Genomic DNA, 56,557 nt, shown 5'->3' with positions numbered 1-56,557 from the left:
CCGGGGCGCGGTGCGGGGTAAGGGCTAGCCTGATCCCGGCGTACCGGCGAAATCCGCTGGTCGGCGGCGGCGAGCCGGGACGGCCGGGCGAGGACCGTCCCGCGGAACATGACGACACGGTGGACACGGACGGACGAAGGAGGCCGAGGATGGCGGCGGTCACCCCCAGGGTCTTCGTCTCGCACCTGTCCGGCGTACCCGTTTTTGACCCGAACGGGGACCAGGTCGGCCGGGTCCGCGATCTGGTGGCGATGCTGCGGGTCGGCGGACGCCCGCCGCGCATCCTGGGCCTGGTGGTCGAGGTGATCAGCCGCCGGCGGATCTTCCTGCCGATGACCCGGGTGACGGGCGTCGAGTCCGGCCAGGTCATCACCACCGGCGTCGTCAACATGCGGCGCTTCGAACAGCGGCCCACCGAACGTCTCGTCCTCGGCGAGTTCCTGGACCGGCGGGTGCGGCTGGTGGACGGCCATGGCCAGGAAGGTGAGGAGGTCACCGTCCTGGACGTGGCCATCCAGCAGTTGCCGGCCCGCCGTGACTGGGAGATCGACAAGTACTTCGTCCGCAAGGGGCGGGGCGGGGCGCTGCGCCGCAAGGGCGAGACCCTGACGGTGGAGTGGTCGGCGCTCAGCGGCTTCTCGCTGGACGAGCACGGCCAGGGTGCGGAGAGTCTGGTCGCCACGTTCGAGCGGCTGCGGCCCACCGATGTGGCGAACGCCCTGCACCACCTCTCGCCGAAGCGGCGGGCGGAGGTCGCCGCCGCGCTGGACGACGACCGGCTCGCCGACGTCCTGGAGGAGCTGCCCGAGGACGACCAGGTGGAGATCATCGGCAAGCTCGCGGAGGAGCGGGCCGCCGACGTCCTGGAGGCGATGGACCCCGACGACGCGGCCGACCTGCTCTCCGAGCTGCCGGAGGAGGACAAGGAACGGCTGCTGGCGCTGATGCGGCCGGACGACGCCGCCGATGTCCGCCGTCTGATGTCGTACGAGGAGCGGACGGCGGGCGGTCTGATGACGACCGAGCCGATCGTGCTGCTGCCCGACGCCACGGTGGCCGACGCACTGGCCCGGGTGCGGCAGGCGGACCTGTCCCCGGCGCTCGCCGCGCAGGTGTACGTGTGCCGCTCCCCCGACGACACCCCGACCGGGAAGTACCTGGGCACGGTGCACTTCCAGCGGCTGCTGCGCGATCCGCCGTTCACCCTGGTCAGCTCGATCGTCGACAGCGACCTGGTGCCTCTGTCGCCGGACACCCCGCTGCCGACGGTCACCAGCTACCTGGCCGCCTACAACATGGTCTCGGTGCCCGTCGTGGACGAGACCGGTTCGCTGCTGGGCGCGGTGACCGTGGACGACGTCCTGGACCACCTGCTGCCGGACGACTGGCGCGAGACGGATCTGCACGGGGAGGAGGGGATCGGCCATGGTGGGTGACGATCGGGCGAAGGCGGCGTCGACCGGCGCCTCGGGACTGGTGCGGCCCCCACGGACCCGGCTGGACCAGCCGAAGGACCCGCGCCGGCGGCTGCTGCCTGAGTACGACCCGGAGGCGTTCGGCCGGTTCTCGGAGCGGATCGCGCGGTTCCTGGGGACCGGGCGGTTCATCGTCTGGATGACGCTGATCATCATCATCTGGGTGCTGTGGAACATCTTCGCGCCCGAGGAGCTGCGCTTCGACCAGTACCCGTTCATCTTCCTGACGCTGATGCTGTCGCTCCAGGCCTCCTACGCCGCGCCGCTGATCCTCCTCGCGCAGAACCGGCAGGACGACCGCGACCGGGTCACGCACGAGCAGGACCGCAAGCAGAACGAGCGCTCCATCGCCGACACCGAATACCTGACGCGGGAGATCGCGGCCCTGCGCATGGGCCTGGGCGAGGTCGCCACCCGGGACTGGATCCGCTCGGAACTCCAGGACATGGTGAGGGACATGGAGGACCGGCAGGTGCTGTCCCCGGCCGAGAGTGACGAAGGCGACCGCTGAAGGGCTACCCGTACGTAGCGCTCCGCGCCGTAACATCGTCTGTATGGCTACGGAAGACGCGGTGCTTGAGGCACTGGCGACAGTGAACGACCCGGAGATCCACCGCCCGATCACCGAGCTGGGCATGGTGAAATCGGTCGAGATCGATCCTGACGGTGTAGTCGCTGTCACGGTGTATCTCACGGTCTCCGGCTGTCCGATGCGCGAGACGATCACCCGGAACGTGACCGAGGCGGTCGCCCGGGTCGAGGGCGTCTCGCGGGTCGAGGTGACCCTCGACGTCATGAGCGACGAACAGCGCAAGGACCTGGCGAGCTCGCTGCGCGGCGGCACCGCCGAGCGGGAGGTGCCCTTCGCCCAGCCCGGCTCGCTGACGCGGGTGTACGCGGTCGCCTCCGGCAAGGGCGGCGTCGGCAAGTCCTCGGTGACGGTGAACCTCGCCGCGGCGATGGCGGCCGACGGGCTGAAGGTCGGCGTCGTGGACGCGGACATCTACGGGCACAGCGTGCCCCGGATGCTCGGTGCGGACGGCAAGCCCACCCAGGTCGAGAACATGATCATGCCGCCGTCCGCACACGGCGTGAAGGTCATCTCCATCGGCATGTTCACCCCGGGCAACGCGCCCGTGGTCTGGCGCGGTCCGATGCTGCACCGGGCGCTCCAGCAGTTCCTCGCCGATGTGTACTGGGGCGACCTGGACGTCCTGCTGCTGGACCTGCCGCCGGGCACCGGCGACATCGCGATCTCGGTCGCGCAGCTCGTGCCGAACGCGGAGATCCTGGTCGTCACGACCCCGCAGCAGGCGGCGGCCGAGGTGGCCGAGCGGGCCGGCTCGATCGCCGTGCAGACCCACCAGAAGATCGTCGGCGTGGTGGAGAACATGTCGGGCATGCCCTGCCCGCACTGCGACGAGATGGTCGACGTGTTCGGTTCGGGCGGCGGCGCACGGGTCGCCGAGGGGCTGACCCGTACGGTCGGCGCCGAGGTGCCGGTGCTCGGCTCGATCCCGATCGACCTGCGGCTGCGCGAGGGCGGCGACGAGGGCAAGCCGGTCGTCCTGTCCGACCCCGACTCCCCGGCCGGCAGCGCGCTGCGCTCGATCGCACAGAAGCTGGGCGGCCGTCAGCGCGGTCTGTCGGGCATGTCGCTGGGGATCACCCCGCGCAACAAGTTCTGACGCCTGTACGGGACACGGGGCGGTCCGGTGGTCGACCGGCCCGCCCCGTGTGCGTCGCGCTACGCGTACGTCTCGATGTCCTTGATGGCCGCGAAGCCGAGGCCGTACGCGCTCATCCCCCGCCCGTACGCCCCGATGTGCACGCCTTCGTGCGCGGATCCGGCGAGGATCCAGCCGAACTCGGACTCGCGGTAGTGGAACTCCACCGGCACTCCGTCCACCGGGAGGGAGAGCGTCGTCCAGGGCGCGCTGCCGAGGTCGTCGGCGAGGGTGAACGCCGTCTCGGTCTGCTGGTCCAGCCAGTCGTCGCGCAGGGTGTGGTCCATCTGGGGCGGCCAGGTGTACGCCAGCAGGCCGGAGCCCGCGAGCCAGGCCGCCGAGGACACCGTGGTGGCGTCCAGCACGCCCGTGCCGTCGCCGCTGCGTCTCACCGGGCTCGCGGCCACGGTGATCACCGCCGCGAACCGCTCCTTGTCGGCGGAGCCGTCCGACTTCACCGACGGCTCGTCGCCGTGCCCCGTCGCACCGTGCTGCACCGTGCCGTCCGCCGCGGTGCCGACCTGCATCAGCCAGCGCGGGCCGGTGAAGGCCTCGTCCAGGCCGTACCAGGGGAAGGTCGCCTCCCGGTAGCCGTCGACGGTACGCCGCGTCGCCGGCACCTCCTCCGCCGTGGCCGTGCCCGGGACACCGTCCGTATCAATCCGACTCGTCGTCTCCATCTGCGCGGCCGCCTCCTCGATCAGTCATGATCCGGAGCGGCCCGCCCCCCGCGGGCTTGGGCATCCTCGCAACCGGACAGATGGAGAATAGCCATACCGTCCGGACGAGTCGGGATTGACCGGGGGTCAGGTGGCGTCCGCATCGAACGGCGGGCGCTCGGGCTGCGTCTGCTGCGGGGTCTTCTTCAGCAGGTCAGGGGCGGTGTCGTCGGTTTTGGTGAGGCTGGTCACCGAGCCGTCCGCCGAGCCGTTCGCCGCACTGTTGGCGGTATCGGACGTCGTCGGGGTGCGCCCGTTGACCGCGTCGGTGACGTCGGAGATCTCCTTGCGGAGGTCGAAGCTCTCGCGGATCTCCTTCAGCCCCAGGTCGTCGTTGCCGTCCATCAGCTGCTTGCGGACGAACGTCTTGGGGTTGAGGTCCTCGAACTCGAAGTCCTTGAACTGCGGGCCCAGCTCGGAGCGGATGTCTTCCTTCGCGCTGTCCGAGAACTCGCGGATCTTGCGGATGGTACGCGTGACGTCCTGGATCAGCTTGGGCAGCTTGTCAGGGCCGAAGACCAGCACGGCCAGCACCCCGAGCGTCAGCAGCTCCAGTGCGCCAATGTCATTGAACACCTTGTTGCTCCTCGTGTTCTCCGCGTGTTCTCCGTGCGATCGCGGCCCGGGTCTCCCAGCCGCCCGGACCGCTCAAAGGTACCTGTCGAAGGTGTCCGGGCGGTACCTCGCGGTGGACGTCACGTGCCGCTCGCCGAGCCGAGCGTCAGGGTCACCGTCCGCTCCTCGCCGCCGCGGGTCAGCTTGAGGTCGAGCTCGTCGCCGGGGCGGTGGGCCCGGATCTTCACGATCAGCTCCTCACCGCTGTGCACCCGCCGGCCCTCGACCTGGGTGATGACGTCGCCGGACCGGATGCCCGCCTTGGCCGCGGGGCCGTCCTTCGCGACGGCGGGCGCGCCGTCGGCGCCCTCCGTGCCGACCTTGGCCCCGTCGCCGGTGTACTTCATGTCCAGCGTGACGCCGATGACCGGATGGGTGGCCTTGCCGGTGCTGATCAGCTCCTCGGCGACGCGCTTGCCCTGGTTGATGGGTATCGCGAAGCCGAGGCCGATGGAGCCGGACTGGCCGCCCGCCTCGGGGCCGCCGCCGGCGCTGTCGGCGGCTCGGATGGCGCTGTTGATGCCGATGACGTGGGCCTGGGTGTTGACCAGCGGTCCGCCGGAGTTGCCCGGGTTGATCGGGGCGTCGGTCTGGAGGGCGTCGACGTAGCTGATGTCGCTGCCGTCGCCCTTCTCGCCGCCCGCGGTGATCGGCCGCTGCTTGGCGCTGATGATGCCCGAGGTCACCGTGTTGGAGAGGTCGAAGGGGGCGCCGATGGCCACCACCGGGTCGCCGACCTGGACGTTGTCGGAGTTGCCCAGGGGCAGGGGCTTGAGCCCGGAGACCCCGCGGACCCGGACGACAGCGAGGTCGTAGCCGCTGTCCTTGCCGACGAGCTCGGCGGAGGCCGTCTCGCCGCTGCTGAACGTCACGGTGATGTCCCCGCTGGACCCGGCCGGGGCGACGACGTGGTTGTTGGTGAGGATGTGGCCCTGGCCGTCGAGGACGAAGCCGGTGCCCGTGCCGGACTCGGCGGTGCCGCTGACGTGCAGGGTGACCACGCTGGGCAGGGCGCTGGCGGCGATGCCCGCGACGCTCTCGGGGGCGCGGTCACCGCTGTCGCGGCTCGCCTGCGGCAGCTCGACGGTGGTCAGGCCGCCGTTGCGCTCGATGTACGCGCCGACGCCGCCACCGATGCCACTGGCGACCAGGGTCAGCAGGAGCACCCCCATGAACGCCCCGCCCCGGCGCTTCTTCCCGCGGCCGGGTTCGGTGCCCTCGGGGGGTCCGGGCCGGGTGAGCGGCTGCCCCGGAGCTCCCCACGGGTCGTACTGGAGCCACTGCGTGTGCTGCTGCGCGTGCGGTCGCGGCGCGGGGTGCTGCCCCTGGTGCTCGGGGGCTGCCTGGGGCTGCCCGGGGGCTCCTTGGGGTGGGTGCGGTGCGTGGGCGGCGTGCGTCTGGGGCTGTCCGTGGGGCCCCGGGGCCGGGAAGCCGTCGGCGGGCTGGGCGTGCGGGGGCGGGAAGCCGTCGGCGGGCGCGGATCGCGGTGCCGGGGCGGGCGCCGACGCGGGGGCCGGGATTCCGGCGCCGTTCGTCGCGGCGTACTGCGGGTCCGTTGCTCCGGCCCCCGGCGGTACGACGGTGCCGTGGGCGGGGGTGGGCCGCTGCACCGGCGGGGCGGGCGCCCAGGGGCCGGGGCCGCCGTAGGGCGGGGTGCTGTACTCGTCGGGCTCGTGCAGCGGGGCCCCGGGCGGGCGGGGGCGCGGAACCTCCTGGCCGCCGTGGACCGCCGGCCGGCCGGCGGCGTCGGAAGGCGGAGCCGGGGTCGAGGCGGCGTCCGGGGCCGGGGGCGTGTCGGCCGGAGCCTGGGGGTTGTTGGCCGGAGCCGAGGTCGAGGCGGCGTCCGGAGCCCGGGGCGGGCCCGGGGGCGTCGGCTCTCGGTCCTCGGCCGGCGGAGCGTCCGACGGGGCCGGCCCGCTGTCCGGCTCCGTGCGGTCGCCGCGCCCCGCCGAGGGGCGGCTCCACCACTTCGCCTGCGGCCCGGTGGGCTTCCCGTCGTCCATGCTCTCCCCGCAACTGGCCTCTGTACGCCCCACCGAGGCGTCCTTCACCGGAATTCAACCAGGTTTGCGAATCCCCGCGCAGGGTCCGGTCAGGGCCGGGGGGAAAGCGGGCTGGCCAGATCGTTGGAGGGCGGCCCCGAGGGAGCCGGGGAGGGGCCCGTCCTGGGCGCCGCACCGCTGCCGAGGGCCGCCGCCAGCAGCGGGGTGCCGGACACCGCCGGGCGTATCAGCGGCGACACGGACACGTTCAGCACGGGGAAGGTGAAGGGGTGCCCGCCCGAGGCCTGGACGCCGAACAGCGGCGGGGCGGTCGGCGGCCCCTGCCGGTTCGCCGGAGAGGCGCCGGCCGGAACCACCGGTGTCGCACCGGCAAGCGTCGAGGGCACCCGGTTCGTCCCGGCGGGGGCCCTGCCGGACGCGGGCCGCTCGGCCGCCCGGCCGTCGCCGGTCACCACGAGGGCACCGCCGCCCCGCCAGCTGACCGCCTTCGCGCCGTTCTCGGCGCGGGTCGCGGCGTCGAGCGGGGTGGCGTTGTTCCCGGCGCCCTCGGCGCGCAGGGAGGATTCGGGGCCGGAGTCCAGCGGCAGGGTGCCGCCCAGCGCGATGGCCGCGAGGGAGACGGCGCTGGCCGCGGCGAAGGCGAAGCGCCGTCCGCGCCAGGGCGAGCGCTCCGCGTCGCGGGCCACCTCGTGTATGCGGAAGACCGAACCGGAAGCGGGGCCGCCGGGCAGCACGGCGGTGGAGCCGTGGGTGGCGGGGAGGTATCCGAAGCCGTCCAGGGGGGAGGACGCGGTGTCGGCGCGGGTGCTGCCGCCGGAGGGCCGCAGCCCGGGGAAGAACTCGTCGGCGAAGGGGCCTCGGCCGCCGAACGGCCCGCCGGAGCCGGTGCCGTCCCCGCCAGGACCCCCGGGAAGGCCCTGTAGCCGGGCCAGGAAGCCCTCGGAGGGCGAGGGTGAGGCGGACATGGCGAAGGCGCTCTTGAGGCGGCGCTGGGCATCGGCCTCGGCCTTGCACTTGGCGCAGGTCGCCAGGTGGGCCAGGACCCGCTCACGGGCGTCGTGTTTCAGCTCGCCGTCGACCAGCGCGGCGAGTCGGTCCCCCAGATGCGCTTCCGCGGGGGTGGGTCCTGTGCCGCTCACGCCGTTCCGCCCTCCCCTGCCAGGACCGCGTCCGCCAGGGAGCGCTGCTCGGCGCGGGCCTCGGGCGAACGGTGCTTGAGCGCCTTGCGCAGGTGCGAGCGGCCGCGGTGGATACGGCTGCGGACGGTGCCGAGCTTCACGCCGAGGGTCGCGGCGATCTCCTCGTAGCTGAGGCCCTCGATGTCGCAGAGGACCACGGCCGCACGGAACTCGGGCGCCAGGGTGTCCAGCGCCTGCTGCACGTCGGCGTCGAAGTGGGTGTCGTTGAAGACCTGCTGCGGGGACGGCTCACGGCTCGGCAGTCGCTCGGCCGCGTCGTCGCCGAGCGAGTCGAAGCGGATGCGCTGCTTGCGCCGGACCATGTCCAGGAAGAGATTGGTCGTGATGCGGTGCAGCCAGCCCTCGAAGGTGCCGGGCGTGTACGTCGACAGCGAGCGGAACACCCGGACGAAGACCTCCTGGGTCAGGTCCTCGGCGTCGTGCTGGTTTCCCGTCAGCCGGTAGGCGAGGCGGTACACACGGCCGCTGTGCGTGCTGACGATCTCTTCCCATGAGGGCGGGGTCCACGCCTGAGAATCCGCATCGGAGGCGAAGGTCGCGGTTGGTGCGGAGTCTTCGGAAGAACGGTCAGCAATGTTGGTCACGGATTTCGGCTCACCGGCCGACCTGAGGAGACGCCGCAGCATCCCTCCCCGGTCCACAGGCGCAGCCGCACCTCCCCTATCGGCTCTGGTGGTGTCCAGTGGAGCCCCTACCATAGCCACCTCGCCCGTTAGCTCCGGATAAGCCTTTTTCCCTGCTGGGGCCGGGCGTCGCCCGGGACTTTCCCGCAGCTCGCCGGTCCGATCCGCGGACCCGGTCGCTGCGCTTTCCCCACTGCTTGCACAACGCCCGGTCCCATCTGCGGGTTCCCGGGTCCAGCGGATACAGTCACCGTTGCGCCAACTACGGGGTCAGGAGAGGGCCATTACCGCCAACCGGCAGACGAGCTGGGCGTTCGCCGACGCCTTTGTCGCCGAGGACGAAGCACTGCACGGGGCCCGGGAGCGGGCTCGCGAGCTGGGGCTTCGCTCGGTGTCACCGGGCACCGGCGCTGCGCTGCGCCTGCTGGCAGCCGCCGCGGACGCCAAAGCGGTGGCGGAGATCGGCACGGGCACCGGCGTGTCCGGCATCTATCTCCTGCACGGGATGCGGCCGGACGGGGTCCTGACCACGGTGGACCCCGAGCCGGAGCGTCAGCAGTTCGCCCGGGCGGCGTTCCGCGAGGCGGGCTTCGCCACCAACCGGGCCCGCTTCATCCCCGGCCGCGCCCTGGACGTCCTGCCCCGGCTCGCGGACGGCGGTTACGACCTCGTCTTCTGCGACGGCGACCGGCTGGAGAGTCTCGACGTGCTCGCTGAATCGTTGCGTCTGCTGCGGCCCGGCGGGCTGGTCTGCTTCGAGGGCGTCTTCGCCGACGGCCGCACGGTCGACTCCGCGGCCCAGCCCGCCGAGGTGCTGCGACTGCGAGACCTGCTGCGGGCGGTGCGCGAGAGCCAGGAGCTGATGTCGACCCTGTTGCCGGTCGGCGACGGCCTGCTCTGCGCGGTCCGGCGCGGCTGAGCACGTAGATCCCCTGGTGAGCACGGAGAATGCCGTGCTGAGCGGGTAGATCCCCGTGGTGAGCACGGAGAACCCCGTGGTGAGCACGTAGAGCCTCGTCAGGACGCACCACTGCCCGGTACGGAATCCGTACCGGGCAGTGGTGAAGGTGATGGGCGTTCCGCGTCAGCCGACGACCTTCTTCAGCGCGTCGCCGAGGGCATCGGCCTCGTCCGGAGTCAGCTCGACAACGAGCCGACCGCCGCCTTCGAGCGGAACGCGCATGACGATGCCCCGCCCCTCCTTTGTCACCTCGAGCGGGCCGTCGCCCGTCCGCGGCTTCATGGCCGCCATGCTCGTTCCCCTTCCTGAAACCAGCTCATCGCAACCGGCGGCCCCATGACAGGCGCTGCCTCACCGGCATCGAACACATTGCTTCTTCGCCATTATCCCGCATCAATGACCCCGATGACCAACATCGGTCTGCATCGCTTGCGCAACGCGCTCTCTCAAAACCACCCAATTCGGCGATCCGGCTGCGATACTGCGCCGCCCCGGACCCCCAGGTGAGAGCCAATTGTTAGACGCAGGTCACATCTCTGCCCAGCTCCGGATCGGCCATGCTTGCCTGCAGTGGCAACGATGCCCGAGCAGCGAGGGGATACCGGAATGGCCGACGAGCCGGCGAACACCGTCCTGTACGACGTGAGCGAAGGTCTCGCGACGATCACGATCAACCGACCCGGCGCGATGAACGCCATGAACACCGCGGCGAAGGTCGCGCTGAGGGACGCGCTGCTGGCGGCGTCGGCGGACGCGGGGGTCCGTGCGGTGCTGCTCACGGCCACGGGGCGCGCCTTCTGCGTCGGCCAGGACCTCAAGGAGCACGTCGCCACGCTCTCGGCCACCCGCGAGGCGGGCAGCGGGAACGCGCTGAGCACGGTGCGGGAGCACTACAACCCGATCGTGCGGGCGATCACCGGGATGGCGAAGCCGGTCGTCGCCGGGGTGAACGGCGTCGCGGCCGGGGCCGGGTTCGGATTCGCGCTCGCGGCCGACTACCGGGTGGTCGCCGACACCGCCTCGTTCAACACCTCGTTCGCGGGCGTCGCACTCACGGCGGACTCGGGCGTGTCCTGGACGCTGCCCCGGCTGATCGGGCAGAGCCGAGCCGCCGATCTGCTGTTCTTCCCGCGGTCGATCTCCGCGCAGGACGCCTACGAGCTGGGGATCGTCAACCGGGTCGTCCCCGCGGCCGAGCTGGCCGAGCAGGCGGCAGCGGTGGCCCGGGCCCTGGCGGACGGCCCCACGGTGGCGTACGCGGCGCTGAAGGAGTCGATGGCGTACGGCGCCGGGCACCCGCTCGCCGAGGCGCTGGAGAAGGAGGACGAGCTCCAGACCCGGGCGGGCGCGTCGCAGGACCACACCATCGCGGTGGAGGCGTTCCTGGCCAAGGAGAAGCCGGTCTACCTCGGGAAGTAGCGGCGGCTCAGCGCGGCGCGCCCCCGCCGCCGCGCGCCACGCAGTCCGCGAGGTGGTCGTCGACCAGTCCGCAGGCCTGCATCAGCGCGTAGGCGGTGGTGGGGCCGACGAAGCGGATCGAGCGCTTCTTCAACGCCTTGGCGAGCGCGGTGGACTCCGGAGTGACGGCCGGGACGTCCGAGAGGCCGCGCGGGGCGGGCCGGCCGGCCGGGTCGGGGGCGTAGGACCAGATCAGCTCGTCCAGCTCCCCCTCCGACCAGTCGGCGAGCACCTTGGCGTTGGCGAGGGTCGCGTCGACCTTGGCCTTGTTGCGGATGATCCCCGGGTCGGCCAGGAGCCGCTCCCGGTCGGCGTCGGTGAACTTCGCGACCGCCTCGATCCGGAATCCCTCGAACGCGGTACGGAAGGTCTCGCGGCGACGCAGGATCGTGATCCAGGAGAGCCCGGACTGGAAGGCCTCCAGGCAGAGCCGCTCGAACAGGGCGTCGTCCCCGTGGACGGCCCGGCCCCACTCGTTGTCGTGGTAGGCGAGGTAGTCCTCGGCGGACAGGCCCCACGGGCAGCGGAGCCCGCCGTCGGGGGCGGCCAGGGCAGCGCCGCTCATCGCCCGTCCTCCTCGGCGCGGTCCCGGACGCCTTCCTGCCCGGCCCGTTCGGCGGGCGGGTCGCCCTGCCGGTCGCCGGGCTGCTTGAACAGGTCGGTACCCGTCGTCACCGCTGCGGCCTGCACCCCGGCCAGGGCGGATTCCAGCTCGGCGATCCGGGCGTCGCGCTCGGCCAGTTCGGCGCCGAGCCGGGACAGCGCCTCGTCGACGTCCGCCATCCGGTAGCCACGGGGGGCCATCGGCAGGCGCAGCGCCTCGATGTCCGCCCGGCCGACCGGGCGGGTCGCGGGCAGCGGATCGGTGAACCGGTCGGGCGGAACGTCCTGGAGCACGGCGCTCCCACCGCCTCCGACCACCGCGAGGGTGACCGCGGTGACGACCACGACCATCGTGAGCAGCAAGAACCAGAACACGCGCATCTCCCCGGGGGCGGAAACCTCGTCCGGCCCCGATCGTGCCATGCGGCACGGACAAGTCGGGGCCGGCCCGATGAGGCCTTAGGGTCGCAAGCGGGCTATCTGAGGAGGAAACACGGGATGCGAAGCGGTGCACTCAGGCTGGGGCGGCGGGAATTCGGACCGCACGAGCCGGTGATCATGGCGATCGTGAACCGGACCCCGGACTCCTTCTACGACCAGGGCGCCACCTTCGGGGACGAGCCGGCGCTGGCCCGGGTCGACCGGGCGGTGGCCGACGGCGCCGCGATCATCGACATCGGCGGGGTGAAGGCAGGTCCCGGCGAGGAGGTGAGCGCCGAGGAGGAGGCACGCCGCACGGTCGGGTTCGTCGCCGAGGTCCGCCGCCGCCACCCGTCCGTGGTGATCAGCGTGGACACCTGGCGGCACGAGGTCGGCGAGGCGGTCTGCGAGGCCGGGGCCGACCTGCTGAACGACGCGTGGGGCGGGGTCGACCCGAAGCTGGCGGAGGTCGCCGCGCGGTACGGGGCGGGCCTCGTGTGCACGCACGCGGGCGGCGCGGAGCCGCGGACCCGGCCGCACCGGATCGCGTACGAGGACGTCATGGCGGACATCCTGCGGGTGACCGTGGGACTGGCCGAGCGGGCGGTGGAGCTCGGGGTGCGGCCGGACGGGATCATGATCGATCCGGGGCACGACTTCGGGAAGAACACCCGGCACTCGCTGGAGGCGACGCGGCGGCTCGGGGAGATGGCGGAGACCGGGTGGCCGGTGCTGGTGTCCCTGTCCAACAAGGACTTCGTGGGCGAGACGCTGGACCGGCCGGTGAAGGAGCGCGTCATCGGCACGCTGGCGACGACGGCGGTCTCGGCGTGGCTGGGGGCGCGGGTGTACCGGGTGCATGAGGTGGCGGAGACGCGGCAGGTCCTGGACATGGTGGCGTCCGTTGCCGGGCATCGGGCGCCGGCCGTGGCGCGGAGGGGGTTGGCGTAGGGGTGCCGCCTTCCCGCGGCGGGCGGGGTCCGGGGCGCTGCCCTGGACCCCGCTCCTCAAGCGCAGGAGGGGCTGGTACCGATGCCCTCGATCGCCGGGCGGGCTGAGTTCGACCGGACCGGCCGAAAACCGGACCGGCCGAAAACCGGACCGGCCGAAAACCGGACCGGCCGAAAACCGGACCGGCCGAAAAGATGCCCTCAATCGCCGGGCGGGCTTGGGTGGCCGGGCGGGCTGGAAGTGGCCGGGGAGGGCTGAGATCAGCGGCCGACCTCCTTCGTGACCAGCGTCACCGCTTCCTCCACGTCGTCCGTCACGTGGAAGAGCAGCAGGTCCTTCTCCGAGGCCTTGCCCTGGGCCACCACCGTGTCCCGGAGCCAGTCGATCAGGCCGCCCCAGTAGGCCGTGCCGAACAGGACGATCGGGAAGCGGGTGACCTTGCCGGTCTGGACGAGGGTCAGCGCCTCGAAGAGTTCGTCCAGGGTGCCGAGGCCGCCGGGCAGGACCACGAAGCCCTGGGCGTACTTCACGAACATCGTCTTGCGGACGAAGAAGTAGCGGAAGTTGACGCCGATGTCGACGTGCGGGTTGAGGCCCGACTCGAAGGGCAGCTCGATGCCGAGGCCGACCGAGACGCCCTTGGCCTCCCGGGCGCCCTTGTTCGCGGCCTCCATCGCGCCCGGGCCGCCGCCGGTGATCACCGCGAAGCCCGCGTCGACCAGCGCCTTGCCGAGCTGGACGCCGGCCTCGTACTCCGGCGACCCGTCCGGGGTGCGGGCCGAGCCGAAGACGCTGATCGCGCTCGGCAGTTCGGCGAGCGCGCCGAAGCCCTCGACGAACTCCGACTGGATGCGCATCACCCGCCAGGGGTCGGTGTGCACCCACTCGGAGTCGCCCTCGGAGTCCAGCAGCCGCTGGTCGGTCGTGCCGGGCTGGACCTGCTCCCTGCGGCGCAGGACCGGACCCAGCCACTGTTCCTCGGGGCTGACCGCGCCCTCGGGAACCTCCGCACCCTCGGGGATCCGTGCGTCTTCGGCGTTGCCCATGTTCCGCTCCCTCCGCCGACCCGCGTCGCGCTGGGTCGTGTCGTACTGCGTACGGCCAGCGTAGATCGGCGGAGGTTACGTACGGGGGAATGCCGTACGTCGGGCGGTCACCCGGTCAGCTCGTCAGCCAGGATCGCAGCCGGTCCTCGCAGTGGGTGATCTTCGCGACCGCCACGTGCTCGTCGCGCTTGTGGGCGTACATCGGGTCACCGGGTCCGTAGTTCACCGCGGGGACGCCGAGCGCGCCGAAGCGGGAGACGTCGGTCCAGCCGAACTTGGGCCGGGCGGTACCGCCGACGGCCGTCATGAACGCCTGGGCGGCGGGGTGGGAGAGCCCGGGCATGGCCGCGCCGGAGTGGTCGTCGATGACGATCTCGGCGACACCGCAGTCGGCGAAGACCTCGCGGACGTGGGCGATGGCCTCCTCCTCGGTGCGGTCGGGGGCGTAGCGGTAGTTGACGACGACGGTGCAGGCGTCCGGGATGACGTTGGTGGCGACGCCGCCCTCGATGCCGACGGCGTTGAGGCCCTCGTGGTATTCGAGGCCGTCGATGACCGGGCGGCGGGGCTCGTACGCGGCGAGGGTCGCCAGGATCGGGGCGGCGGCGTGGACGGCGTTGGCCCCCATCCAGCTGCGCGCGGAGTGGGCCCGCTCGCCGGTCGTCCGCAGATGGACCCGGAGCGTGCCCTGACAGCCGCCCTCGACCTCGCCGTCGGAGGGCTCCAGCAGGACGGCGAAGTCCCCGGCGAGCCACTCGGGGTGGGCGTCGGCGATGTGGCCGAGGCCGTTGAGGTGCGCGGCGACCTCTTCGTTGTCGTAGAAGATGAAGGTCAGGTCGCGGTTGGGCTCGGGGACCGTCGCGGCGATCCGGAGCTGGACGGCGACGCCGGACTTCATGTCGGAGGTCCCGCAGCCCCAGAGGATCCCGTTCCCGTCGAGGCGGGAGGGGACGTTGTCGGCGATCGGCACGGTGTCGATGTGCCCGGCGAGGACGACGCGCTCGGCGCGGCCCAGGTCCGTGCGGGCGACGACGTTGTTGCCGTGGCGGTCGACGGTGAGGTGGGGCAGGCCGCGCAGGGCCGACTCGATCGCGTCGGCGAGGGCCTTCTCCTCCCCGCTGACCGAGGGGAAGTCGACGAGGCGGGCGGTGAGCGCCGGTCCGTCCAGGGTGAGGTCAAGGGTGCTGTCGGCCATGGACCCGACCCTAAGGGACTGGGATATCGGCCCCGGCCGTACCCTCCAGTACGGTGGGCCCGTGCCCGAGACAGCCAGCCCTCGCCGACGACGCCTCCTCCGCTACGGGGCCGCCCTCGCCGTGCTCGCGGCGCTGGGCGGTTATCTGGCCGTGCAGTACGACTCGTCCGGGTCGAAGAATCCGCCGCGCTGCGTGGTGGAGGCGAAGGACGGGGACGGGACGCAGCGTTACGAGATGAGCCTCGCCCAGGCCGTCAACGCGGCGACGATCTCCGCGGTCGGCACCACCCGGGGCATGCCCGAGCGGGCGGTGACCATCGCGCTGGCGACCGCGCTCCAGGAGTCCGCGCTCCGCAACATCGACTACGGGGACCGGGACTCGGTGGGCTTGTTCCAGCAGCGGCCCTCACAGGGCTGGGGCACCGTGGAGCAGATCATGGACGCGGTGTACTCGTCGGAGAAGTTCTACGAGGGTCTGGCGGAGGTGCCGGGCTATTCGCGCCTCCCGCTGACCGTGGCCGCGCAGCGCGTGCAGCGCAGTGGGTTTCCGCAGGCGTACGCGAAGCACGAGCCGGACGCCGCGCTGCTGGCCGCCGCGCTGACCGGGCGCAGGCCGGCCTCGCTGAACTGCACCCCGTCGACGGCCACGGCGGACGGCCCGGGGGACGCCGCGCGGGTGCGGACCGAGCTGGTGCGCGCCTTCGGCAAGGACGTGCTGCCCGGCGCGGTGGCCGCGGGCGCGTCCGCGGCGTCGACCGTCTCGGTGCCGGTCCCGGCGGCCGCGGCGCGGTCCGAGGACAAGGGCGCTCCGCAGCGCGGCTGGGAGCTGGCCCACTGGGCCGTGGCGCAGTCCGAGGCCCTGCGGATCGAGCGCGTGAGCTACGCGGACCGGGTCTGGGACGCCGGTTCGGGCTGGCGGACGGAAAGCACGAAGGGTAAGGAAACGGGCACGACGGCGGTCGGGATCCAGGTCGTTCAGTAGTACGCCCCGTCACCCGTTCGGACCCCGGGAGCCAGGGCTCCGGAGGTTTTCCGCACAACTCCTCGCACCTTCGGGGACCTGCCCGATTCCCTTGCCCCCCAAGGGAAGTGACGGTTCGCCTGGCTGCGGCGGTATGGATTGTTTGCCCGGGTTCTTCCGCTGCGGATAATCGGACCCCTTGCTCAGTCTTTACCTTCGCCCACCGCAACCTCCCCCTCCCCCGCAGCGGTTGTCAGTGCGTCCGATCACCGGACAGACAGATTCGTGCACAACCGCTGAAGGAGCATCATGTCCCTCCCCCTGACCCGTCGGATCGCTCGTGCCGCGCTGCTGATCGCCGCAGGCGCGGCCCCCGTGGTCGGTGCGGCCGGCGCCGCGAGCGCCGCAGAGCTCCCGGCGACCCCGGACCTGGGCGGACTGACCGCGCTGGACGGCGCCGGTCTCGGCGACACCGTGGACAGCGCCGTCCAGCAGGGCACCCAGGCGGCCGGCGACACCGGTGGCCGCCTCGTCGGCACGGCGCTCCCGGCCGCGGGCAAGACCGTCGGCACGTCCGCCGGGGTGGCCATCCCGGCCGCCCAGGAGACCGCCGGCCAGGCCGCCGGCAACGCGGGCCAGGCCGCCGGCAACGCGGGCCAGGCCGTGGGCGGCGTGGCCGAGGCCGCCGGCGGCGGCCTCCCGACCGACGCGCTGGGCGGCGGTCTGCCCACCGACGCGCTCGGCGGCGGCCTGCCCACCGACTCCCTGACCAAGGGCGGTCTCCCGCTGGGCGGTCTGCCGATCGGCGGCTGATCCACCGCAACACGCAGCACCGCAGCACGCAGCACCGCAGCACGCAGCACGCAGCACGCAGCACGCAGCACCGGAAACGCGCCGAGGGCCTCGGGAGTGCGCACTCCCGAGGCCCTCGGCGCGTCGCGCCGCCGCACCACGCCCCGAGTCAGGACAGGCGCTTGACCGCCGCCGCCACCCGCTCGTCGGTCGCGGTGAACGCCACCCGGACGAAACGCGCGCCCGCCGGGCCGTAGAAGTCGCCGGGCGCCACCAGGATGCCGAGCTCCGCGAGGTACGCCACGGTCTCCCAGCACGGCTCGTCGCGGGTCGCCCACAGGTAGAGGCTCGCCTCGCTGTGTTCGATCCGGAAGCCGTGCGCCTCCAGCGCCGCGCGTAGGGCGAGGCGCCGGTCCGCGTAGCGGGCGCGCTGCTCGGACACGTGCACGTCGTCGCCGAGCGCGGCGACGGTGGCGGCCTGGACGGGGGCGGGCGTCATCATTCCGCCGTGCTTGCGGATGAGCAGCAGCTCGCCCAGGACGGCCGCGTCGCCCGCGATGAACGCGGCCCGGTAGCCGGCCAGGTTGGAGCGCTTGGAGAGCGAGTGGACGGCGACGATGCCGTCGTGGTGGCCGCCGCAGACGTCCGGGTGGAGCACGGACACCGGCTCGGCTTCCCAGCCCAGCTCCAGGTAGCACTCGTCGCTGAAGACCAGCACGCCGTGCTCGCGCGCCCAGGCGACGATCCGGGTCAGCTCGTCCTTGGACAGCACCTTGCCCGTCGGGTTGGAGGGCGAGTTGAGCCACAGCAGCTTCAGCCCCGCCGGGTCGAGCTCGGTCGGGTCGTCGTAGACGACGGGCTCCGCCCCGCAGAGCCGGGCGCCGACCTCGTACGTCGGGTAGGCGAGCCGGGGGTAGGCGACCTTGTCGCCCGCTCCGAGCCCGAGCTGCGTCGGCAGCCAGGCCACCAACTCCTTGGATCCGACGACCGGCAGCACGTTCGCGTGGGTCACGCCGACCGCGCCGAGGCGGCGCTCCACCCAGCCGGTGAGGGCGTCCCGCAGGGCCTCGGTGCCCCACACGGTCGGATAGCCGGGGCTGTCCGCGGCGGCGACGAGCGCCCGCTGGACGAGCTCGGGGACCGGGTCGACGGGGGTGCCGACGGACAGGTCCACGATGCCGTCCGGGTGGGCCTGGGCCGTCGACTTGTAGGGCGCGAGCCTGTCCCAGGGGAAGACCGGGAGGCGGGAGGAGACTGCGGACACGGCGCTCTGCTTTCTCGGGTTGTTCTCTACGGGGCGGCGGAACGGACGCGCGGTGACGAGCCCCGGCACGGAGACCGGCCGACGGCCCCGGCGCTACGGGGACCGATGGCGGCCCCCCGCGCTACCGGGGTCCGATCACGGCTCGGAGGTACGGGAAACGCCTCGGTCCCGCACGGTGACAAGCCGTACGGGACCGGGCCGCGCGCGTGGTGCAGCCGCTTACTGGTTCTGCGGCGGCAGTCCGGCGATGAACGCGTGGTCGCGCTCGATGAGACCGAGCTTCGAAGCACCGCCCGGAGAGCCGAGGTCGTCGAAGAACTCGACGTTCGCCTTGTAGTAGTCCTTCCACTCCTCCGGAGTGTCGTCCTCGTAGAAGATCGCCTCGACCGGGCAGACCGGCTCACAGGCTCCACAGTCGACGCACTCGTCCGGGTGGATGTACAAGGACCGCTGACCCTCGTAGATGCAGTCGACGGGGCACTCTTCGATGCAGGCCTTGTCCTTCACGTCGACACAAGGCTGCGCGATGACGTAGGTCACGCTGTCGTTCCTCCTCGGTAGGGCGTTGGCTCTCGCGCGGGAGCGCGGCGTCGTCGATGCCCGCCTCTAGTATCTCCGTTCTCGGGCACGATCCGAACAGGAGGGGCGGACAGAGCTGTGGAATTCACCATCGGCGGACGGCTGGAAGTCAGCATCACACCCGCTGACGTGGGCAAACGCGTGTCCGTTCGACGCCGGACGGACGGCGGGGGTACAGGCGCGCGGTTCACCGACGTGGTCGGGGTGCTCACATCATGGAACGACGATGTGCTCTCGATCACACGAAAGAGCGGGGAACCCGTCCACATCGTGGGATCCTCCTTGGTCGCGGGCAAGGTCGTACCCGCCGCCCCGGCCCGCCGTCGTGGTCCCGCCGCCTCCTTCGGGGAGCTGGCCGCCGTCACCGCGCGCGCCTGGCAGCCCGTGGAGAGCGAAGCGCTGGGCGACTGGCGGCTGCGCGCCGCCGGGGGCTTCACCCGGCGTGCCAACTCCGCGCTGCCGCTCGGCGATCCGGGGCTGCCGGTCAGCGAGGCGCTCGGGCGGGTCCGGGACTGGTACGAGGAGCGGGGCCTGCCCGCGTACGTCCAGACGGCGACCGGGGCCGAGGGCACGCAGGAGCTGCTGTGCGCGGAGTTGGAGCGGCACGGCTGGCGGCGCGAGGTCGCGGCGGAGGTGCGGATCGCCGCGCTGGCGCCGGTCGGTGACCTTCGGGCGGAGGTGCGGGCGGTCCGTCTGACCCGCGAACCGGACGCGGCCTGGCTCGCCCGCTACCAGCGTTTCTCCACCCCCGGCCCCCCTGTGCTGCGGGTGCTGGGCAGCGGCCCTTCGGTCTGGTTCGCCACGGTGCCGGGGAACACGGAGGACACGGACGCGGATCCGGCTGCCCCGCCGGCCGCGATCGGGCGGTGTGTCGTGGACGGCCGTTGGGCGGGGTTCATGGCCGTCGAGGTCGCTCCGGAGCTGAGGCGGCGCGGTCTCGCCACCACCGTTATGGCCGCCCTGGCGCGCCGGGCGCTGGACGAGGGCGCTTCGGCGGCCTGGCTCCAGGTCGAGGAGGACAATGAGGGGGCGCGGGCGCTGTACGACGGCATGGGCTTCGCGACCCACCACCGCTACCACCACTACCGCTCGGTGTGACGGACGCCGGCGGCAGCCGCGCCGGGCCCTCCGGCGGATCGACGCACACGGGCAGGGACAGGAACGGGGACAGGGACATGGGTCGCATATGAGCGCGCTGGACTCCGGAACGGCCGAGCGGCGGCGGCAGTTCGCCGAGGAGGCCCGGTCCGAGCGCCCGGACCTCGCCCTCCTCTGTCTGCTGCTGGGCGCCGAGGCCGGACCGGTGGGCCCGGCCGAGGTCCGCCCGGTGACTCCGGGGGAGGCCGTCCCCGACCCGTACGGCATCGACGCCGCGCAGATCGAGTTGGACCGGCTGGCCGGGCTGCTGCCGTACGGCACCCGCTCCCCCGCCGCCTGGGCCTCGGCGCTCGCCGGACTGCTGGGCGGGCGCTGCGGCTTCGGCGGCTCCTCCGTCGACTACCAGCGGCTGGACTCCTCGCTGCTCCAGCAGGTGCTGCGGCGCCGCAGGGGGCTGCCGATCCTGTTGTCGGTCGTCTGGATCGAGGTCGCCAGGAGGGCGGGCGCGCCGGTGTACGGGGTGGCGCTGCCCGGTCACTTCGTGGTCGGTTTCGGCGATCGGGAGCACCCGGTGCTGGCCGATCCGTTCGCCGGGGGCGCGCCGCTGACCGGGCAGGACGCGGAGCTGCTGGTCACGGGGGTCACCGGAGCGGCCCTGGAGCCGTCGATGATGACACCCGCGCGGCCGCTGGAGATCGTGCTGCGGATCCTGAACAACGTCCGGGCGTGGGCGGCGGCCCGGCCCGAGCGCACGGATGTGGCCCTGTGGGCGGTGGAGCTGTCGCTGCTCCTGCCCTCGCATCCGGCCCGACTCCGCTTCGAGCGCGCCCAGCTCCTGGTCCAGCGCGGTGAATTCCTGCGCGGGGCGGCGGAGATGGAGGAATATGCGGAGATCCTCGACGGAATCGAGCCGACGACGGCCGAGAACGTCCGGCGCAAGGCCCACGCCGCGCGCGCCCTGTTGAACTGAACCGGCCGCCCGGCGGGGATGCGGCGGAGATCCGCCCGCCGTGGACCCTTCCGACGCCCGTGCGGTGGCGAGACGGATGGGTCCGTTGGCGATGTGCGCTCCCGTTTTACATCCGGACGCCCCCTTCCGCGCCCAACGGGAGCGGTATTCAGCCCGTTTGTCGGCGTACGCGAATGCCCATGCGCTCAACTGGATACCCGTCACCGGATGCGTACGGCCCGTCGCATTCCGCGTCGGGCGGGGCTGGAAGAGAAATGCTGAGGGCATACTGATGACAACCGTGCTGCTGGTCCACACCGTGCCGTTGTGGCGCGCGTCGCTGGCGTCGCTCCTCGGCACGGGGCGGGGGATAGAGGTCCGCACGGCCGAACGCGGCGCGATACGTGCCGCGCTCAGCGAACCGGGTCCCGATGTGCTCCTCACCGACCTCGACTGTCCGGGCGCACTGGACGTCCTCGACGAGGTGAAGACGGTGACCACACCGCACGGCGAGCCGTTTCCGCTCGCCGTGCTCACCCGCAGCGACCGGCCGAGCGGCCTGCGACGGGCATACGAGGCGGGAGCCCTCGGCTACATCGACAAGTACCGCCCGGTGGACGACCTGTCCGAGGTGATGCACAAACTGGCCGACGGGGGACGGCATATCGACGAGTCGCTGGCCTTCAGTCTCTTGCAGGTGGCCGACATGCCGTTATCGCCGCGGGAGTTGAGTGTGCTCTCGATGGCCGAGGGGGGTGACACCGTGGCCGGGATCGCCGGTCGGCTGCACCTGACGCCGGGGACGGTGCGCAACTATCTGGCCGCCGCCATACGGAAGTCCGGGGCGCGCAATCGGCTGGACGCGATCAGACGGGCGAAGGAGGCGGGGTGGATCTGACGCCGCGCCGCCCCTTCCCCTCCTCGTCCTCCGGCTCCCAGAGGCCGGCCAGGTCCCGGTAGAGGGCGCAGGAGTCCAGGAGTTCACCGTGGGTGCCGCACTGGGTGTGCGGGCCGTCCATCACCAGGGTCCGTCCGGCGCGGCGGGCCGAGCTGAGCCGGTGGGCGACGACGACGAGTGCGCCCGGCAGGGACCCGAACGCCAGCTCGGCGCGGGCCTCGGCGGCCGGGTCGAGCCGACTGGTCGCCTCGTCGAGGATCAGCAGCGGCGGCGCGGCGAGGTAGGCCCGGCCCAGGGCGATCAGCTGCCGTTCGCCCTGGGAGAGCCGGTCCGGTTCGACGGCCGCGTCGAGGGAGCCGAGCCGGGAGAGCAGCGCGTCCAGGCCGAGCGCGTCCGCCATGGCCGCGATCTCCCGGTCCCGGGCGTCGGGGCGGAGGTAGCGGAGGTTGTCCCGCAGCGAGCCGCTGAACACGTAGGCGTGCTGGGGCAGCAGGACGCGTACGGAGGTGGCGTCGGCCGGGCATACCGGCCGCCCCCGCCACCGCACCGCGCCCCCGGTGGGCCGCTCGGTCCCGGCGAGGACGGCCGCCAGGGTCGACTTGCCGCTGCCGCTCGGGCCGACGACCGCGAGATGCTCCCCCGCCCCGATCGTCAGGGAGAGCCGGTCCAGGACGGGCCGGGCGCCTGGCCCGTACGCGAAGCTGACGGCGTGGAGCTCGGCGACCGGGGTCCCGCGCGGCGGCGGGGCGGCCTCCCGGGCGGGCGGCGGCGGGTCGTCGGCGGGCGGCGGCGGTGCGTCCGTGAACCGGTCCAGGACCACGACGAGCCGGCCCCCGGCGGTCCCCAGCATGGTCATCAGCGCCTGGACGGCGGGGGCGAGCGCCTGGGTGAGGTAGGTCAGCGCGCCGACCAGCGCGCCCGGCGTGAGCCCGTTCCGCAGCAGCCAGGGCGCGCCCAGGAGCAGCAGGAGCGGCGGAAACCGGCCACAGACGGCGAGGGCCAGCACCCGCACGCCCGACCAGCGGGCCAGCGAACGGGAGGCGGCGAGCTGCGCCTCGGCGAGGGTCCGGGACTCGGCCACCGTCCGCTCGGCGGCCCCGGCGGCGGCGATGTCGCGTACGGAGGCGGCGAGCAGGCCCGCGTGGGCGGCGTACGCCTCGTCGGCGGCGAGGTAGTCGCGCTGGCGGGCGGCCATCGGCGGCAGGGTGGAGAGGAACAGGGCGGCCCCGAGGACCAGCGGGGGCAGCACGATCAGGAGGAGGGCGGGCGAGAGGGCCAGCAGGCCGGTGACGGCGCCGGCCGCCGTGAAGACGAAGGAGCGCAGCGTCAGGACGAGTCCGGCCCAGCCGTCGCGGGCGATCTCACTCTGATGGGTGACCTGCGACAGGGACCGGGTGCTGACGTTGCCGGCCCGGTCGAGCGCGCCGGACAGCGCCCGGGACACCGCGCGCCGGACCAGTCCGTCGCGCAGCGGCTCCACGAGGTCCGCGAGCCGGCCGAACACTCCGCGGGAGGCGGGCACGGACGGCAGCACGGCGAGCGCGGCGACGGCCAGCCAGAGGAGGCCGGTCTGCGGGCTTCCGGCGAGGAAGCCGTCGTCGAGCGCGCGGGCGATCCCGAATCCGCCGAGGAAGGTCTGGGCGAACTCCAGCAGGGACCAGCCGGCCAGTCGCAGGATCACACCGGTCCGCGCCCGCAGGAAGGGCCGGGCCTCACGGCCGACCCGCCGCAGCGACGTGTCGCGCCGGGGGCGGGCTCCGCGCTTCCGCTCGTCGCTCCGGGGGCGGGCTCCGCGCTTCCGCTCGTCGCGCCGGGGGCGTGCTTCGTGCTCCTGCTCGTCGCGCCGGGGGCGTGCTTCGTGCTCCTGCTCGTCGCGCCGGGGGCGTGCTTCGTGCTCCTGCTCGTCGCGCCCGGGGTGTGCCTTGTCCTGTGCGGCGCGCTGTGGGTGGTCCTTGTCCGGGGCGTCGCGTTGTGGGTGGATCCTGTCCGGGGCGTCGGGTTGTGGGTGGGCCTCATGCTGCCCGTCGTGCCGGCGGTGGGCCCTGTCGGCCTTCACCGGGCCTCCGCTCCGGCGGTCGGCGTCACGGGCATACGGCTCTCGGGCGTGGAGCCCCCGGCGGGGGCGTCCGTGCGGAAGACCGCCCGGTAGTCCGGGTCCGCCCAGAGTTCGTCGTGGCGGCCGGTCGCGCGGATCCGGCCGTCCTCCAGCCAGGCGACCCGGTCCGCCCGCGCGGCCGAGGACAGCCGGTGGGCGACGATGACCCGGGTGCAGTGTCCGGCCCGCACGTCGAGCGCACGCCGTACGTGGTGCTCGGTCACGGTGTCGAGGCTGGACAGCGCGTCGTCGAGGATCAGCAGCCGGCCCGGGTGGGCGAACGCGCGGGCCAGACCGAGGCGTTGGCGTTCGCCGCCGGAGAGCGGGGCGTCGGCGACCGGGGTGGCGTAGCCGTACGGGAGCAGCGCGAGGAACCCGTCGGCGCGGGCCGCGCGGGCGGCGTCGCGTACGGCTTCGGGCGACGCGATCCAGGGTCCGTAGGCGATCGTGTCCTCGACGGTGACGCCGGGAAGGGCCGGGCGGGCGAAGGCGTATGCCACCTCGCGGCGCAGCCGGGCCGGTTCCATGCCGTCCATCGGGACGCCGTCCAGCAGCACGCTTCCGGTGTCCGGGTCGAGCAGCCGCCCGGCGACCGCGGCGAGCACGGACTTTCCGGAGCCGGAGCGCCCGACGACCGCCAGGGAGGTGCCGCCGGGGACGGTGAGGTGGACGCCGGTCAGCAGCGGGCCGCCGTCCTGTTCGACGCCGACGTCCCGGAGTTCGAGGTGTCCGGGGGCGTCGGGCGCCGGGCCCAGGCCGCGGTGCGGCAGCGGTGCGAGGGTGAGCAGGGGCTCCAGGCTCCGGGCGGCGGCGCGGCTGCGGGCGAGGGCGCCGAGCGCGCCGGTCAGGGCGCCGATGCCGACGGCGAGGCTCGCGTAGCGGGAGGCTGCGACCAGGTCGCCGACGCCGATCGCGCCCGTGCCGAGCCGGAGGCCGGCGACCGCGAGGACCAGCAGCATGAGCAGGGGCAGCAGGAGCCCGCTGGTGCCGACGGCCCGCCCGTACACGGACCAGGTGCGCCTGCCGTGTTCGGCCAGGGCGGTCAGGGGCTCCAGGACGCGGCGGTGCTCGCGTGCGCCGGTGCGGGCGGCGCGGATGGTGTCGGCGCCGTCGAGGGCCTCGGTGAGCCGGTGGGCGATGAGCGACTGGGCGCGCTGGTAGTCGGCCCCGGCGTCGGCGGTCCGGCGGGTGAAGGCACGCAGCAGGGCGACGAGGAGGGGGGCGCCGAGGAGGAGGGCCGCGGCGGTCCAGACGTCGATGAGGAGGAGGCCGACGATCGCGCCGAGCGGCAGCAGGACGCCGGAGACGGCTCCGGCGGCGGTGACGGGCGCGGAGGCGGCGTCGGCCGTGCGGGCGGTGAGCCGGGCGGTGAGGTCGCCGGTGGGCAGGGCGAGGGCGCGGCGGGGTTCGGCGGCCAGGACCCGGGCGGCGGTGCGCGTGCGCAGGAACGCGGTGAGCCGGGCGGTGGTGCTCGTGCCGGTCACGGCGGCCGTCGCGTCGAACCCGGTCTCGGCGAGGGTCAGGGCCACGCAGAGCAGCAGTGCCGACCAGGGCACGGGGCCGCCGGCGACGAGCCGGTCGACGGTGTGGCCGAGGGCGGCGGGCAGGGCGAGGGCGGCGAGTGCCCCGCCGGTGGAGCAGAGGAGGAGCCCGAGAAGGGCCGCCGGGTGCTGCCGGGCGAGCCGCCGGGCGCCGGACTCCGTGCCCGGGCGAGGGTGGAGCCGCACGGGGTGGCCTTTCTGGGTGCACGTGGGCCGGCCGGCCCACCGGTGAGGAACACCGGTGGGCCGGCCGGAGCGGGTCACGGGGTGCAGAGGACCACGCTGAGCGAGCTGAACTCACAGACCAGCAGCGAGACCTGGCTGCCCGTGGCGAGCTCGCCGAAGGAGTCCTCGGCCGGGGTCTCCATCGCCTGAAGGTCGAGAAGCGCCATGATGTGTCCTTTCGGGGACGTTGGTGGTGCTGAACGGTGTGTTGCTACGACCCCTGGCGGGGCCGGTTCATGGGGCCGCTCGCGCGGCCGGGAGGCGCCGCCGGAGCGGCGGGCAGGAAGGGAAGTCCGGTGGAGCCGCCGAGCGCGGCGCCCAGGGCGAGGAGGGCGCCGGCGGTCCCGGTGGCCAGGTCCATCGACAGGCGCATCAACTGCTCGCCGGGGAAGGCGAGTCCGTCTCCGTACGCGAGGGCGTGGCTGCCCAGCAGGTCGGTGTGGCGGGCGATCGCGCGCTGCCGGTCGGCTTCGTCGCACAGCGGGGTGGCCGCGAGGTGCAGCAAGAGACCCGCGGAGCCCCGGAGCAGTCCGGGCTGGACGTAGAAGGCGGAGAGCGCGGCGGGCAGGAGGGCCCGCCCGGCCGCTTCGAGCGCGGGGTCCGGGCGCTGCGCCAGGTAGGCGTCGATGACCGCCGCGATGCCGGCGCTGCCCGAACCGAGGTACGGCATCAGCCGCTTGCCCTCGACGACGAGGAGTTCGCCGTCGTCGCCGGCCCGGCAGCGTTCCAGGTCGCGGCGCAGGGCGGTGGCCGCCAGGTCGAGCAGGGCGGTGTCCCCGGTGGTCGCGTACCGGTGCACGAGGAGCAGGGCGATGCCGCTGGCGCCGTGCAGCAACCCGGTGCGGGGCGACGGCGGACCGTCGACGAGCGCGCGGACGGCGAGGGCGGTGCAGCGGGCGGCAGCGGCGGAGAGCACCGGGGCGTCGGTGGCGGAGGCGGTGCGGGCCAGGTCGTCGAGGGCGAGGCCGATGCCCGCGTACCCGTTGTGGAGGCCGGGCGCGAGACCTTCCAGGGGCTGGTCGAGGATGATCCGGAGGAGGTCGGCGGCCTCGGCGGTGCGGCCGATCCGGTGCAGGGTCCAGGCGATGCCGGTGAGCCCGTCGTAGAAGCCGAGGGGGCTGCCGGACGCCGGGTCCTTGGCGTGCCGCAGGAGCCGGTCCTCGGCCTCCTCGCACGGCGGGGCGCCCGTCTCGTGGAGGGCGTAGAGCACTCCGGCCGTCCCGTACGCGAAGGAATGGCCGCCGGTGGCGGTGGCGAACTGGGCGATGTCCCCGGGGAAGCAGCGGTCCTCACGCTCCGGCGTGCAGGAGGCGGTGATGGCCCGGACCATCGCGTCACGGCTGCGCGGCCAGTCGCCGGGGACGGGAACGGACGCGGGAGCGGCGGTGACGCCCGCCCCTGGCTGCTGCCCCGTGTCGCGCAGGATCTCCGCGACGGCGGGCCGCAGCTCCTCCTCGGTGACCGGGAAGACCCGGGCGATGTCCCGGGCGAGGCCGGCGGCCTTGGTGCGGTCGATGCCGAACAGCGTGGTGAGCGGCAGGTACAGGGCGAGCCGCAGACAGGCCAGCGCGTAGCGGTCGATGTCGGCGCCGCGCCGGTCGGGCGGGGCGACGAAGGCCGGGTTGGCGACGATCTGGCGGCGGCGTTCGGCGGCCGGGGAGGCCGCCTCGAAGTCGAGCAGGACGATGCGCGCGTTCTCCTCGTCGACCATGACGTTGCTCATGTGCAGGTCGCTGATGACGATGCCCCGGTCGTGCACCGCCTCGACGGCCCGCTCGACCTGCTCGTACAACTCGGCCGCCCAGTCGGCGTGTTCGGCGAGCAGTTCGGGTGACGGGTGCTGCCGGGCGAGCGGGAAGCGGCGGGCGAAGACGGTGTTGAGGGTGGCGCCGGGGATGTACTGGAGGACCAGGAAGTGGTGGTCGCCGACCTCGAAGACGTCCCGTACGGCGGGCACGCAGTCCAGTCCGGCCAGTTGCTCCAGGGCCGCCCGTTCGCGCTCCAGCCGGGCCACGGCGTCCGCCCCGTCGGCGGCCAGACCGGCGTACGGCCGTGCCTCCTTGAGGACGACCTGCTCGCCGGTGCGGCTGTCGCGGCCGAGGTAGACCCCGCCGCCGTTGGAGAAGTGCAGCGCCTTCTCCACGGTGTACGGGAGGTCCGCGAGGCCCACGGCGGCGCGGGCTTCGAGGTGCGGCATCAGGAAGCCGGGCGGGGTCACCCAGGAGGGGACGCGGAAGGACGGGCCCCGGTCGTCCGGGACGAGCCGGCCCTGTGGATCGGCGACGGCGGGCACGGGCCGCCCGTCAGGACCTGAGCAGAAGCGGGAGGCGAACGCCCCGTACCGGGTGTGCACGGGCCCGTTCCCGCACCGCAGGTCGCTCAGGATGTACGGGCCGTGCTCGCCCTCGAGCAGCCGCATCAGGGCGGTGCACACCTCGGGGAACGCCTCGTCGGACGGCGGGTAGACGGTGATGAACTTCCCGCTGCCGGCCCGGTCCGCGTACTTGGCGTTCCTCAGGGCCAACAACCCTGCGCTGGGCACGCACTTGAAGGCCAGCCGGTGTTCGAGACAGTGGTCGACGACCCGCTCCAGCACGGAGGCGGCGTTGTCGAGGGCGGCCGAGACGTGGATCTTCCAGCCCTGGGGCGGCAGTCGCAGCCCGTCGGGGCTGTACGCGAGCCAGTCGCCGCGCCGGGTGCGCGTCCATCCGGCGGGTTCGGCGCCACGGAGCGGAGCGTAGAACGAGCGCTCCTCGTCGGCGGCTCCGTTCGGTCCGGGGGAGCGGTGGGGTGCGTCGTAGAAGCGGCGGTCCGCCTGACAGTACGCGGCGTACTCCGGATTCACGCACGGTCCCCTCGCTCGGTTCTTTCGTGGCGAGAGAGAAATTGTCACAACGATGAGCAATGCCCATAGTCACTGTTGTCACGACTCGTACATGCGCGCCAACCATGCGGAGCGCACGGCGTACTGATGGGTATTCGCTTGCCGCCCAGGCCGGGGCGGGTGGTGGACCGGGGCGTACGGGGGCGCGCGAGGGGCGCTCTCACACCGTTTTCAGCGCGCGCCGTGCACCAGCACGTCGCCCGCCTCCGTGCGGAAATAGAGCACGGAGCGGCCCGCGCGACGGCGGCGGACCAGCCCGGCGTCCAGCAGGACCCGCAGGTGGCGGCCGACCGAGCCCAGCCCCTGGCCGGTCAGCGCGACGAGCTGCGTCGTGCTGAGCGGGGAGGCGAGCAGCAGCAGGACGGCCGTCCGCGCCGGACCGATCAGCGCGCCCAGGGCGGCGGGCACGGGAACACTCCCGGCCTCGGTGAGCGCGCCGGAGCACGGGTACACCAGACCGTACCGGCGCGGAATGTCCCAGCAGACCCAGGACTGGTACGGGGTCACGGGAACGAACAGCAGTTGCGCGCCGCCCAGTTCACGCGGCGGGTTGTCGTGGGTGTTGATCTGGAGCCGGCTGCCGCCCAGCCAACGGACGCCGGGGCGCATGCCGTTCACCGCTTCGGCCCAGCCGCCACGGCCCAACTGGGCGGAACGGGCCACCACATCGGCCTCCAGAATCCGCCGCCGCCTCGGCCAGTCGGGCAGCACGGTGTGCGTCCAGACCCACTCGACGGCGTCGGCGGCGCGCTCGGCCAGGTCGTCCCGGTCCAGCGTGGCGGGCAACGGCCCGCGCAGCGCCTCGGCCAGATCGGCGCGGGCCCGGCCGGGCGGGGTGGCCCGGACCGGCGCCAGCTCGTCGGCGAAGGAGGGCGGGGCCTGGCCGGGCGGGACGGGGGCCGGTGCGGGGACGAGGAAGTCGGCGGTCCAGCGGGGCGCGAGGGCGGAGCCGATCACCAGCGCGGAGACCGGGTGGTCGGCCTTCCACCGCCGGTACGCGGGCAGGTGGGTCTTCAGCCAGGCGCGCTCACCGGGGTGCGCGGCGGTTGCCCGCTCCAGGACCAGCAGGCTCGCGACGGCCTCCGCGAGGGGCGAGACGACGAACCGGCTGTTCGCGAGCGTGTCCGCACCGACCTGCCACCAGCCCACGCGCCCCACCGCCTCACTCTCCGTCGACCCTCCGACCTTGCCGCCGCGCCGCCCGCCGCCCCGCTCCCCGTCAGCCCTCCGACCTTGCCGCCCGCCGCCCCGCTTCCCGTCGGCCCTCCGACCCTGTCGCCCGCCGCTCCGTCCGTCCGGGGTTTCGCGTCCGCGCGAAACAGTAACGCTCCCGGTGACGGTGTCCGAAGACTCCACCCCATGCGCACCTACCGCGAACTGTTCCGAACCCCCGAGTTCTCCCCCTTCTTCGCCGCCGTCTCCGTGCAGACGGCTGCCCAGACCGCGACCGGCCTGGCCCTGGGCACCCTCGTGTACACGCGGACGGGCTCGCCCCTGCTGTCGGCCCTGGCGATGTTCGGACCGTCGCTGGCCCAGGTGGCCGGGGCGCTCACCCTGCTGTCGGCGGCGGACCGGCTGCCGCCGCGCGCCGCGCTCACCGCCCTGGCACTGCTCTCCGCCGGGGCCGCCTGCGTCCAGGCCGCTCCCGGGCTGCCGCTGGGGGCCGCGTTCGCCGTCCTGCTGGTGGTGGGCGCGGCCTCGTCACCGGGCGGGGGCGTACGGTACGGGCTGCTCAACGAGATCGCTCCGCGCGAGGGGTTCCTGCTCGGCCGCTCCGTGCTGAACATGACGGGCGGCGCGATGCAGATCTGCGGGTTCGCGGTCGGCGGGCTGCTGGTGACGGTGTTCTCGGCGCGCGGCACGCTGCTGATCGGGGCGGGCCTGTACGTCGTCGCGGCGGCCGTGACCCGCTTCGGACTGACCGCCCGGCCGCCCCGGGCCACCGGCCGCCCGTCGGTCCGGGAGACGCGGCGGACGAACGCGCTGCTCTGGTCGTCCACGCCGCGCCGCTACGTGTTCCTGGCGCTGTGGGTGCCCAACGGGCTCGTCGTCGGGGCCGAGTCCCTGTACGTCGCGTACGCGCCCGGGCACGCCGGGATCCTCTTCGCCGGCGGAGCCCTGGGCATGCTGGCCGGGGACACCCTGGTCGGACGGTTCGTCACCGCACGGTGGCGGGCGCGGCTCGGGGCCCCGCTCCGGCTGCTCCTCGCCGCGCCCTATCTGCTCTTCGCACTGCGCCCGGAGCTGCCCCTCGCGCTGGCGGCGGTCGTCCTGGCGAGCGTGGGTTTCGCCGCGAGCCTGCTGCTCCAGGAACGGCTGATGGCCCTCACCCCGCAGGAGCTGAGCGGCCAGGCGCTCGGGCTCAGCTCCTCGGGGATGCTCGCCATGCAGGGCGTGGGGGCGGCCGTGGCGGGCGGTATCGCGCAGGTGACCTCGCCGGGCACGGGCATGGCGGCGGTCGCGGGGCTCTCGGTGGCGGTGACACTGGCGCTGGCCCCGGGACTGCGTGACCGGTCCGACGACGCCGGGGGCAGACTGCCGGTGGCGGACGGATCACCACGAGCGTCCCGTACACCCCGCACGGAAGAGACCACATGAGCGACAACGCCAGGCCCAGCCAGAAGGAAGCCATGCTCTCCGGCGAGCTCTACATCGCCGACGACCCCGAACTGGCGGCGGAGGCGCGGCACGCGGCCGTGCTGAGCGAACGCTTCAACGCCACGTCGGCCGCCGACCCCGAGGCCCGGCGCGTCGCCCTCGCCGAGCTCCTCGGCGAGCTGGGCGAGGGCGCCGAGGTCCGGCCGCCGCTGCGCGTCGACTACGGCTACCAGACCACCATCGGTCCCCGGACGTTCATCAACTTCGGCGCGGTCCTCCTGGACGTCGCCCGCATCACCATCGGCGCGGACGTCCAGATGGGCCCGAACGTCCAGCTGCTCACCCCGACCCACCCGATCGACCCCGAGCCGCGCCGCGCCAAGTGGGAGGCCGCTCAGCCGATCACCATCGGTGACAACGTCTGGCTGGGCGGCGGGGTGATCGTCTGCCCCGGGGTGACCATCGGCGAGAACACCGTGGTCGGGGCGGGGGCGGTCGTCACGAAGGACCTGCCGGCAAACGTGGTGGCGGTCGGCAACCCCGCCCGGGTGATCCGGAGGATCGGCGAGGCGAAGGCGTGACCGTCGGGCGACCGGCGGGCAAGCGGCGGGGCACGCAGCGCACCCGGGCAGTGGGCATGTAACGCACCCGGGCAGTGGGCGCGTAGCGCACCCGGGCAGTGGGGCGCTCGGCGCACCCGGGCGCTACGCGGCCCGCCAGGCGTCGGTGACGCACGAGACCTCGAAGCGCCACCAGCCCTCGTCCCGGCCCCGGGCGAGCAGCTCCTTGACCCCGCGCAGGTCCGTGCCGCCCGGCACGGTAAGGGCGACCAGCGGGAACTCGGCGCTGAAGACCTCGCCGGTGAGCCCGTAGGCGGCGAGCCGCTCGTGCACGGCGCGGGCGTCGCGCCCGAGCGGCCCGTCCGGCAACGGCAGCACCCGTACGGTGCAGTTGCCCGAGTCGGCCACGCGGCCGACGGCCCAGTGGACCCCGTCGTCGTCCGTGCGGAACCGTACGGTCTCCCCCTCGGCGACCCCGTCCTGGAGGAAGGGCGCGTTGTCCACCCGCGCGGTGTCCCGGCCGAGGCGCGTCGCCCACAACCCCTCGGTGTCGTAGGGCGGCCGGCCCTCGCGCGGGACGAGGCGGAACCAGACCTTGATCCGCTCGGCTTCGCGGGGCGGGCGTTCCGGACCGGCGGGGGAACTCATGGCCCCACGGTCCCCCGCGTGCGGCGCGCCCGCCTGTCCACGCCGACGACCAGGCGTGACGTCAGGTTCTGAAGCCGGAGGCCCCCCCGGCCCACCGCGGTCGTCAATTTCCCAACATGGCAAGCCAGTTGTTGGACGGAGGGGCATCTCCTGAGGCTCCTGATGCACACCTCTTGACGCGTACAGGCCCACAGGGGAAACATCACCGTAACGAGAGAGCGCTCTCTCCCAGCGCCTCCCCCCATAGCTCTCTCGTGCGTTCGTCGTGCACACGTACCACGACCCAGGAGACGTACCCCATGCATGCTCCCCCCACCGCACCACGCACCCGCCGCCGCACCCGGGCCCTCGGATTCGCCGCGCTCGCCGTGGCGATGCTGATGTCCGTACCCACCGCGCAGACCGCCTTCGGCGAGGAGGTCCAGGCGGTGCCGGGCGGCGGCGACCTCGGTCCCAACGTTCATGTCTTCGATCCGTCGACGCCCGACATCCAGGGCAAGGTCGACGAGATCTTCAAGAAGCAGGAGTCCGATCAGTTCGGCACCGACCGCTACGCGCTGATGTTCAAGCCGGGAACGTACGACGACATCAACGCGCAGATCGGCTTCTACACGCAGATCGCGGGCCTCGGGCTGAACCCGAACGACACCACGTTCAACGGTGATGTGACCGTGGACGCGGGCTGGTTCGACGGCAACGCCACGCAGAACTTCTGGCGTTCGGCGGAGAACCTGACCCTGAACCCGGTCTCCGGCACCAACCGCTGGGCGGTCTCCCAGGCGGCCCCGTTCCGCCGGATGCACGTCAAGGGCGGACTCAACCTCGCGCCCGACGGCTACGGCTGGGCCAGCGGCGGCTACATCGCCGACAGCAAGATCGACGGCCAGGTCGGGCCCTACTCCCAGCAGCAGTGGTACACCCGCGACAGCTCGGTGGGCGGCTGGGTCAACGGCGTCTGGAACATGACGTTCTCGGGCGTCGAGGGCGCCCCGGCCAACAGCTTCCCGGAGCCCCCGTACACCACGCTGGACACCACGCCCATCTCCCGCGAGAAGCCGTTCCTCTACCTCGACGGCGACGACTACAAGGTCTTCGTCCCGGAGAAGCGCGAGAACGCGCGCGGCGTCTCCTGGGACGGCGGGACGCCGGCGGGCGAGTCGATCCCGCTGGACCAGTTCTACGTCGTGAAGGAGGGGGCGGACGCCGCCACCATCAACGCGGCCGTGGAGCAGGGCCTGCACCTGCTGTTCACGCCCGGCGTCTACCACATCGACAAGACGATCAACATCGACCGCGCGGACACCGTGGCGCTCGGCCTCGGCCTGGCCACGATCATCCCGGACCACGGGGTGACCGCGATCAAGGTCGGTGACGTGTCCGGCGTGAAGCTCGCCGGCCTCCTGGTCGACGCGGGTCCGGTGAACTCGGAGACCCTGATCGAGGTCGGACCCGAGAACGCCTCGGCGGACCACTCGGCGAACCCGACCTCGTTGCAGGACGTGTTCGTACGGATCGGCGGCGCGGGTCCCGGCAAGGCGACCACCAGCATCGTCGTGAACAGCGACGACACGATCATCGACCACACCTGGGTCTGGCGTGCCGACCACGGCGAGGGCTGGGGCTGGGAGACCAACCGGGCCGACTACGGCGTCCGCGTCAACGGCGACGACGTCCTGGCCACCGGTCTGTTCGTCGAGCACTTCAACAAGTACGACGTGGAGTGGTACGGCGAGCGGGGCCGCACGATCTTCTTCCAGAACGAGAAGGCGTACGACGCCCCGAACCAGGCTGCGATCCAGAACGGCGACACGAAGGGCTACGCCGCCTACCGCGTCGACGACTCGGTCGACCAGCACGAGGGCTGGGGCATGGGCAGCTACTGCTACTACAACGTCGACCCGACGATCATCCAGGAACACGGCTTCGAGGCGCCGGTGAAACCCGGCGTGAAGTTCCACAGCCTGATCGTCGTCTCGCTCGGCGGCAACGGCCAGTACGAGCACGTGATCAACGACGTCGGATCCCCCACGTCCGGCCCGGACACGATCCCCTCCCAGGTAGTGAACTTCCCGTAGTCCCCGACGCGGGAGTCGTACGGGAGCGGGGCCCGGCTGCTGTTGAGCGCCGGGCCCCGCTCCGCCGTCCGCGGGACAGGCCCCGCACGGGCAGCGCCACCGCCCGGTGGGCCCTCGCCCTTCCCGGCCGCCCGCGCGCGCCCGCCGACGGCTCCGCCCCCGGCCGGATACGTTCCCGGGCGGGGGCGGAGGGGTGGAGCGGCTGTCCGGTCCGGGCGTCAGCCCTGGCCGGTCAGGTCGATGGTGACCGTGCGTTCGGCGGGGGTCTTCCCGGCCAGGGCGGTCTTCATCGCCTGGGCCACGTCGTCCGCGCCGACCTGGTACTCCTTGCCGTCGCCCTTGACCGCCATGATGCCGTCGAAGACGCCGTCCAGGAGCTTGTCGATCGCCTGCTTGTCGTAGACGTCGACCAGCCGGCCGTCCACGGGCTTCATGGAGAGGATCTGCGGCAGCGACCGGGCCGGGCCGAACTGGATCTCCTTGGGGCCGGCCTTGATGGTGATCAGGCCGGACATCGCGGGCTCGGCGAACTCCTTCATCGCCCGGTCCAGTTCGGCCTTGGTGATGGTGGGCTCGCTGGTGGTGACGGGGAGTTCGACCAGCCGGGCCCGCCCGGTCTGCACCTGGGCGCGGTAGCCGTCCCGGACCGAGATCAGGGACTGGCCGGCGTCCAGTGTCTTGCCCGGCTTGCCCGGCACCGCCACGGCCTTGTTCGGCTCGAAGCGGATCGTGCCGTCACTGGCCGAGCCGGAGGCGCCGGCCAGGTCGGTGAGGGCCACGCCGAGCTTCTCCTCGTCGACCGGGATCACCGGATCGGCGGGACGTTCCCCGCCGAACAGTGAACCGATCACCGAGACGGGGTTGTAGTCGCTGCCCGCCGCGCCGCGCACGGTCTCCTGGCTGTCCAGGGTGAGACCGGCCTTCTCGGGGTCGAGTTTCTCCTCCTTGCCGTCCACCGACAGCGTCAGGGGCGTCTTGGCCCGCTCGCCGAGGGCGGCTTCGAGCTTGGTGACCGCCTCCTCCCTCGTGCCGCCGCCGATGTCGACGCCGAGCACCGTGGTGCCCTTGGGGACCTCGGAGTGGTTCAGCAGGAGGCCTGCCCCGTACGCGATGCCGAGCAGCACGACCGCGGCCACCCCGAGGAGGACCAGCTTGGAGCGGCCCTTCTTCGCGGGGGCGGGGGCGGGGGCTGCGGCCTGGGGCGCGGGGCGCGGGGTGGCGGGGCCGGGCGTGGGAACACCGGCTCCGCCCGGAGCTCCGCCGGCCACCGGACCGCCGGGGCCGCCCGGGAACGCGCCCCGGGGCTCGCTCGGCACGACGGGGATGCCGCTGGTCAGCGTGTCGCCCGAGACATGGCCGGGCTCGGGCGCCGGGGGCTGCGGCGTGAGGATCGCGGTGTCGTCGGACATCCGGGGCGGTACGCCGCCGGGGCGCCCGGGACCATCGGGCCGGGGCCGCCGGGGCCTCGTACGCCGTCGAGGTTCGGGGTGAGCGAGGAGCTGCCGGTGACCGGTCCCGTGGTGGGGCCGGACGGACCGGGCGGACGCACCCCGAGGCCGGGGGTGGAACGAGGGCCTCCGCCGGGGGGCTCCGTGCCGTAGCCGTCGAGCGCGCTGCGGCCGGGGCCGGGGCCGGGTGCGCCCGGACCGCCGCCGGGCTGCGGGGCGTCCGAGAAGTACGGCAGGTCGGGGCGCGAGCGGCCCACGTCCCCGTCGGACCCGCCACCGGGACCACCGGGGCCACCGGGGCCACCCGCGCTGGGCCCACCGGGGGCGCCCACGCCGGGGCCCTGAGAGCCGCCGGGGCCGGAAGGAGCGCCGCCGGGGGCGCCGGGCTCACCGGGGCCCTGAGCGGCTGCTCCCGGCCCGGTGGGCGGGTTCTTGCGCGGGGCGAACCAGTCGCTGCCGCTCTTCTCCCTGGCCGGCTTCTCGCCGGGTGCCGGGTCGGCGGCGGGGTCGCCGCCCCGGGGCCGGTCCGCGGCCGGCGCGCCGTTCGGGCCCGCGGAGCGGTCCACGGGTCCGGGCGCGGGCGGCGGCGTGCCGGGACGCGGGGCAGCGCCGGTGCGCTCCGCGTCGGAACGGCCGCCGGAGATGTCGCTCTCCGCCATCGGCGTACGCATCACGACCGGCGGGATGGGACGCGACCCGGGGATGTTGATCCGGATGCGCGTCGTCAGCGTCGTCTCGGTCTTCGGTTCCTCGGGCCGGGGCGGAGCCACGGATTCCGGGTTCTCGTCAGAGCCGTCCTGCGACGGGTGGAGCGACGGATACTGGCGGGATCCGTACGGCGGCGTACCCGAGGGATACGCGGCTCCGCCGCGGCCCTGGGGCCCGGAGGACGAACTGTCAGTTTCACGACTCAAAGCAGGTTCTCCCGATTGGCTCCGCCGCCCGTACTTCCCCCATGCCGCAGGCCAGGGGACGGCTCGGCGCGCGCACCACCATACTGGCCGCCGCCGTCGGACACTCCGCGGCCGGGTGAAACCTCCACCCGTGCATCACACCTGTGGGGGTCTTTCCCGACCCGGACTTGGCACTTCACGTACCGGACCGGCCGTTGCGGATGGCTGATTGCGGCACTTTGGAGGTGGTGGCGCACATCACAGCGGCGGCCGTCCCGCCGAGCATGAACAGCACCAGGCCGAGTTCGTCGCCGAAGACGTAGTCGCCCTCCGGTCGCCCGCTCAGCAGGAGGAAGACCGTGATGAACCAGCCTCCCGCCGGGGCGAGCGCGCCGATCTGGGTACGGGTCAGGATCCGTCCACCGTAGAAGAGGCCCGCGGCGGCCGCCAACGCGATGATCAACCCGCCCGGGAACCAGGCGGCTTGGACGAGTGCGCCGGCGATCCCGACCAGTACGCCGAGGACGGCGAGGCCCAAATAGGCGGCGATCCGGGCCGGGTTCGGCCGGGCCGCGAAGCCGGTGGGCTCGGGCTCCCTGGGCGGCGCGTTCCGCCGTGGCGCGTGGGAGGAGTCGGCGCGGCCACGGCCCGTGCCCGGGTTCCCGCTCACGCGGTGCCTCCCGTGGCGTCCGTGGCTTGCGTGACGTCCGCAGCTCCCGCGGCTCCGATGACGTCCGCAGCTCCCGTGGCGTCCGCGGCTCCCGTGACGTCCGTGGCGGACGGCAGGCCTGCGAAGAGGTCGCTCTCGCGCTGCTCCTCGGGCACGCCCGGTACGCCCCGCACCAGTTGGTAGCACTCGGTCGTCAGCAGGGGCTGGCCGAGGTCGTTGGAGAGGGCGAAGAACGGGCCGTCGACCGCGATCTGGGTGGCGTGGGCGCGCATCGCCGCCGACTTGGCCCCGGCGTACGCCGATCCGTCGATCTCCGCGGTGATCCGCTCCCCGTCGGTCACGCCCGGGACGTCGTCCACGGAGGCGATGCCGGGGAAGGTCCCGGGGGCGGTGGTGCGCAGCCGCTCGAAGCCGGCCTCGGCCACGGCGCGCTCCACCCGGTTCCAGTAGATCTTCGCGACGGCGTGCGGCGCGTCGGTACCGTACGCCGGGTCGGCGGCCAGGTCGGCGGCGCGCATCGCGACGCGGTGGGCCTGGATGTGGTCGGGGTGGCCGTAGCCGCCGTCCGGGTCGTAGGTGACCAGGACCTGGGGGCGGACCTCGCGGATCACCTCGACGAGGTGGGCCGCCGCCTCGTCCACCGGGGTGGACCAGAAGGAGCCGGGGCGGCCGTTCTGTTCGGCGCCCATCATTCCGGAGTCCCGGTAGCGGCCGGCCCCGCCGAGGAAGCGCTGGTCGTCGACGCCGAGCTCCTTCATCGCCGCGGCCAGTTCGCCGACGCGGTGGGGGCCCAGCGCGTCGTCCCGGTCGGCGGTGAGGCGGGCGAGCGCGGGCGGGATGACCTCGCCCTCCTCGCCGAGCGTGCACGTCACCAGGGTGACGTCGGCGCCCTCGGCCGCGTACCTGGCCATGGTGGCGCCGTTGTTGATCGACTCGTCGTCGGGGTGCGCGTGCACCAGCAGCAGACGGCGGGCGGGGAGGTCCTTCATGGGGACCACCCTACGAGCCCGGAGGCCCCCCGTGCCGCCGCGCCCCGCGCCCCGCGCCTTCTCGACCCCCGGCCCGCCCCCGGCGCGCGGTCAGAACTTGATGCCGCTGATCATCCCCGCCACGTTGGACGTCAGGTCGGAGATGGTCGGTGCGACCGACGAGCTCGCGATGTAGAACCCGAGCAGCATGCAGACCACCGCGTGCCCTCCCTTCAGTCCGGATTTCCGGATCAGCAGGAAGACGATGATCGCCAGCAGCACTACCGCCGAAATCGAGAGCGCCACGGCGGTTCACCTCCATCGGTACGTTCGGACGGTCAAAACGGGGGTACGCGAAGTCAGCAGGTTCCTACCCACCTAGCGCTACGGATCATAACTATCCGTGCCAAGGCATTGATCGGGGCACAGCAGCACGAGGGGCGCACGAACCGCCGCGCGAGGCTAAGTTCGGAGCCATGACCTCGCAGAAGCTGTCCTTTCCCCGCCAGCAAGCACGGACCCAGCGCTTCACTCTGGGCGCACCTCGCGCCTTCACCGTCTCACCGGATGAGACGCGCGTGATCTTCCTCCGCTCGATGTCCGGGACGGACCGCTCCACCCGCCTCTGGGTCCTCGACCCGGCGACCGGCGAGGAGCGGATCGCCGCCGATCCCGAAGTCCTGCTGGGCGGTGCGGCGGAGAAGCTGTCGGCGCAGGAGCGGGCCCGGCGCGAGCGGACCCGGGAGGGTTCGTCGGGCATCGTCTCCTACGCGGTCGACGCGGCCGCGGAGTTGGCCGCGTTCGCCCTGTCCGGGAAGGTGTACGTGGCCGAACTGCGGGCCGGGACCGCGCGGGCGCTGCCGGTGCCGGGCCCGGTGATCGACCCCCGCCCGTCCCCCGACGGCCGGCACATCGCGTACGTGTCCAAGGGCGCGCTGCGGGTCGTGGGCGCGGGGGGCGAGGGCGACCGGGCGCTGGCCGAGCCGGAGAACTCCCATGTCACCTACGGTCTGGCCGAGTTCATCGCGGCCGAGGAGCTGCACCGCTACCGGGGTTTCTGGTGGGCGCCGGAGTCGGACCGGCTGCTGGTCGCGCGGGCCGACGACAGCCCCGTACAGCGGTGGTACATCGCCGACCCAGCACACCCCGAGCGCAAGCCCGCCGAGATCGCCTACCCGGCGGCGGGCACGCCCAACGCGGAGGTGCGGCTCTTCGTCATGGACCTGGAGGGGGCCCGTACCGAAGTGGTCTGGGACCGGGACGCGTTCCCGTACCTGGCCCAGGTGCACTGGTCCTCCGCGGGTCTCCGCTGCTGCTGGTCCAGGCCCGGGACCAGCGCAGCCAGCGGTATCTGGCGGTGGACCCGGAGACCGGTGCGACCCGGATCGTGCATGTCGACGAGGACCCGGTGTGGCTGGATCTTTTCCCCGGGGTGCCCGCGTGGGCCCCGGACGGGCGGCTCGTGCGGATCGTCGACGAGGGCGGCGCGCGGGTGCTGGCGGTCGGGGACCGGCTGCTCACCGGGTCGCAGCTGCACGTCCAGTCGGTGCTGGACATCGGGGAGTCCGACATCCTGGTCTCGGCGGTGGCCGGTGAGGACGCGGTCGAGCCGGAGATCGGGCAGATCCACGTGTACCGGGTGAACGAGCTGGGAATCGAGCGGATTTCCGAAGGGGTGGGCGTGCACTCCGCGGTCCGCTCGGGCGGCCTCGCGGTCCTGGTCTCGGCCGTCCCCGAGGAGCCCGGGGCCGCCGCGTGGGTGGTGCGGGACGGCAAGCGGCTGACCCGGATCCCGAGTTTCGCCCAGGAGCCGGTGCTCTCCGCCCGCGTGACGCTCACCGAGGGGGGCGCACGGCGGATTCCGTGCGCCGTGCTGCTCCCATCGGACTACCAGGAGGCGGATGGTCCCCTTCCGGTCCTGATGGATCCGTACGGCGGTCCGCACGGCCGCCGGGTGGTCGCCGCGCACAACGCGCACCTGACCTCGCAGTGGTTCGCGGACCAGGGCTTCGCGGTGATCGTGGCGGACGGGCGGGGCGCGCCGGGCCGCTCGCCGGGCTGGGAGAAGGCGGTGCGGGACAACCTCGTGATGACGATGGAGGATCAGGTCGAGGCGTTGCACGGGCTCGCCGGGCGGTTCCCGCTCGACCTGTCCCGGGTGGCGATCCGCGGCTGGTCCTTCGGCGGCTATCTGGCGGGGCTCGCGGTGCTGCGGCGGCCCGACGTCTTCCACGCGGCGGTGGTGGGCGCTCCGGTGACGGACCAGCGGCTGTACGACACCCACTACACCGAGCGCTATCTCGGCGACCCGGCGACGCAGCCCGAGGTGTACGCGTACAACTCGCTGCTCACCGACGACGGTCTCTCCGAGCCCGCCGCCGAGGTCCGGCCCATGATGATCGTGCACGGCCTGGCCGACGACAACGTGGTGGTCGCCCACGCCCTGCGGCTGTCCTCGGCGCTGCTGGCCGCCGGGCGTCCGCACGAGGTGCTGCCGCTGAGCGGGGTGACGCACATGACGCCGCAGGAGCAGGTCGCGGAGAACCTGCTCCTGCTCCAGGTGGACTTCCTCAAGCGGTCGTTGGGGCTGATCGGGGCCTGAGCGACGCCCGGCGGGCCCGGAGCGCCGCCGGCGGGGGTCCGCCCGACGCCCTTGCGGGCGGGGCCGATCAACGCCTGGAGCCCGAGATACTCCATTGCCCCGAACGGATGAACAAGCCCGCACAGGGGGCAGGACGGGGCCATACGGGACGGTCCGTACGGAACGGTCCGTACGGAACGGGCCGGGCCGTACGGGGCGGCCGTACGGAACGGGCCGGTAGCGGCGGGAGACCGGCCGGAGCGACAGAGAGACGCTCCGGCCGGACCACGGCACCCGCACGGCCGTACGCTGTTCAGCATGGGGCGTCCGTATATCGGTGCGACGACGGCGAAGTTGCCTGCTTGTTAACGCGCCTGACGCGGTTCTACGACGTTTCGCCCCCGGTGCGCCCCGGCTCCTCCCCGGGCTCCGGCTCCGCGTGCCCCGGCTCCTCCCCGGGCTCCGGTCCCGGCCACGCCGGCTCCGGGGCCTCCCGCTCGCCCTCCGGCGGCACCACGCGCTTCTCCTCCGCGAAGTGGCACGCCGAGTCGTGCCGGGCGGGGGTGTCGACGTCCCGGAACTCCGCGGGGACCGCCAGCAGCGGGACTTCCAGTTCGCACCGCTCCTGCGCCTTCCAGCACCGGGTGCGGAAGCGGCAGCCCGAGGGGATGTTGGCGGGCGAGGGGACGTCGCCGTGCAGGATGATCCGCTCCCGGTGGTCGCGGGCCGTCGGGTCCGGTACGGGGACGGCGGAGAGCAGCGCCTGGGTGTACGGGTGGGTGGGGTGGTCGTAGATCTCCGCGTCGGAGCCGATCTCCACGATCCGGCCGAGGTACATCACGCCGACCCGGTCGGAGATGTGCCGGACGATCGAGAGGTCGTGCGCGATGAAGACGAAGCTGAGGCTGAACTCCGCCTGGAGCCGGTCCAGCAGGTTGACGACCTGCGCCTGGACGGACACGTCGAGCGCGGAGACCGGTTCGTCGGCGACGATGATCTCCGGGTTGAGGGCGAGCCCCCGGGCGATGCCGATGCGCTGGCGCTGGCCGCCGGAGAACTGGTGCGGATAGCGGTTGATGTACTCCGGGTTGAGCCCGACGACGTCCAGCAGGTCCCGCACCCTCTGCCGTCGGCTGCCCTTCGGGGCGACCTCGGGGTGGATCTCGTACGGCTCCCCGATGATGTCGCCGACCGTCATCCGCGGGTTCAGCGAGGTGTACGGGTCCTGGAACACCATCTGGATGTTGCGGCGCACGGCCTTCAGCGCCCGGCCGGACAGCTTCGCGATGTCCTCGCCCTTGTAGCGGATCGCGCCGGCGGTGGGGCGCTCCAGATGGACGAGCATCTTGGCGACGGTCGACTTGCCGCAGCCCGACTCCCCCACGATGCCCAGCGTCTCGCCCGCGTACAGGTCGAAGTCGACGCCGTCGACGGCCCGGACCGCGCCGATCTGCCGCTTGAGGAGGACGCCCTGGGTCAGGGGGTAGTGCTTGGCGAGGTCGCGTACCTGAAGGATCGGGTCGCCCTCCGTGTACGGCGTGACGGCGTCCTGGCGGGCCTTGGACAGCAGGGTGGAGCCGACCGCGCCGCCGCCGGTCCCCGCACTCCCGTCGCGGTCAGCGTGCATCGAGCGTCTCCTTCCAGAAGTGGCAGGCGCTCCGGCGCCGCTCGTCCACCTCGTAGAGCGGCGGCACGTCGCTGCGGCACACGTCCCGGGCCTGCGGGCAGCGGGGGTTGAAGGCGCAGCCGGGCGGGATGCGGGTGAGGTTGGGCGGCAGGCCCTTGATCGCGTAGAGCTCCCGGCCCTTCTGGTCCAGGCGCGGGATCGACTGGAGGAGGCCCTTGGTGTACGGGTGGGCGGGGGCCTTGTAGATGTCGTGCACCGGGGCGGTCTCGACGATCCGGCCCGCGTACATGACGGCGATCTTGTCGGCGACGTCGGCGACGACGCCGAGGTCGTGGGTGATCAGGATGAGGCCCATGTTCAGCTCGCGCTGGAGTTCGGCGAGGATCTCCATGACCTGGGCCTGGACGGTGACGTCGAGGGCGGTGGTCGGCTCGTCGGCGATGATCAGGGACGGTTCCAGGGCCATCGCCATGGCGATCATGATGCGCTGGCGCATCCCGCCGGAGAACTGGTGCGGGTAGTTGCCGACCCGTTCCTTGGCGGCCGGGATGCGGACCCGGTCCATCAGCTCGACCGACTTGGCCTTCGCGTCCTTGCGGGACATGCCGCGGTGCACGACGAACATCTCGCCGAGCTGCTGGCCGACGGTGAGGACCGGGTTCAGCGAGGACAGGGCGTCCTGGAAGATCATGGCCATCTCCTGGCCGCGGATCCTGCGCCGCTCCTCCGGCTTGAGCTTCAGCAGGTCCTGGTCCTTGAAGAGGATCTCCCCGCCGGCGATCTTCCCGGGCGGCATGTCGAGGATGCCCATGATCGCCTGGGCGGTGACGGACTTGCCGGAGCCGGACTCGCCGAGGACGGCGAGCGTCTCGCCCTCGGCCACCGAGTAATCGACCCCGTTGACGGCCTTGGCGACGCCTTCGCGGGTGTGGAACTCCACGTGCAGATCGCGCACTTCGAGCAACATGGCAACCGGCTCCTCAGCGCAGCTTGGGGTCGAGGGCGTCGCGCACCGCGTCGCCGAGCATGATGAACGCGAGCACGGTGACCGCCAGCGCTCCGGCGGGCCAGAGCAGCATGTGCGGGGCGTTGCGGACGTAGTTGGACGCGGCGGAGATGTCGATGCCCCACGAGACGGCCGGGTCCTTCAGGCCGACGCCGAGGTAGGAGAGGGTCGCCTCCAGCGAGATGTACGTGCCGAGCGCGATGGTCGCCACGACGATGACCGGGGCGATGGCGTTCGGGGTGATGTGGCGCAGCATCATGCGGGAGTTGGAGGCGCCGAGCGCGCGGGCCGCCTGGACGTAGTCGTTCTGCTTGGCGGTGATGACCGAGCCGCGGGCGATGCGGGCGATCTGGGGCCAGCCGAGGAGGACGATGAAGCCGACGACGGGCCAGACGGTGGAGCTGGTGACGACGGAGAGGAAGACCAGGCCGCCGAGGACGACGGGGATGCCGAAGAAGACGTCGGTGAGGCGGGAGAGGATCGAGTCCCACCAGCCGCCGAAGAAGCCGGCGAGTCCGCCGAACACGCTGCCGAGGATCGCGACGCCGAGGGTGGCGCAGACGCCGACGGTCACCGAGGTGCGGGTGCCGTGGACGACCCGGGTGTAGACGTCGCGGCCCTGCGGGTCGAAGCCGAAGGGGTGGCCGGGCTCGGAGCCCTTCTGGGCGTCGTCCAGGTTGGCCTGGAGGGGGTCGCCGCTCGCGATGAGCGAGGGCCAGACGGAGATGGTCACCAGGAAGAGGATGACCAGTGCGGAGATGATGAAGACCGGGTTGCGGCGCAGGTCGCGCCAGGCGTCGGACCAGAGGCTGCGGGGTTTGCCGGCCGGGCCCGTGCCGTCGGGGCCGGCCGGGTTCTTCTCCAGGCTGGCGCCCTCCGCCAGGGCGAGGTCCATGGGGCCGCCGGCGCCCGCCGGGGAGATCGCTCCGTCCGATGACTGCGGCTCAGGCATAGCGGATCCTCGGGTCGAGTACGGCGTACAACAGGTCGACGATCAGGTTGGCGGCCAGGAAGACGAGGACGAGGATCGTGACGAACCCGACGACGGTCTGGGAGTTCTGCCGCAGGATCCCCTGGTAGAGCTGGTAGCCGACGCCGTGGATGTTGAAGATGCGCTCGGTGACGATGGCCCCGCCCATCAGGGCTCCCACGTCGGTGCCGATGAAGGTGACGACGGGGATCAGCGAGTTGCGCAGCAGGTGCCGTACGACGACCCGGCGGCGGGGCAGGCCCTTGGCGACGGCGGTGCGTACGTAGTCGGCGCGGGCGTTCTCGGCGATCGAGGTCCGGGTGAGCCGGGTGACGTAGGCGAGCGAGACCGAGGCGAGGACCAGTCCGGGGACGAGCAGTTCGTCGAAGGTGGGGTCGGCGGAGACCGAGGGCTTGATGATGCCCCACTTGACGCCCAGGAGGAGCTGGAGCAGCAGGCCGGTGACGAAGGTCGGGACGGCGATGACGACCAGCGTCAGGATGAGGACGGTGGTGTCGACGGGGCGGCCGCGCCGCAGTCCGGTGACGACGCCGAGGCTGATGCCGATGACGACCTCGAAAACGACCGCGACGACGGTGAGCCGGATCGTGATGGGGAAGGCGGTGGCCATCAGCTCGGTGACCTTCTGCCCGTTGAACGCGGTGCCGAAGTCGCCGGTGAACACGTTGCCCATGTAGGTGAGGTATTGCTGCCAGACCGGCTTGTCGAGGCCGAATTCGGAGCGCAGCTGGGCGGCGGTGGCCGGGTCGCACTGGCGGTCGCCGCAGAGGCCCGCGATGGGGTCGCCCATCACGTTCACCATGAGGAAGATCAACAGCGTGGTGCCGAAGAAGACGGGGATCATCTGCAGCAGCCGCCGGATCACATAACGTCCCATGAGGGGCTCCGGGGGTCGGGTCTAGCGGTTCCGGGCAGGTGGTGCGCGGAGGGCACGGGATGCGCGGACGGCACGAGATGCGCGGGTGCACGGACGGCACGGGATGCGCGGGGTGCACGGACGGCACGCGGTGCGCGGACGGCCGGGGCGCTGGTGTCGGGCGTCCCGGCCGTCCGCGTCGCTCAGCGCGTCACTTGACGGTGATCTCTTCGTAGACCGGGACGCTGAACGGGTTCAGCGCGACGTTGTCGACCCGGTCCGAGTAGCCGGCGCTGCCGTTCTGGTACCAGAGCGGGATGACCGGCATCTCCGTCACGAGGATCTTCTCCGCGTCCTGGAAGGTGGTGACCGCCTTCGCCTTGTCGCTCTCGGCGTTGGCCTTGTCGATCAGGTCGTCGAACTCCTGGTTGCTCCACTTGCCGTCGTTGGACGGGGCGTTGGTGTAGTAGAGCGGCTGGAGGAAGTTCTGGATCAGCGGGTAGTCCATCTGCCAGCCCGCCCGCCAGGCGCTCTTCAGCTTCTGGGTGGAGACCTGGGCGCGGAAGTCGGCGAAGGTGCCGACGGGGCCGCCGACGCAGGCCTTGTTGTTGCCCATGACGTTGTTGATGCTGTTGCAGACGGCGTCGACCCACTCCTTGTGGGAGCCGGTGTCCGCGTTGTACGAGATCTTCAGCTGGCCGCCGGGGATGCCGCCGCCCTCGTCGATCAGCTTCTTGGCCGCGGCCTTGTCGTAGGTGCACTCCTTGCCGCAGAGACCCTTCTTGAAGCCGCCGTCGTCGCCGAGGACCGGGGAGGTCCAGTCGGAGGCGGGGGTGCGGGTCTTCTGGAAGATCTGGTCGGTGATCTGCGCCCGGTTGATCGCCATCGAGAGGCCCTGGCGGACCTTGCGGGCGTCGTCGGTGTCCCACTCCTTGTCGTAGAAGGGGAAGGCCAGGGTCTGGATGATGCCGGCGGGGGTGTTGATGTACCGGTCGCCGAGATCCGCCTCGACGTTGCGGAGCTGGGAGGCGGGCACGTCGTCGACGAGGTCGAGGTTGCCCGACGTCAGGTCGGTGTAGGCGGTGTTGTTGTCGGTGAAGACCTTGAGGTCGACGCCGCCGTTCTTCGCCTTGTCGTCGCCCGGGTAGTCGTCCCACTTGCGCAGTTCCATCGAGGAGCCCTTGGCGTACGACTCGATGGTGTACGGGCCGTTCCCGACGGGCTTGGAGAGCCAGGCGTCGTGGTCGTCGTAGAACGCCTTGGGCAGGGGGACGAAGGCGGAGTAGCCGAGGGTGTCGGGCCACAGGGAGAACTTCTGGGTGAGCTTGGCGGTGAAGGTCAGGTCGTCGACGACCTTCAGGCCGGAGAGGGTCTCGGCGGAGGCGGAGCCGGACTCCGGGTGGACCTTGTCGTAGCCCTCGATGTACTGGAAGAAGTAGGCGTTCTTCTGGTTGTTCTTCAGCGCGGCGCCGTAGTTCCAGGCGTCGACGAAGGACTTGGCGGTGACCTTCTCGCCGTTGGAGAACGTCCAGCCGTCCTTGAGCTTGATCGTGAAGTTCTGGGAGTCCTTCGAGTCGATGGACTCGGCGACCATGTTCTGGGCCTCGCCGGTCTTCGGGTCGTAGCGGATCAGTCCGCGGAAGACCATGTCGAGGACCTTGCCGCCCTGGACCTCGTTGGTGTTGGCGGGTTCCAACGGGTTCTGCGGGTCTCCCCAGGAGGAGCTGACGATGCCGTCGGCGCCGCCGCTGCCGCCGTCACCACCGCCACCGCCGCCGCCGCCGCAGGCCGTCGCTGTCAGGGCGACGGCCACCGCACATGCGGCCCACCTGACCTGTGTGGCTCCGCGCATGGAGTGCCTCCTAGAGTCATCGAGAAGCTCAATGCCTCATATCACCCCATAACGCCGCGTATCGCATGTGGGCTTACCCCGTACGGGCGGGGGTGCCGGCGCACGCGACGATGCCCGGTCCCCCTCGGGGAACCGGGCATCCGCCGTTCAGTAACCGCAAGCGATCACACCGCGTGCACGACGTCGCGCTCCTCGGCGAAGTGGCACGCCGACTCGTGCGTGGCGGGAGTGGTTCCCGCGACGAAGCGCTCGGGGATCGCCAGCAGGGGCTCCTCCGTCGCGCAGCGCTCCTCCGCCTTCCAGCACCGGGTGCGGAAGCGGCAGCCCGAGGGCGGGTTCGCCGGTGACGGAACGTCACCGGTGAGGATGATCCGGTCGCGTCCCTCACGGGCCGACGGGTCGGGGACCGGGACCGCCGACAGCAGCGCCTGGGTGTAGGGGTGCGTCGGGTGGTCGTAGATCTGCGTGTCCGTGCCGATCTCGGCCATCTTGCCGAGGTACATGACGCCGACCCGGTCGGAGATGTGCCGGACGATGGACAGGTCGTGCGCGATGAAGAGGTAGGACAGGTTGAACTCGTCCTGGAGCTTCTCCATCAGGTTGATGACCTGGGCCTGCACCGACACGTCGAGCGCGGAGACCGGCTCGTCGCAGATGATGATCTCCGGGTTGAGCGCGAGGCCCCGGGCGATGCCGATGCGCTGGCGCTGACCGCCGGAGAACTGGTGGGGGTACCGGTTGATGTACTCCGGGTTCAGCCCGACGACGTCCAGGAGCTCCTGGACGCGGCGGCGCCGGTCGCCCTTCGGGGCCACCTCGGGGTGGATCTCGAAGGTCTCCCCGATGATGTCGCCGACCGTCATACGCGGGTTCAGCGAGGTGTACGGGTCCTGGAACACCATCTGGATGTTGCGGCGCACGGCCTTCAGCGCGCGGCCGGACAGCCTGGTGATGTCCTGGCCCTTGTAGAAGACCTCGCCGGCGGTGGCCCGCTCCAGCGTCATCAGGAGCTTGGCGACCGTGGACTTGCCACAGCCGGACTCCCCCACGATGCCGAGGGTCTCACCGGCGTACAGGTCGAAGGAGATCCCGTCGACGGCCTTGACCGCGCCGATCTGCTTCTTGAAGAGGACGCCCTGGGTGAGCGGGAAGTGCTTGACGAGGTTCCGTACCTGGAGGATCGGCTCGCCCTGGCTGACGGGCGCGTCGATGGCGGCTACGGCCTCCGCCTCGGTCGCGGCGTCCACGGTCTCCACGTCGGAGACGTTCGGGGTGGCGTCCACGGGCTCCTTCTTGAGCTCAGCCATGGATCGTCTCCTTCCAGAAGTGGCACGCGCTGCCGCGGCCGACGAGCTCCGGGCCGTCCCGCTCGGTCACCGGGACGAGCGGCGGGACGTCGGTGCGGCAGATGTCCTGTGCCATGGGGCAGCGCGGGCTGAAGGCACAGCCCGCGGGGATACGCGTCAGGTTGGGCGGGAGGCCCTTGATCGCGTAGAGCTCCTGGCCCTTCTGGTCCAGGCGCGGGATCGATTCCAGCAGGCCCTTGGTGTACGGGTGCGCCGGGCGGCTGTACAGCTCGCCGACCGGGGCCGTCTCCACGATCCGGCCCGCGTACATCACGGCGATCTTGTCCGCGACGTCGGCGACGACGCCGAGGTCGTGGGTGATCAGGATGAGCCCCATGTTGTACTCGCGCTGGAGCTCGGCCAGCAGGTCCATGACCTGGGCCTGCACCGTCACGTCGAGCGCGGTGGTCGGCTCGTCCGCGATGATCAGGTCCGGCTCCAGGGCCAGCGCCATGGCGATCATGATGCGCTGGCGCATGCCGCCGGAGAACTGGTGCGGGAAGTCCGCGATACGGGCAGCCGCCGCCGGGATCTTGACCTGGTCCATCAGCTCGATGGACTTGGCCTTGGCCTCCTTCTTGGAGAGGCCCTGGTGCACACGGAACATCTCGCCGAGCTGGTAGCCGACGGAGAGGACCGGGTTCAGCGAGGACAGCGCGTCCTGGAAGATCATCGCGATCTTGCGGCCGCGGATCTTCCGGCGCTCCTCGTTGGACATCTTCAGCATGTCCTGGCCGCGGAAGAGGATCTCGCCCTGCGTGATCTTCCCCGGCGGCATGTCGAGGATGCCCATGATGGTCTGCGCGGTCACGGACTTGCCGGAGCCGGACTCGCCGAGCACGGCGAGCGTCTCGCCGGCGCTGACGGTGTAGTTCACACCGTTGACCGCCTTGGCCACACCGTCGCGGGTGTGGAACTCCACGTGCAGGTCACGGACGTCGAGCAGTGGACCGTCGCCACTCACGGACTCCCGCGGTGCGGGGACGTGAGCCGTCTTGTCGATGGTGGTCACGAACGCCTCCCTCAGCGCATCTTGGGGTCGAGGGCGTTGCGGACCGCATCGCCGAACATCAGGAAGGACAGCACCGTGATCGAGACCATCACCGAGGGGATGACCAGGACGTACGGCGCGTTGCGGAGCTGGTCCTTCGCAGCGGACACGTCGATGCCCCACGAGACCGTCGGCTCGGCGAGGCCGATGCCGAGGAACGACAGGGTGGCCTCGGCGGCGATGTAACCGCCGAGCGCGATGGTGGCGACCACGATCACCGGAGCGATGGCGTTCGGCAGGATGTGCCGCGTCAGGATCCGGGTGGTGGAGGCGCCGAGCGCCTTGGCTGCGACCACGTAGTCGGCCTGCTTGATCGTGATGACCGAGCCACGGGCGACTCGGGCGATCGACGTCCAGCCGAGGAAGGCCATCGACAGGATGACGACCCAGACGGAGCGCTCCTCGAAGCTGGTCAGGATGACCATGGCGCCGACGATGAAGGGGACACCGAAGAAGACGTCGGTGACACGGGACAGGATCGTGTCGATCCAGCCGCCGAAGTAACCGGCCAGCATGCCGATCACCAGGCCGGTGATGGTGACCGCGAGGGTCACCACGACGCCTACGGTGATCGAGGCGCGGGCGCCGTAGACGACACGCGCGTAGATCGACCGTCCCTGGACGTCGTATCCGAGCCAGTCGGGGGCGAAGAAGTTGCCCCACTTCGGGTGCTGGAGGTAGTGCTCGGCCAGGTTGGCGTCCCGCGGCGAGGCGCTGGTGAACAGCCCCGGGAAGATCGACATCACGGCGAGCAGCAGGATCAGCACCATCGAGATGATGAAGAGCGGGTTGCGCCGCAGGTCGTGCCAGGCGTCCGACCAGAGGCTGCGCGGCTTGCCGGGCGCGGGCCCGGCGTCCGTGGCGGGCGGCGCGTCGACGGCGGTGGCCGGAGCGTCGGTGCCCTTGAGTGCGGTGGTGTCAGGCATACCGGATCCTCGGGTCCAGGACCGCGTAGAGCAGGTCGACGAGCAGGCTGCAGATGAGATAGACGACGACGAGCAGCGTCACGACGCCGACGACGGTGGCTCCCTCACGCTTGGCGAGAGCCTCGAAGACGAGCGATCCGACGCCCTTGATGTTGAAGATGCCCTCGGTCACGATCGCGCCGCCCATCAGGGCGCCGATGTCGGTGCCGAGGAAGGTGACGACCGGGATGAGCGAGTTGCGCATCAGGTGGACGCCGATGACGCGGCGGCGCGGCAGGCCCTTGGCGACAGCCGTACGCATGTAGTCGGCGCGCATGTTCTCGGCGACCGAGGTACGGGTGAGGCGGGCGACGTACGCGAGTGACAGCGATGCCAGCACGATGGCCGGCATGATCAACTCGGTGTTGGTCGGTTCGAGACTCACGTTCGGCTTGGCGATGCCGAGCTGGAACGCGAAGAGGTACTGAACGAGGAAGCCCAGCACGAAGGACGGCATGGAGATCAGCACCAGCGTCAGACCGAGCAGACCGCGGTCCCGGAGGGACTCGGCCTTGAGGCCGGCGACGATGCCGAGCGAGATCCCGGCGACGACCGTGAAGACGAAGGCGAAGATCGCCAGTCTGACGGTGATCGGGTAGGCGTCGGAGATGACTTCGGCGACCGGACGCTGCGTCCCGATCTGGGTGCCGAGGTCACCCTGGAACAGATTGCCCAGGTAGTTCAAATACTGCTGCCAGATCGGCTGGTCGAGCCCGTACTGGGCCTTCAGCGCGGCGATCTGCGTGGCATCTACGTGCTGTTCACCGGCAAGCGCTCTGACGGGGTCGCCGGGCAGTGCGTACATCATCAGGAAGACCAGCAGGGTCGACCCGAGGAAGACCGGGATCATCTGGAGCAGTCGTCGTGCGACATAGCGCCCCATGGGTGCCTCCGTGTGGGGATAACTGCGGCGCGGGGGCCGCCTCTTCGCAGAGGCGACCCCCGCGCCTCCGGCCGTGCTGAGGGGCAGCACGGGCGGATGACGGCCAGTTGGGGAATGACCCGCAGGCGTTACTTGGTGGTGACGCCGGTCAGTTCGAGGTCACCGTGGAAGTCGACCTTGACGTTGTCGACGCTCTTTCCGTGGCCGCCGTTGATGCGGTAGTACCAGAGCGGGATCGCCGGCATCTTCTCGACGAGCGCCTTCTCGACCTCCTGGTAGGCGGCGACCGACTCCTCCAGGGAGTCCGCCTTGTCGCCCTTGGCCATCAGCGCGTCGATCTCCTTGTCGGCGAACCGACCGTTGTTCGACTCCGCCTTGGAGTGGTAGAGCTCCTTGAGGAAGTTCACGTTGACCGGGTAGTCGGCGACCCAGCCACCGCGGTACATGCCCTTGACCTGGTTGTTGTCACGAGCCTCGAGGTCGGTCGGGAAGTCCGGCTTCGCGTCGCCCACGCAGTCGACCCCGGTGGCGTTGCGGATGGACTCGCAGACCGCGGTCACCCACTCCTTGTGCCCGCCGTCGGCGTTGTACTGGATGGAGAACTTGTTCTGCGGGACACCGCCGCCCTCCTTGATGAGGGCCTTGGCCTTGACCGGGTCGTACTTCAGGAAGTCCGACTCGAGCTGCTGGTTGCCCTTGACCTGCGGCGGCGTGAAGCTCGTCGCGGGGGTACGGGTGTTGTTCAGGACGGTCTTGGTGATCGTGTCACGGTCGATGCCCATGGACAGGCCCTGGAGGACCTTGGGGTCGATGTCCTTGAACGTGGCGTTGTAGAACGCCGGGACCAGCGTCTGGATCGCGGCGTAGGGCTGCTCGATCGCGCCGTCGCCCAGGTCCGTCTTGTACTTGGGCAGGTCACGCGGGCCGACCTGGCGGATCATGTCCAGGTTGCCGGAGATGACGTCGGAGTACGCGGCCTCGACGGTCGAGTAGTTCTTGAACTGGATGCCCTTGTTGGCAGCCTTGTTCGGGCCCTGGTACTCGTCCCAGGCCTTGACCTGGATGAGCTTCTTGTGGGTCCACTTCTCGAACGAGTACGGGCCGTTGCCGATCGGCTTCTGGCCGAACGCCTTCGGGTCGTCGTAGAAGACCTTCGGCAGCGGCGCGAACGTCGCGTAACCGAGCTTGTAGTTGAAGTACGGAACCTTCTCCGCCAGCTCGATCGTGAACGTGGTGTCGTCCACGGCCTTCAGGCCGGACATCTCCTTGGACTTGGGCGCACCCTTCTCGGGGTGGACGTCCGTGTAGCCCTTGATGTCGGAGAACCAGAACGCGTTCTGCTGCTTGTTCTCGACGTTGGCGTACCAGTTCCACGCGTCGATGTACGACTGCGAGGTCACGGCCTCACCGTTGTGGAACTTCCAGCCGGCCTTGAGCTTGACGGTCCAGGTCTTGGAGTCCTCGGACTCGACGGACTCGGCGTTCGTGAGAACGATCTCGCCCTTGCTGTCGAAGTCCAGCAGCTGGGTGAACAGCGACTGGATGACGTAGGAGCCGTTGGTCTCGTTCGTGTCGGCCGGCATCAGAGGCTTCTGGGGCTCGCCGACGTCGATCGAGACGTAACCGGCGGGCTGTCCCGACGTGTTCTTCTTGCCTTCGTCGCTGCTGTCGCCGCCGCCACAGGCAGTCGCGGCCAGGGCGATGACGGCCGCTCCCGCGACCCACTTGGCGCTCTTGGCACCGCGCATGGGTTTCCTCCTCATGAGTCCACTTTTGACTACAAGAAGGGCACTGGAGAGATTCACCGACACCCCTGACGGTGATCGTTCAGTGCCCCGAGTGTGCTCGTGAGTCGGCACTCCCCACAGTGCGTGACCCATTGACCCGAGCTCAATGGAGCCAACTATTGAGTACGGCCGGGCTGTAAACCACACTTAAAGGGTCTCGGTTTGACAACATCAGTACCCTCTGCGTGCCCGAAATCCGGACAAAGCGATCCCAGACAGACACGCCCGAAACGGACTGTTAACACATGTTCCGGAGAGCGACCCCCGATATCCGGACACCTTGGTCAGAAAAAGAGATTGACGGAGGCCCGGCCCACCACAGTGTCCGTGGTGAGCCGGGCCTTCTGTCAATGCCTGTACTGACGGGCCGTCCGACGGACCTCGGGAGGGCGCAGGCCGTCTCCCCATACGGAGCGTGCGGCTCCGGGGAGCGCGGGGCCTTCCAGGCCCTCGCGACTCCCTGGGCTCCCCCGCGCCTTCCCCGGGGCCCCGTGAGCTTCCGGGCGGGCACACAGGACCGCCCGGAAGCCCTCAGGGGCGTCCGGGCGGTCCTCACGGGCCCAGGGGCCACGTGTCAGCCGTACGGGCCTGGTGTCAGCCGTTCTACGGGCCTGACACCGGCCGTTCGGTCCGGTGGTGTCAGCCGTTCTTGGCCCGCGAGGCCGTGCGGCCGCGCTGCTTGGCGTCCAGGACGACCTTGCGGATGCGCACGGTCTCCGGGGTCACCTCGATGCACTCGTCCTCGCGGCAGAACTCCAGGGACTGCTCCAGCGACAGCTTGCGGGCCGGGACCACGTTCTCCGTGGTGTCCGCGGAGGCCGCACGCATGTTGGTGAGCTTCTTCTCCTTGGTGATGTTCACGTCCATGTCGTCGGCGCGGGAGTTCTCGCCGACGATCATGCCCTCGTAGACCTCGGTGCCGGCCTCGGTGAAGATGACACCGCGCTCCTGGAGGTTGACCATCGCGAACGGCGTGACGGAGCCCGAACGGTCGGCCACCAGCGAGCCGTTGTGACGGGTGCGCAAGTCGCCGAACCACGGCTCGTGACCCTCGAAGATCGAGTGCGCGATGCCGGTGCCGCGGGTCTGCGTCAGGAACTCCGTACGGAAGCCGATGAGGCCGCGGGAGGGAACGATCCACTCCATGCGGACCCAGCCCGAACCGTGGTTCGTCATGGTCTCCATACGGCCCTTGCGGGTCGCCATGAGCTGCGTGATGGCGCCGAGGTGCTCCTCCGGCGAGTCGATCGTCATGCGCTCGATCGGCTCGTGGGTCTTGCCGTCGATCTGCTTGGTGACGACCTCGGGCTTGCCGACGGTCAGCTCGAAGCCCTCGCGGCGCATCTGCTCGACCAGGATGGCGAGCGCGAGCTCACCGCGGCCCTGGACCTCCCAGGCGTCGGGGCGCTCGGTGTCCAGGACGCGGAGCGAGACGTTACCGATCAGCTCGCGGTCGAGGCGGTCCTTCACCTGGCGGGCGGTGACCTTGTGGCCCTTGCCGCCCTTGCCGACGAGCGGCGAGGTGTTGGTGCCGATGGTCATCGAGATGGCCGGCTCGTCGACCGTGATCAGCGGGAGCGCGATCGGGTTCTCGGGGTCGGCCAGGGTCTCGCCGATCATGATGTCCGGGAATCCGGCGACGGCGCAGATGTCGCCCGGGCCCGCCACCTCGGCCGGCTTGCGGGTGAGCGCCTCGGTCATCATCAGCTCGGTGATGCGGACGTTGGACATGGTGCCGTCACGCTTGATCCAGGTGACCGTCTGGCCCTTGCGCAGCTCGCCCTGCTCGACGCGGCAGAGCGCGATACGGCCGAGGAAGTTGTCGGCGTCCAGGTTGGTGACGTGGGCCTGGAGCGGCGCGTCCGCGTCGAACTCCGGGGCCGGGACGTGCGACAGGATGGTGTTGAAGAACGGCTCCAGGTTCTCGCTGTCCGGCGGGACGGTGCCGTCCTCGGGCTTGGTCAGCGAGGCGACGCCGTCACGGGCGCAGGCGTAGACGATCGGGAACTCGATCTGGTCCTCGTCCGCGTCCAGGTCCAGGAACAGGTCGTACGTCTCGTCGACGACCTCGGCGATCCGGGAGTCGGGGCGGTCCGTCTTGTTGATGCACAGGATGACCGGCATCTTCGCGGACAGCGCCTTGCGCAGCACGAAGCGGGTCTGGGGCAGCGGGCCCTCGGAGGCGTCGACGAGCAGCACGACCGCGTCCACCATCGACAGACCGCGCTCGACCTCGCCGCCGAAGTCGGCGTGGCCGGGGGTGTCGATGATGTTGATCGTGATGGGGTCCCCGCCGTCCTTGGGGTGATACTTCACCGCCGTGTTCTTGGCGAGGATCGTGATGCCCTTCTCACGCTCCAGGTCGTTCGAGTCCATCATGCGGTCGTCGAGGTGCTCGGCGGCGTGGGCGGCGAACGCTCCGGCCTGCTTGAGCATGGCGTCGACCAGCGTGGTCTTGCCGTGGTCGACGTGGGCGACGATGGCTACGTTACGGATGTCGTGGCGCGTGGGCATGGGTGGCTTGCGCTTCTCTCGGATCGTGGGATCAGGCGTCTCAGTCGGTCTTCGAGTCCTCGTACGCCCGCCGGGCGGCACGCCACGGCTCGTCCCATCGTACGGGCCCGGGGCCGACCGGGCTTCCCGGACCGATCCGCGGACGCGGTCTTCCCGTGTGATTCAGGCGATATTCAGCCGCTGTCAAGGTGCAACCGGGCCATCGGTGTGGCCGGATTCAGACGGAACTGTGGTGGTGCTGTGGGGGGGTGAGGAGCGGTGGAGCGATGAGCGGCCCGGGTCAGGGTTGAAACCAGACTGCCCGCCGGGCGAACCGGCGGGCAAGGGTTTTGAGGTGCATCTGAGCTTGGCGGCGCGAGGGTGTGGTATTTGACCGCTACTTCTTGCGGTCTGCGGGGGAACCTGCCGCTTGCCGGTTCTTGAACCCGATGTCCTGGTACCGGGGGGCCGCGAAACCGAACGCCCCGACGTTCGCGAGCTTCTTGTCGACCGCGACCAGCTGCGGGCGCTGGAAGAGCGGGATCGATCCGGCGGCGGCCCAGATCCGGGCGTCCGCCTGCTTCAACAGCTCCCGCGCCGCCTTCTCGTCGAGTTCGGCGGCTGCTTGGTCGAAGAGCTGGTCGATGTGGTCGGTGCCGACCCGGGTGTAGTTCTGCTCCACGAGGAGCGACCCGTCGGTGGCGGGCTCCGGCTTGGCGTAGATCGGGCGTCCGTCGGTGGCCGGGTAGGCGGTGGCGGGCCACGAGTAGAGCGCCAGGTCGTACGCGCCGGAGGCGACGTGGTCCTTGAAGTAGCTCTCGTCGGGGACCTTGATGATCTCCGTGCCGATGCCGATCTTCTCCAGCATCACCGCGATCTTGTCGCCGACGCTGCGCAGCGACTGGGAGCCGGCTCCGGAGGGGAGGACGAAGCGCAGGGTCAGCGCCTTGCCGTCCTTGCCGAGCTGCCCCTTGGCCG

At 71.8% G+C, this 56,557-nt stretch carries 47 protein-coding genes and 2 pseudogenes (1 of these 49 cut by a window edge); 15 read left to right on the top strand and 34 right to left on the bottom strand.

Annotated features, from left to right (window positions below):
* The first annotated feature begins 149 nt into the window (after nucleotides 1–149).
* From AC3CH1_RS17775 to AC3CH1_RS17765, 3 genes are read left to right on the top strand one after another with little or no spacing between them, the layout of a single operon-like run.
* Nucleotides 150–1,436, top strand: a complete 1,287-nt coding sequence (locus AC3CH1_RS17775; protein WP_488463837.1) for a magnesium transporter MgtE N-terminal domain-containing protein — start codon at nucleotides 150–152, stop codon at nucleotides 1,434–1,436.
* Complete coding sequence (locus AC3CH1_RS17770; RefSeq protein ID WP_488463836.1) at nucleotides 1,426–1,986, top strand: DUF1003 domain-containing protein; 561 nt, start codon at nucleotides 1,426–1,428, stop codon at nucleotides 1,984–1,986. The genes AC3CH1_RS17775 and AC3CH1_RS17770 overlap by 11 nt, the downstream gene beginning before the upstream one ends.
* Before the next feature lie 43 nt (nucleotides 1,987–2,029).
* The gene (locus AC3CH1_RS17765; protein ID WP_265599489.1) at nucleotides 2,030–3,163 is read left to right on the top strand and encodes an Mrp/NBP35 family ATP-binding protein; all 1,134 of its coding nucleotides are present in this window, start codon (nucleotides 2,030–2,032) and stop codon (nucleotides 3,161–3,163) included.
* A 59-nt stretch (nucleotides 3,164–3,222) separates the two neighbouring features.
* Here AC3CH1_RS17765 and AC3CH1_RS17760 read toward each other — a convergent pair whose 3' ends face one another.
* The 5 genes from AC3CH1_RS17760 to sigE form a co-directional block, all read right to left on the bottom strand.
* Nucleotides 3,223–3,882: a hypothetical protein gene (locus AC3CH1_RS17760; protein WP_488463835.1), complete on the bottom strand. Its 660-nt coding sequence runs from the start codon at nucleotides 3,880–3,882 to the stop codon at nucleotides 3,223–3,225.
* A gap of 126 nt (nucleotides 3,883–4,008) precedes the next feature.
* Nucleotides 4,009–4,497 (bottom strand): sec-independent translocase, encoded by a 489-nt coding sequence (locus AC3CH1_RS17755; protein ID WP_488463834.1) that lies wholly within the window; start codon nucleotides 4,495–4,497, stop codon nucleotides 4,009–4,011.
* 119 nt (nucleotides 4,498–4,616) lie between these two features.
* Nucleotides 4,617–6,539: a S1C family serine protease gene (locus AC3CH1_RS17750; RefSeq protein ID WP_488464429.1), complete on the bottom strand. Its 1,923-nt coding sequence runs from the start codon at nucleotides 6,537–6,539 to the stop codon at nucleotides 4,617–4,619.
* Between the two features lie 89 nt (nucleotides 6,540–6,628).
* Entirely contained in the window at nucleotides 6,629–7,678 is a 1,050-nt protein-coding gene (locus AC3CH1_RS17745) for an anti-sigma factor family protein (protein WP_488463833.1), read from the bottom strand.
* Nucleotides 7,675–8,364 (bottom strand): RNA polymerase sigma factor SigE, encoded by a 690-nt coding sequence (gene sigE / locus AC3CH1_RS17740; RefSeq protein WP_003966488.1) that lies wholly within the window; start codon nucleotides 8,362–8,364, stop codon nucleotides 7,675–7,677. Before sigE ends, AC3CH1_RS17745 begins: the two co-directional genes overlap by 4 nt.
* Before the next feature lie 250 nt (nucleotides 8,365–8,614).
* Between sigE and AC3CH1_RS17735 the strand changes: the two genes are divergently transcribed.
* Entirely contained in the window at nucleotides 8,615–9,280 is a 666-nt protein-coding gene (locus AC3CH1_RS17735; RefSeq protein WP_488463832.1) for an O-methyltransferase, read from the top strand.
* Nucleotides 9,281–9,445: 165 nt separating this feature from the next.
* Here AC3CH1_RS17735 and AC3CH1_RS17730 read toward each other — a convergent pair whose 3' ends face one another.
* A complete protein-coding gene (locus tag AC3CH1_RS17730) occupies nucleotides 9,446–9,613 on the bottom strand; it encodes a DUF3117 domain-containing protein (protein ID WP_003966491.1) in 168 nt (55 codons plus the stop codon).
* Between the two features lie 315 nt (nucleotides 9,614–9,928).
* Between AC3CH1_RS17730 and chcB the strand changes: the two genes are divergently transcribed.
* Nucleotides 9,929–10,741, top strand: a complete 813-nt coding sequence (chcB, locus tag AC3CH1_RS17725; RefSeq protein WP_488463831.1) for a 2-cyclohexenylcarbonyl CoA isomerase — start codon at nucleotides 9,929–9,931, stop codon at nucleotides 10,739–10,741.
* 7 nt (nucleotides 10,742–10,748) lie between these two features.
* Here chcB and AC3CH1_RS17720 read toward each other — a convergent pair whose 3' ends face one another.
* Together AC3CH1_RS17720 and AC3CH1_RS17715 are read right to left on the bottom strand one after the other, a co-directional pair.
* A complete protein-coding gene (locus AC3CH1_RS17720) occupies nucleotides 10,749–11,345 on the bottom strand; it encodes a DNA-3-methyladenine glycosylase I (protein ID WP_488463830.1) in 597 nt (198 codons plus the stop codon).
* On the bottom strand, nucleotides 11,342–11,806 hold the full coding sequence (locus tag AC3CH1_RS17715) for a DivIVA domain-containing protein (RefSeq protein ID WP_488463829.1): 465 nt from the start codon (nucleotides 11,804–11,806) through the stop codon (nucleotides 11,342–11,344). Before AC3CH1_RS17715 ends, AC3CH1_RS17720 begins: the two co-directional genes overlap by 4 nt.
* 75 nt (nucleotides 11,807–11,881) lie before the next feature.
* Here AC3CH1_RS17715 and folP point away from each other — a divergent pair, with 75 nt between their 5' ends.
* Nucleotides 11,882–12,754, top strand: coding sequence for a dihydropteroate synthase (folP, locus tag AC3CH1_RS17710; protein ID WP_488463828.1), 873 nt, complete (start codon nucleotides 11,882–11,884; stop codon nucleotides 12,752–12,754).
* Nucleotides 12,755–13,014: 260 nt separating this feature from the next.
* Here folP and AC3CH1_RS17705 read toward each other — a convergent pair whose 3' ends face one another.
* Both AC3CH1_RS17705 and dapE read right to left on the bottom strand, forming a co-directional pair.
* Nucleotides 13,015–13,800: an LOG family protein gene (locus AC3CH1_RS17705; RefSeq protein ID WP_265599499.1), complete on the bottom strand. Its 786-nt coding sequence runs from the start codon at nucleotides 13,798–13,800 to the stop codon at nucleotides 13,015–13,017.
* 115 nt (nucleotides 13,801–13,915) lie between these two features.
* Entirely contained in the window at nucleotides 13,916–14,995 is a 1,080-nt protein-coding gene (dapE, locus tag AC3CH1_RS17700) for a succinyl-diaminopimelate desuccinylase (protein ID WP_488463827.1), read from the bottom strand.
* Between the two features lie 61 nt (nucleotides 14,996–15,056).
* On the opposite strand from dapE, the gene AC3CH1_RS17695 reads away from it, so the two are divergent.
* Nucleotides 15,057–15,977, top strand: coding sequence for a VldE C-terminal domain-containing protein (locus tag AC3CH1_RS17695; protein WP_488463826.1), 921 nt, complete (start codon nucleotides 15,057–15,059; stop codon nucleotides 15,975–15,977).
* A 288-nt stretch (nucleotides 15,978–16,265) separates the two neighbouring features.
* Nucleotides 16,266–16,769, top strand: a complete 504-nt coding sequence (locus AC3CH1_RS17690) for an ATP-binding protein (protein WP_488463825.1) — start codon at nucleotides 16,266–16,268, stop codon at nucleotides 16,767–16,769.
* A gap of 148 nt (nucleotides 16,770–16,917) precedes the next feature.
* On the opposite strand, the gene dapC is transcribed toward AC3CH1_RS17690, so the two are convergent.
* Together dapC and fdxA are read right to left on the bottom strand one after the other, a co-directional pair.
* On the bottom strand, nucleotides 16,918–18,012 hold the full coding sequence (gene dapC / locus AC3CH1_RS17685) for a succinyldiaminopimelate transaminase (RefSeq protein WP_488463824.1): 1,095 nt from the start codon (nucleotides 18,010–18,012) through the stop codon (nucleotides 16,918–16,920).
* A 219-nt stretch (nucleotides 18,013–18,231) separates the two neighbouring features.
* Complete coding sequence (fdxA, locus tag AC3CH1_RS17680; RefSeq protein WP_007446848.1) at nucleotides 18,232–18,552, bottom strand: ferredoxin; 321 nt, start codon at nucleotides 18,550–18,552, stop codon at nucleotides 18,232–18,234.
* Between the two features lie 117 nt (nucleotides 18,553–18,669).
* On the opposite strand from fdxA, the gene AC3CH1_RS17675 reads away from it, so the two are divergent.
* The 3 genes from AC3CH1_RS17675 (at nucleotide 18,670) to AC3CH1_RS17665 (ending at nucleotide 21,536) form a co-directional block, all read left to right on the top strand.
* On the top strand, nucleotides 18,670–19,689 hold the full coding sequence (locus AC3CH1_RS17675) for a GNAT family N-acetyltransferase (RefSeq protein ID WP_488463823.1): 1,020 nt from the start codon (nucleotides 18,670–18,672) through the stop codon (nucleotides 19,687–19,689).
* An 88-nt stretch (nucleotides 19,690–19,777) separates the two neighbouring features.
* On the top strand, nucleotides 19,778–20,659 hold the full coding sequence (locus AC3CH1_RS17670; protein ID WP_488463822.1) for a transglutaminase family protein: 882 nt from the start codon (nucleotides 19,778–19,780) through the stop codon (nucleotides 20,657–20,659).
* A gap of 271 nt (nucleotides 20,660–20,930) precedes the next feature.
* On the top strand, nucleotides 20,931–21,536 hold the full coding sequence (locus AC3CH1_RS17665; RefSeq protein WP_488463821.1) for a response regulator transcription factor: 606 nt from the start codon (nucleotides 20,931–20,933) through the stop codon (nucleotides 21,534–21,536).
* On the opposite strand, the gene AC3CH1_RS17660 is transcribed toward AC3CH1_RS17665, so the two are convergent.
* From AC3CH1_RS17660 to AC3CH1_RS17640, 5 genes are all read right to left on the bottom strand, one after another.
* A complete protein-coding gene (locus tag AC3CH1_RS17660) occupies nucleotides 21,505–23,268 on the bottom strand; it encodes an ATP-binding cassette domain-containing protein (protein ID WP_488464428.1) in 1,764 nt (587 codons plus the stop codon). The two genes, AC3CH1_RS17665 and AC3CH1_RS17660, sit on opposite strands and share 32 nt — an antisense overlap.
* 320 nt (nucleotides 23,269–23,588) lie before the next feature.
* Nucleotides 23,589–25,358 carry an ABC transporter ATP-binding protein gene (locus AC3CH1_RS17655; protein ID WP_488463820.1) on the bottom strand — a complete coding sequence of 590 codons (1,770 nt, stop codon included), beginning with the start codon at nucleotides 25,356–25,358 and terminating at the stop codon, nucleotides 23,589–23,591.
* Between the two features lie 74 nt (nucleotides 25,359–25,432).
* A complete protein-coding gene (locus AC3CH1_RS17650; protein ID WP_215109048.1) occupies nucleotides 25,433–25,564 on the bottom strand; it encodes a SapB/AmfS family lanthipeptide in 132 nt (43 codons plus the stop codon).
* A gap of 44 nt (nucleotides 25,565–25,608) precedes the next feature.
* The gene (gene lanKC, locus AC3CH1_RS17645) at nucleotides 25,609–28,242 is read right to left on the bottom strand and encodes a class III lanthionine synthetase LanKC (protein ID WP_488463819.1); all 2,634 of its coding nucleotides are present in this window, start codon (nucleotides 28,240–28,242) and stop codon (nucleotides 25,609–25,611) included.
* A gap of 210 nt (nucleotides 28,243–28,452) precedes the next feature.
* Nucleotides 28,453–29,430 carry an ArsR/SmtB family transcription factor gene (locus AC3CH1_RS17640; RefSeq protein ID WP_488464427.1) on the bottom strand — a complete coding sequence of 326 codons (978 nt, stop codon included), beginning with the start codon at nucleotides 29,428–29,430 and terminating at the stop codon, nucleotides 28,453–28,455.
* A gap of 210 nt (nucleotides 29,431–29,640) precedes the next feature.
* Here AC3CH1_RS17640 and AC3CH1_RS17635 point away from each other — a divergent pair, with 210 nt between their 5' ends.
* On the top strand, nucleotides 29,641–30,879 hold the full coding sequence (locus tag AC3CH1_RS17635; protein WP_488463818.1) for an MFS transporter: 1,239 nt from the start codon (nucleotides 29,641–29,643) through the stop codon (nucleotides 30,877–30,879).
* Nucleotides 30,876–31,460, top strand: coding sequence for a sugar O-acetyltransferase (locus AC3CH1_RS17630; RefSeq protein ID WP_488463817.1), 585 nt, complete (start codon nucleotides 30,876–30,878; stop codon nucleotides 31,458–31,460). Before AC3CH1_RS17635 ends, AC3CH1_RS17630 begins: the two co-directional genes overlap by 4 nt.
* 123 nt (nucleotides 31,461–31,583) lie before the next feature.
* Here AC3CH1_RS17630 and AC3CH1_RS17625 read toward each other — a convergent pair whose 3' ends face one another.
* Nucleotides 31,584–32,087 (bottom strand): DUF4265 domain-containing protein, encoded by a 504-nt coding sequence (locus AC3CH1_RS17625; RefSeq protein ID WP_488463816.1) that lies wholly within the window; start codon nucleotides 32,085–32,087, stop codon nucleotides 31,584–31,586.
* 299 nt (nucleotides 32,088–32,386) lie between these two features.
* Between AC3CH1_RS17625 and AC3CH1_RS17620 the strand changes: the two genes are divergently transcribed.
* Nucleotides 32,387–34,162 (top strand): coagulation factor 5/8 type domain-containing protein, encoded by a 1,776-nt coding sequence (locus tag AC3CH1_RS17620; protein WP_488463815.1) that lies wholly within the window; start codon nucleotides 32,387–32,389, stop codon nucleotides 34,160–34,162.
* Nucleotides 34,163–34,380: 218 nt separating this feature from the next.
* On the opposite strand, the pseudogene AC3CH1_RS17615 reads toward AC3CH1_RS17620, so the two are convergent.
* The 4 genes and pseudogenes from AC3CH1_RS17615 to AC3CH1_RS17600 all read right to left on the bottom strand — a co-directional run bounded on the left by AC3CH1_RS17615 (nucleotide 34,381) and on the right by AC3CH1_RS17600 (nucleotide 38,447).
* Nucleotides 34,381–36,524 (bottom strand): annotated as a pseudogene (locus AC3CH1_RS17615) (hypothetical protein).
* 175 nt (nucleotides 36,525–36,699) lie between these two features.
* Nucleotides 36,700–37,173: a DUF6113 family protein gene (locus AC3CH1_RS17610; protein WP_488463814.1), complete on the bottom strand. Its 474-nt coding sequence runs from the start codon at nucleotides 37,171–37,173 to the stop codon at nucleotides 36,700–36,702.
* Entirely contained in the window at nucleotides 37,170–38,162 is a 993-nt protein-coding gene (gene mshB, locus AC3CH1_RS17605) for an N-acetyl-1-D-myo-inositol-2-amino-2-deoxy-alpha-D-glucopyranoside deacetylase (RefSeq protein WP_488463813.1), read from the bottom strand. The genes AC3CH1_RS17610 and mshB overlap by 4 nt, the downstream gene beginning before the upstream one ends.
* A 90-nt stretch (nucleotides 38,163–38,252) precedes the next feature.
* Entirely contained in the window at nucleotides 38,253–38,447 is a 195-nt protein-coding gene (locus tag AC3CH1_RS17600; RefSeq protein ID WP_488463812.1) for a hypothetical protein, read from the bottom strand.
* A gap of 170 nt (nucleotides 38,448–38,617) precedes the next feature.
* On the opposite strand from AC3CH1_RS17600, the pseudogene AC3CH1_RS17595 reads away from it, so the two are divergent.
* Nucleotides 38,618–40,743: pseudogene (locus AC3CH1_RS17595) on the top strand (prolyl oligopeptidase family serine peptidase).
* Between the two features lie 364 nt (nucleotides 40,744–41,107).
* Here AC3CH1_RS17595 and AC3CH1_RS17590 read toward each other — a convergent pair.
* From AC3CH1_RS17590 to AC3CH1_RS17535, 12 genes are all read right to left on the bottom strand, one after another.
* Nucleotides 41,108–42,349, bottom strand: a complete 1,242-nt coding sequence (locus AC3CH1_RS17590; protein ID WP_488463811.1) for an ABC transporter ATP-binding protein — start codon at nucleotides 42,347–42,349, stop codon at nucleotides 41,108–41,110.
* Nucleotides 42,339–43,316 carry an ABC transporter ATP-binding protein gene (locus AC3CH1_RS17585; protein WP_488463810.1) on the bottom strand — a complete coding sequence of 326 codons (978 nt, stop codon included), beginning with the start codon at nucleotides 43,314–43,316 and terminating at the stop codon, nucleotides 42,339–42,341. Before AC3CH1_RS17585 ends, AC3CH1_RS17590 begins: the two co-directional genes overlap by 11 nt.
* A 13-nt stretch (nucleotides 43,317–43,329) precedes the next feature.
* On the bottom strand, nucleotides 43,330–44,307 hold the full coding sequence (locus AC3CH1_RS17580; RefSeq protein WP_488463809.1) for an ABC transporter permease: 978 nt from the start codon (nucleotides 44,305–44,307) through the stop codon (nucleotides 43,330–43,332).
* Entirely contained in the window at nucleotides 44,300–45,223 is a 924-nt protein-coding gene (locus AC3CH1_RS17575) for an ABC transporter permease (RefSeq protein WP_018956260.1), read from the bottom strand. The genes AC3CH1_RS17580 and AC3CH1_RS17575 overlap by 8 nt, the downstream gene beginning before the upstream one ends.
* 190 nt (nucleotides 45,224–45,413) lie before the next feature.
* Nucleotides 45,414–47,054: a peptide ABC transporter substrate-binding protein gene (locus AC3CH1_RS17570; RefSeq protein WP_488463808.1), complete on the bottom strand. Its 1,641-nt coding sequence runs from the start codon at nucleotides 47,052–47,054 to the stop codon at nucleotides 45,414–45,416.
* A gap of 164 nt (nucleotides 47,055–47,218) precedes the next feature.
* Entirely contained in the window at nucleotides 47,219–48,361 is a 1,143-nt protein-coding gene (locus AC3CH1_RS17565) for an ABC transporter ATP-binding protein (RefSeq protein WP_488463807.1), read from the bottom strand.
* Nucleotides 48,354–49,412 (bottom strand): ABC transporter ATP-binding protein, encoded by a 1,059-nt coding sequence (locus AC3CH1_RS17560; RefSeq protein ID WP_488463806.1) that lies wholly within the window; start codon nucleotides 49,410–49,412, stop codon nucleotides 48,354–48,356. Before AC3CH1_RS17560 ends, AC3CH1_RS17565 begins: the two co-directional genes overlap by 8 nt.
* An 11-nt stretch (nucleotides 49,413–49,423) precedes the next feature.
* Nucleotides 49,424–50,377, bottom strand: a complete 954-nt coding sequence (locus AC3CH1_RS17555) for an ABC transporter permease (protein WP_488463805.1) — start codon at nucleotides 50,375–50,377, stop codon at nucleotides 49,424–49,426.
* On the bottom strand, nucleotides 50,370–51,299 hold the full coding sequence (locus AC3CH1_RS17550; protein WP_488463804.1) for an ABC transporter permease: 930 nt from the start codon (nucleotides 51,297–51,299) through the stop codon (nucleotides 50,370–50,372). Before AC3CH1_RS17550 ends, AC3CH1_RS17555 begins: the two co-directional genes overlap by 8 nt.
* Before the next feature lie 128 nt (nucleotides 51,300–51,427).
* The gene (locus AC3CH1_RS17545) at nucleotides 51,428–53,047 is read right to left on the bottom strand and encodes a peptide ABC transporter substrate-binding protein (protein ID WP_488463803.1); all 1,620 of its coding nucleotides are present in this window, start codon (nucleotides 53,045–53,047) and stop codon (nucleotides 51,428–51,430) included.
* A 678-nt stretch (nucleotides 53,048–53,725) separates the two neighbouring features.
* Complete coding sequence (gene typA, locus AC3CH1_RS17540) at nucleotides 53,726–55,600, bottom strand: translational GTPase TypA (protein WP_018956253.1); 1,875 nt, start codon at nucleotides 55,598–55,600, stop codon at nucleotides 53,726–53,728.
* 376 nt (nucleotides 55,601–55,976) lie between these two features.
* A protein-coding gene (locus AC3CH1_RS17535; protein ID WP_488463802.1) for an ABC transporter family substrate-binding protein crosses the window boundary here: on the bottom strand, nucleotides 55,977–56,557 show its final stretch. The gene runs 1,864 nt beyond the window's last position; 581 of the gene's 2,445 nt are visible here — the last part of the coding sequence; the start codon falls outside the window, past its right edge; its stop codon occupies nucleotides 55,977–55,979.

It is taken from the genome of Streptomyces sp. MGP-P1 (assembly GCF_057766565.1).
The sequence above is the reverse complement of the archived record's forward strand: the minus strand, read 5'-3'. Positions and strand labels throughout refer to the sequence as shown.

Excerpts from the sequence above, each read along its gene's own strand:
- AC3CH1_RS17775 (WP_488463837.1), top strand. The coding sequence starts at position 150 with ATGGCGGCGGTCACCCCCAGGGTCTTCGTCTCGCACCTGTCCGGCGTA.
- AC3CH1_RS17770 (WP_488463836.1), top strand. The coding sequence starts at position 1,426 with ATGGTGGGTGACGATCGGGCGAAGGCGGCGTCGACCGGCGCCTCGGGA.
- AC3CH1_RS17765 (WP_265599489.1), top strand. The coding sequence starts at position 2,030 with ATGGCTACGGAAGACGCGGTGCTTGAGGCACTGGCGACAGTGAACGAC.
- AC3CH1_RS17760 (WP_488463835.1), bottom strand. The coding sequence starts at position 3,882 with ATGGAGACGACGAGTCGGATTGATACGGACGGTGTCCCGGGCACGGCC.
- AC3CH1_RS17750 (WP_488464429.1), bottom strand. The coding sequence starts at position 6,539 with ATGGACGACGGGAAGCCCACCGGGCCGCAGGCGAAGTGGTGGAGCCGC.
- sigE (WP_003966488.1), bottom strand. The coding sequence starts at position 8,364 with ATGCTGCGGCGTCTCCTCAGGTCGGCCGGTGAGCCGAAATCCGTGACC.
- AC3CH1_RS17730 (WP_003966491.1), bottom strand. The coding sequence starts at position 9,613 with ATGGCGGCCATGAAGCCGCGGACGGGCGACGGCCCGCTCGAGGTGACA.
- chcB (WP_488463831.1), top strand. The coding sequence starts at position 9,929 with ATGGCCGACGAGCCGGCGAACACCGTCCTGTACGACGTGAGCGAAGGT.
- AC3CH1_RS17720 (WP_488463830.1), bottom strand. The coding sequence starts at position 11,345 with ATGAGCGGCGCTGCCCTGGCCGCCCCCGACGGCGGGCTCCGCTGCCCG.
- AC3CH1_RS17715 (WP_488463829.1), bottom strand. The coding sequence starts at position 11,806 with ATGGCACGATCGGGGCCGGACGAGGTTTCCGCCCCCGGGGAGATGCGC.
- folP (WP_488463828.1), top strand. The coding sequence starts at position 11,882 with ATGCGAAGCGGTGCACTCAGGCTGGGGCGGCGGGAATTCGGACCGCAC.
- AC3CH1_RS17705 (WP_265599499.1), bottom strand. The coding sequence starts at position 13,800 with ATGGGCAACGCCGAAGACGCACGGATCCCCGAGGGTGCGGAGGTTCCC.
- dapE (WP_488463827.1), bottom strand. The coding sequence starts at position 14,995 with ATGGCCGACAGCACCCTTGACCTCACCCTGGACGGACCGGCGCTCACC.
- AC3CH1_RS17690 (WP_488463825.1), top strand. The coding sequence starts at position 16,266 with ATGTCCCTCCCCCTGACCCGTCGGATCGCTCGTGCCGCGCTGCTGATC.
- AC3CH1_RS17670 (WP_488463822.1), top strand. The coding sequence starts at position 19,778 with ATGAGCGCGCTGGACTCCGGAACGGCCGAGCGGCGGCGGCAGTTCGCC.
- AC3CH1_RS17665 (WP_488463821.1), top strand. The coding sequence starts at position 20,931 with ATGACAACCGTGCTGCTGGTCCACACCGTGCCGTTGTGGCGCGCGTCG.
- AC3CH1_RS17650 (WP_215109048.1), bottom strand. The coding sequence starts at position 25,564 with ATGGCGCTTCTCGACCTTCAGGCGATGGAGACCCCGGCCGAGGACTCC.
- AC3CH1_RS17635 (WP_488463818.1), top strand. The coding sequence starts at position 29,641 with ATGCGCACCTACCGCGAACTGTTCCGAACCCCCGAGTTCTCCCCCTTC.
- AC3CH1_RS17630 (WP_488463817.1), top strand. The coding sequence starts at position 30,876 with ATGAGCGACAACGCCAGGCCCAGCCAGAAGGAAGCCATGCTCTCCGGC.
- AC3CH1_RS17625 (WP_488463816.1), bottom strand. The coding sequence starts at position 32,087 with ATGAGTTCCCCCGCCGGTCCGGAACGCCCGCCCCGCGAAGCCGAGCGG.
- AC3CH1_RS17620 (WP_488463815.1), top strand. The coding sequence starts at position 32,387 with ATGCATGCTCCCCCCACCGCACCACGCACCCGCCGCCGCACCCGGGCC.
- mshB (WP_488463813.1), bottom strand. The coding sequence starts at position 38,162 with ATGAAGGACCTCCCCGCCCGCCGTCTGCTGCTGGTGCACGCGCACCCC.
- AC3CH1_RS17590 (WP_488463811.1), bottom strand. The coding sequence starts at position 42,349 with ATGCACGCTGACCGCGACGGGAGTGCGGGGACCGGCGGCGGCGCGGTC.
- AC3CH1_RS17585 (WP_488463810.1), bottom strand. The coding sequence starts at position 43,316 with ATGTTGCTCGAAGTGCGCGATCTGCACGTGGAGTTCCACACCCGCGAA.
- AC3CH1_RS17580 (WP_488463809.1), bottom strand. The coding sequence starts at position 44,307 with ATGCCTGAGCCGCAGTCATCGGACGGAGCGATCTCCCCGGCGGGCGCC.
- AC3CH1_RS17575 (WP_018956260.1), bottom strand. The coding sequence starts at position 45,223 with ATGGGACGTTATGTGATCCGGCGGCTGCTGCAGATGATCCCCGTCTTC.
- AC3CH1_RS17570 (WP_488463808.1), bottom strand. The coding sequence starts at position 47,054 with ATGCGCGGAGCCACACAGGTCAGGTGGGCCGCATGTGCGGTGGCCGTC.
- AC3CH1_RS17565 (WP_488463807.1), bottom strand. The coding sequence starts at position 48,361 with ATGGCTGAGCTCAAGAAGGAGCCCGTGGACGCCACCCCGAACGTCTCC.
- AC3CH1_RS17555 (WP_488463805.1), bottom strand. The coding sequence starts at position 50,377 with ATGCCTGACACCACCGCACTCAAGGGCACCGACGCTCCGGCCACCGCC.
- AC3CH1_RS17550 (WP_488463804.1), bottom strand. The coding sequence starts at position 51,299 with ATGGGGCGCTATGTCGCACGACGACTGCTCCAGATGATCCCGGTCTTC.
- AC3CH1_RS17545 (WP_488463803.1), bottom strand. The coding sequence starts at position 53,047 with ATGCGCGGTGCCAAGAGCGCCAAGTGGGTCGCGGGAGCGGCCGTCATC.
- typA (WP_018956253.1), bottom strand. The coding sequence starts at position 55,600 with ATGCCCACGCGCCACGACATCCGTAACGTAGCCATCGTCGCCCACGTC.